The 57,111-nt window shown below is 43.4% G+C and carries 57 protein-coding genes and 1 tRNA gene (1 of these 58 only partly in view); 24 read left to right on the forward strand and 34 right to left on the reverse strand.

Annotated features, from left to right (window positions below):
- Window positions 1-1,471, reverse strand: partial view of a DNA helicase RecQ gene (recQ, locus tag MKZ04_RS06335; protein WP_020451771.1) — the 5' portion only. It extends 311 nt beyond the left edge of the window; the window shows 1,471 of its 1,782 coding nt (coding positions 1-1,471); it begins with the start codon at window positions 1,469-1,471; its stop codon lies off the left edge, out of view.
- A gap of 183 nt (window positions 1,472-1,654) precedes the next feature.
- Window positions 1,655-2,176, reverse strand: coding sequence for a hypothetical protein (locus MKZ04_RS06340; RefSeq protein WP_020451772.1), 522 nt, complete (start codon window positions 2,174-2,176; stop codon window positions 1,655-1,657).
- 100 nt (window positions 2,177-2,276) lie between these two features.
- On the opposite strand from MKZ04_RS06340, the gene MKZ04_RS06345 reads away from it, so the two are divergent.
- From MKZ04_RS06345 to MKZ04_RS06355, 3 genes are all read left to right on the forward strand, one after another.
- Complete coding sequence (locus tag MKZ04_RS06345; protein ID WP_023855695.1) at window positions 2,277-2,411, forward strand: hypothetical protein; 135 nt, start codon at window positions 2,277-2,279, stop codon at window positions 2,409-2,411.
- 226 nt (window positions 2,412-2,637) lie between these two features.
- The gene (locus MKZ04_RS06350; protein ID WP_003182594.1) at window positions 2,638-2,814 is read left to right on the forward strand and encodes a YjfB family protein; all 177 of its coding nucleotides are present in this window, start codon (window positions 2,638-2,640) and stop codon (window positions 2,812-2,814) included.
- A gap of 124 nt (window positions 2,815-2,938) precedes the next feature.
- Window positions 2,939-3,012, forward strand: a tRNA-Arg gene (locus MKZ04_RS06355).
- Between the two features lie 244 nt (window positions 3,013-3,256).
- On the opposite strand, the gene MKZ04_RS06360 is transcribed toward MKZ04_RS06355, so the two are convergent.
- The 7 genes from MKZ04_RS06360 to MKZ04_RS06390 all read right to left on the reverse strand — a co-directional run bounded on the left by MKZ04_RS06360 (window position 3,257) and on the right by MKZ04_RS06390 (window position 10,426).
- Entirely contained in the window at window positions 3,257-3,613 is a 357-nt protein-coding gene (locus MKZ04_RS06360) for an MmcQ/YjbR family DNA-binding protein (RefSeq protein WP_023855693.1), read from the reverse strand.
- Window positions 3,607-3,876: a pre-toxin TG domain-containing protein gene (locus tag MKZ04_RS06365; protein ID WP_025811318.1), complete on the reverse strand. Its 270-nt coding sequence runs from the start codon at window positions 3,874-3,876 to the stop codon at window positions 3,607-3,609. The genes MKZ04_RS06360 and MKZ04_RS06365 overlap by 7 nt, the downstream gene beginning before the upstream one ends.
- A 97-nt stretch (window positions 3,877-3,973) precedes the next feature.
- Window positions 3,974-4,534 carry a DUF1641 domain-containing protein gene (locus tag MKZ04_RS06370; protein ID WP_023855691.1) on the reverse strand — a complete coding sequence of 187 codons (561 nt, stop codon included), beginning with the start codon at window positions 4,532-4,534 and terminating at the stop codon, window positions 3,974-3,976.
- Window positions 4,527-7,484 carry a formate dehydrogenase subunit alpha gene (fdhF, locus tag MKZ04_RS06375; RefSeq protein ID WP_341045551.1) on the reverse strand — a complete coding sequence of 986 codons (2,958 nt, stop codon included), beginning with the start codon at window positions 7,482-7,484 and terminating at the stop codon, window positions 4,527-4,529. Before fdhF ends, MKZ04_RS06370 begins: the two co-directional genes overlap by 8 nt.
- A gap of 63 nt (window positions 7,485-7,547) precedes the next feature.
- Window positions 7,548-7,754: a hypothetical protein gene (locus MKZ04_RS06380; RefSeq protein ID WP_205802278.1), complete on the reverse strand. Its 207-nt coding sequence runs from the start codon at window positions 7,752-7,754 to the stop codon at window positions 7,548-7,550.
- Between the two features lie 354 nt (window positions 7,755-8,108).
- A complete protein-coding gene (locus MKZ04_RS06385; RefSeq protein WP_025811315.1) occupies window positions 8,109-8,765 on the reverse strand; it encodes an SMI1/KNR4 family protein in 657 nt (218 codons plus the stop codon).
- Window positions 8,762-10,426, reverse strand: coding sequence for a T7SS effector LXG polymorphic toxin (locus MKZ04_RS06390; RefSeq protein ID WP_341045554.1), 1,665 nt, complete (start codon window positions 10,424-10,426; stop codon window positions 8,762-8,764). Before MKZ04_RS06390 ends, MKZ04_RS06385 begins: the two co-directional genes overlap by 4 nt.
- Window positions 10,427-10,695: 269 nt before the next feature.
- Between MKZ04_RS06390 and MKZ04_RS06395 the strand changes: the two genes are divergently transcribed.
- Window positions 10,696-10,824, forward strand: coding sequence for a response regulator aspartate phosphatase (locus MKZ04_RS06395; protein ID WP_228119629.1), 129 nt, complete (start codon window positions 10,696-10,698; stop codon window positions 10,822-10,824).
- A gap of 137 nt (window positions 10,825-10,961) precedes the next feature.
- Here the strand turns inward: MKZ04_RS06395 and MKZ04_RS06400 are convergent, their stop codons facing one another.
- From MKZ04_RS06400 to MKZ04_RS06415, 4 genes are all read right to left on the reverse strand, one after another.
- Window positions 10,962-12,107: a serine hydrolase gene (locus tag MKZ04_RS06400; RefSeq protein ID WP_023857324.1), complete on the reverse strand. Its 1,146-nt coding sequence runs from the start codon at window positions 12,105-12,107 to the stop codon at window positions 10,962-10,964.
- Window positions 12,108-12,963: 856 nt separating this feature from the next.
- Window positions 12,964-13,629 carry a flagellar brake protein gene (locus MKZ04_RS06405; protein WP_020451782.1) on the reverse strand — a complete coding sequence of 222 codons (666 nt, stop codon included), beginning with the start codon at window positions 13,627-13,629 and terminating at the stop codon, window positions 12,964-12,966.
- 495 nt (window positions 13,630-14,124) lie between these two features.
- A complete protein-coding gene (locus MKZ04_RS06410) occupies window positions 14,125-14,298 on the reverse strand; it encodes an SMI1/KNR4 family protein (RefSeq protein ID WP_139372626.1) in 174 nt (57 codons plus the stop codon).
- Between the two features lie 3 nt (window positions 14,299-14,301).
- Window positions 14,302-14,691, reverse strand: coding sequence for a YwqH-like family protein (locus tag MKZ04_RS06415; RefSeq protein ID WP_020451783.1), 390 nt, complete (start codon window positions 14,689-14,691; stop codon window positions 14,302-14,304).
- 334 nt (window positions 14,692-15,025) lie between these two features.
- Here MKZ04_RS06415 and MKZ04_RS06420 point away from each other — a divergent pair, with 334 nt between their 5' ends.
- From MKZ04_RS06420 to MKZ04_RS06445, 6 genes are all read left to right on the forward strand, one after another.
- On the forward strand, window positions 15,026-15,304 hold the full coding sequence (locus MKZ04_RS06420) for a hypothetical protein (RefSeq protein ID WP_039072786.1): 279 nt from the start codon (window positions 15,026-15,028) through the stop codon (window positions 15,302-15,304).
- 410 nt (window positions 15,305-15,714) lie between these two features.
- Window positions 15,715-16,002 (forward strand): YozQ family protein, encoded by a 288-nt coding sequence (locus tag MKZ04_RS06425; RefSeq protein ID WP_341045563.1) that lies wholly within the window; start codon window positions 15,715-15,717, stop codon window positions 16,000-16,002.
- 520 nt (window positions 16,003-16,522) lie between these two features.
- Window positions 16,523-16,777: a YciI family protein gene (locus MKZ04_RS06430; RefSeq protein WP_101560992.1), complete on the forward strand. Its 255-nt coding sequence runs from the start codon at window positions 16,523-16,525 to the stop codon at window positions 16,775-16,777.
- An 880-nt stretch (window positions 16,778-17,657) separates the two neighbouring features.
- Window positions 17,658-18,095, forward strand: coding sequence for a hypothetical protein (locus MKZ04_RS06435; protein ID WP_020451788.1), 438 nt, complete (start codon window positions 17,658-17,660; stop codon window positions 18,093-18,095).
- A 96-nt stretch (window positions 18,096-18,191) separates the two neighbouring features.
- On the forward strand, window positions 18,192-19,043 hold the full coding sequence (locus tag MKZ04_RS06440) for an SMI1/KNR4 family protein (RefSeq protein WP_023857332.1): 852 nt from the start codon (window positions 18,192-18,194) through the stop codon (window positions 19,041-19,043).
- 162 nt (window positions 19,044-19,205) lie between these two features.
- Window positions 19,206-19,850 carry a DUF1796 family putative cysteine peptidase gene (locus MKZ04_RS06445; RefSeq protein WP_020451790.1) on the forward strand — a complete coding sequence of 215 codons (645 nt, stop codon included), beginning with the start codon at window positions 19,206-19,208 and terminating at the stop codon, window positions 19,848-19,850.
- Between the two features lie 171 nt (window positions 19,851-20,021).
- On the opposite strand, the gene MKZ04_RS06450 is transcribed toward MKZ04_RS06445, so the two are convergent.
- The 4 genes from MKZ04_RS06450 to MKZ04_RS06465 form a co-directional block, all read right to left on the reverse strand.
- Window positions 20,022-21,371, reverse strand: a complete 1,350-nt coding sequence (locus MKZ04_RS06450; RefSeq protein WP_101560994.1) for an amidohydrolase family protein — start codon at window positions 21,369-21,371, stop codon at window positions 20,022-20,024.
- A gap of 370 nt (window positions 21,372-21,741) precedes the next feature.
- Window positions 21,742-21,993, reverse strand: a complete 252-nt coding sequence (locus MKZ04_RS06455; protein WP_020451792.1) for a CotD family spore coat protein — start codon at window positions 21,991-21,993, stop codon at window positions 21,742-21,744.
- Between the two features lie 231 nt (window positions 21,994-22,224).
- Window positions 22,225-22,434: a hypothetical protein gene (locus tag MKZ04_RS06460; protein ID WP_341045566.1), complete on the reverse strand. Its 210-nt coding sequence runs from the start codon at window positions 22,432-22,434 to the stop codon at window positions 22,225-22,227.
- Window positions 22,435-22,665: 231 nt separating this feature from the next.
- A complete protein-coding gene (locus MKZ04_RS06465; RefSeq protein ID WP_079289267.1) occupies window positions 22,666-23,448 on the reverse strand; it encodes an alpha/beta fold hydrolase in 783 nt (260 codons plus the stop codon).
- Between the two features lie 137 nt (window positions 23,449-23,585).
- Between MKZ04_RS06465 and MKZ04_RS06470 the strand changes: the two genes are divergently transcribed.
- Entirely contained in the window at window positions 23,586-24,089 is a 504-nt protein-coding gene (locus MKZ04_RS06470) for a hypothetical protein (RefSeq protein ID WP_031305168.1), read from the forward strand.
- An 82-nt stretch (window positions 24,090-24,171) separates the two neighbouring features.
- Here the strand turns inward: MKZ04_RS06470 and MKZ04_RS06475 are convergent, their stop codons facing one another.
- Window positions 24,172-24,408: a CotD family spore coat protein gene (locus tag MKZ04_RS06475; RefSeq protein ID WP_023857337.1), complete on the reverse strand. Its 237-nt coding sequence runs from the start codon at window positions 24,406-24,408 to the stop codon at window positions 24,172-24,174.
- A 174-nt stretch (window positions 24,409-24,582) separates the two neighbouring features.
- On the opposite strand from MKZ04_RS06475, the gene MKZ04_RS06480 reads away from it, so the two are divergent.
- Together MKZ04_RS06480 and MKZ04_RS06485 are read left to right on the forward strand one after the other, a co-directional pair.
- Window positions 24,583-25,206, forward strand: coding sequence for a LysE family translocator (locus MKZ04_RS06480; RefSeq protein WP_020451796.1), 624 nt, complete (start codon window positions 24,583-24,585; stop codon window positions 25,204-25,206).
- A 727-nt stretch (window positions 25,207-25,933) separates the two neighbouring features.
- A complete protein-coding gene (locus MKZ04_RS06485) occupies window positions 25,934-26,119 on the forward strand; it encodes a type Z 30S ribosomal protein S14 (protein WP_003182651.1) in 186 nt (61 codons plus the stop codon).
- Window positions 26,120-26,271: 152 nt separating this feature from the next.
- Here the strand turns inward: MKZ04_RS06485 and MKZ04_RS06490 are convergent, their stop codons facing one another.
- Entirely contained in the window at window positions 26,272-26,730 is a 459-nt protein-coding gene (locus tag MKZ04_RS06490; RefSeq protein WP_023857340.1) for an NUDIX hydrolase, read from the reverse strand.
- A 161-nt stretch (window positions 26,731-26,891) separates the two neighbouring features.
- Entirely contained in the window at window positions 26,892-29,558 is a 2,667-nt protein-coding gene (locus tag MKZ04_RS06495) for a phosphoenolpyruvate synthase (protein ID WP_035338568.1), read from the reverse strand.
- Between the two features lie 263 nt (window positions 29,559-29,821).
- Here MKZ04_RS06495 and MKZ04_RS06500 point away from each other — a divergent pair, with 263 nt between their 5' ends.
- The 4 genes from MKZ04_RS06500 (at window position 29,822) to MKZ04_RS06515 (ending at window position 31,770) form a co-directional block, all read left to right on the forward strand.
- A complete protein-coding gene (locus MKZ04_RS06500; RefSeq protein WP_145624857.1) occupies window positions 29,822-30,427 on the forward strand; it encodes a TetR/AcrR family transcriptional regulator in 606 nt (201 codons plus the stop codon).
- Window positions 30,428-30,528: 101 nt separating this feature from the next.
- Window positions 30,529-30,654: a hypothetical protein gene (locus MKZ04_RS06505; RefSeq protein ID WP_020451800.1), complete on the forward strand. Its 126-nt coding sequence runs from the start codon at window positions 30,529-30,531 to the stop codon at window positions 30,652-30,654.
- A 21-nt stretch (window positions 30,655-30,675) separates the two neighbouring features.
- Window positions 30,676-31,131 (forward strand): YndM family protein, encoded by a 456-nt coding sequence (locus tag MKZ04_RS06510; RefSeq protein WP_020451801.1) that lies wholly within the window; start codon window positions 30,676-30,678, stop codon window positions 31,129-31,131.
- A gap of 123 nt (window positions 31,132-31,254) precedes the next feature.
- A complete protein-coding gene (locus tag MKZ04_RS06515; protein ID WP_020451802.1) occupies window positions 31,255-31,770 on the forward strand; it encodes a DinB family protein in 516 nt (171 codons plus the stop codon).
- Between the two features lie 42 nt (window positions 31,771-31,812).
- Here the strand turns inward: MKZ04_RS06515 and MKZ04_RS06520 are convergent, their stop codons facing one another.
- Together MKZ04_RS06520 and MKZ04_RS06525 are read right to left on the reverse strand one after the other, a co-directional pair.
- Window positions 31,813-32,439 carry an FMN-dependent NADH-azoreductase gene (locus MKZ04_RS06520; RefSeq protein WP_020451803.1) on the reverse strand — a complete coding sequence of 209 codons (627 nt, stop codon included), beginning with the start codon at window positions 32,437-32,439 and terminating at the stop codon, window positions 31,813-31,815.
- Between the two features lie 300 nt (window positions 32,440-32,739).
- Window positions 32,740-34,203: a serine hydrolase gene (locus MKZ04_RS06525; RefSeq protein ID WP_031305170.1), complete on the reverse strand. Its 1,464-nt coding sequence runs from the start codon at window positions 34,201-34,203 to the stop codon at window positions 32,740-32,742.
- A 1,425-nt stretch (window positions 34,204-35,628) separates the two neighbouring features.
- Here MKZ04_RS06525 and MKZ04_RS06530 point away from each other — a divergent pair.
- Window positions 35,629-36,033, forward strand: a complete 405-nt coding sequence (locus MKZ04_RS06530; protein WP_020451805.1) for an integrase — start codon at window positions 35,629-35,631, stop codon at window positions 36,031-36,033.
- On the opposite strand, the gene MKZ04_RS06535 is transcribed toward MKZ04_RS06530, so the two are convergent.
- The 4 genes from MKZ04_RS06535 to MKZ04_RS06550 form a co-directional block, all read right to left on the reverse strand.
- Window positions 35,921-36,325 carry an aminotransferase class I/II-fold pyridoxal phosphate-dependent enzyme gene (locus MKZ04_RS06535; protein WP_328067226.1) on the reverse strand — a complete coding sequence of 135 codons (405 nt, stop codon included), beginning with the start codon at window positions 36,323-36,325 and terminating at the stop codon, window positions 35,921-35,923. The two genes, MKZ04_RS06530 and MKZ04_RS06535, sit on opposite strands and share 113 nt — an antisense overlap.
- 29 nt (window positions 36,326-36,354) lie before the next feature.
- Entirely contained in the window at window positions 36,355-36,843 is a 489-nt protein-coding gene (locus MKZ04_RS06540) for a TraR/DksA family transcriptional regulator (protein ID WP_020451807.1), read from the reverse strand.
- A 112-nt stretch (window positions 36,844-36,955) separates the two neighbouring features.
- A complete protein-coding gene (locus tag MKZ04_RS06545) occupies window positions 36,956-37,300 on the reverse strand; it encodes a PH domain-containing protein (RefSeq protein ID WP_328067225.1) in 345 nt (114 codons plus the stop codon).
- A 435-nt stretch (window positions 37,301-37,735) separates the two neighbouring features.
- Entirely contained in the window at window positions 37,736-37,945 is a 210-nt protein-coding gene (locus MKZ04_RS06550) for a DUF6501 family protein (RefSeq protein ID WP_328067224.1), read from the reverse strand.
- Window positions 37,946-38,212: 267 nt separating this feature from the next.
- On the opposite strand from MKZ04_RS06550, the gene MKZ04_RS06555 reads away from it, so the two are divergent.
- Window positions 38,213-39,700: an aldehyde dehydrogenase family protein gene (locus tag MKZ04_RS06555; RefSeq protein ID WP_009328061.1), complete on the forward strand. Its 1,488-nt coding sequence runs from the start codon at window positions 38,213-38,215 to the stop codon at window positions 39,698-39,700.
- Between the two features lie 221 nt (window positions 39,701-39,921).
- Window positions 39,922-41,058: an MFS transporter gene (locus tag MKZ04_RS06560; RefSeq protein ID WP_341045572.1), complete on the forward strand. Its 1,137-nt coding sequence runs from the start codon at window positions 39,922-39,924 to the stop codon at window positions 41,056-41,058.
- A gap of 128 nt (window positions 41,059-41,186) precedes the next feature.
- On the opposite strand, the gene MKZ04_RS06565 is transcribed toward MKZ04_RS06560, so the two are convergent.
- Entirely contained in the window at window positions 41,187-41,723 is a 537-nt protein-coding gene (locus MKZ04_RS06565; RefSeq protein WP_020451812.1) for a GNAT family N-acetyltransferase, read from the reverse strand.
- Between the two features lie 17 nt (window positions 41,724-41,740).
- Window positions 41,741-42,142 (reverse strand): cytidine deaminase, encoded by a 402-nt coding sequence (locus MKZ04_RS06570; protein WP_095291980.1) that lies wholly within the window; start codon window positions 42,140-42,142, stop codon window positions 41,741-41,743.
- Window positions 42,143-42,365: 223 nt separating this feature from the next.
- Between MKZ04_RS06570 and MKZ04_RS06575 the strand changes: the two genes are divergently transcribed.
- The 3 genes from MKZ04_RS06575 (at window position 42,366) to MKZ04_RS06585 (ending at window position 46,247) form a co-directional block, all read left to right on the forward strand.
- Entirely contained in the window at window positions 42,366-44,264 is a 1,899-nt protein-coding gene (locus MKZ04_RS06575; protein WP_445662242.1) for a terpene cyclase/mutase family protein, read from the forward strand.
- 50 nt (window positions 44,265-44,314) lie between these two features.
- Window positions 44,315-45,100, forward strand: coding sequence for a superoxide dismutase (locus tag MKZ04_RS06580; RefSeq protein WP_229078804.1), 786 nt, complete (start codon window positions 44,315-44,317; stop codon window positions 45,098-45,100).
- 616 nt (window positions 45,101-45,716) lie between these two features.
- Window positions 45,717-46,247, forward strand: coding sequence for a stress response protein YvgO (locus MKZ04_RS06585; RefSeq protein ID WP_151253642.1), 531 nt, complete (start codon window positions 45,717-45,719; stop codon window positions 46,245-46,247).
- Between the two features lie 225 nt (window positions 46,248-46,472).
- Here MKZ04_RS06585 and MKZ04_RS06590 read toward each other — a convergent pair whose 3' ends face one another.
- Window positions 46,473-47,813, reverse strand: a complete 1,341-nt coding sequence (locus MKZ04_RS06590) for a sodium-dependent transporter (RefSeq protein WP_020451817.1) — start codon at window positions 47,811-47,813, stop codon at window positions 46,473-46,475.
- A 214-nt stretch (window positions 47,814-48,027) separates the two neighbouring features.
- Here MKZ04_RS06590 and MKZ04_RS06595 point away from each other — a divergent pair, with 214 nt between their 5' ends.
- Window positions 48,028-49,008: a bile acid:sodium symporter family protein gene (locus MKZ04_RS06595; RefSeq protein WP_026579553.1), complete on the forward strand. Its 981-nt coding sequence runs from the start codon at window positions 48,028-48,030 to the stop codon at window positions 49,006-49,008.
- A 31-nt stretch (window positions 49,009-49,039) separates the two neighbouring features.
- Here the strand turns inward: MKZ04_RS06595 and odhB are convergent, their stop codons facing one another.
- From odhB to MKZ04_RS06620, 5 genes are all read right to left on the reverse strand, one after another.
- Window positions 49,040-50,320, reverse strand: a complete 1,281-nt coding sequence (odhB, locus tag MKZ04_RS06600; protein ID WP_020451819.1) for a 2-oxoglutarate dehydrogenase complex dihydrolipoyllysine-residue succinyltransferase — start codon at window positions 50,318-50,320, stop codon at window positions 49,040-49,042.
- 14 nt (window positions 50,321-50,334) lie between these two features.
- Window positions 50,335-53,169, reverse strand: a complete 2,835-nt coding sequence (sucA, locus tag MKZ04_RS06605; protein ID WP_341045578.1) for a 2-oxoglutarate dehydrogenase E1 component — start codon at window positions 53,167-53,169, stop codon at window positions 50,335-50,337.
- A gap of 384 nt (window positions 53,170-53,553) precedes the next feature.
- On the reverse strand, window positions 53,554-55,467 hold the full coding sequence (locus MKZ04_RS06610) for a vWA domain-containing protein (RefSeq protein ID WP_023857356.1): 1,914 nt from the start codon (window positions 55,465-55,467) through the stop codon (window positions 53,554-53,556).
- A 10-nt stretch (window positions 55,468-55,477) separates the two neighbouring features.
- Window positions 55,478-56,368: an ATP-binding protein gene (locus MKZ04_RS06615; RefSeq protein WP_023857357.1), complete on the reverse strand. Its 891-nt coding sequence runs from the start codon at window positions 56,366-56,368 to the stop codon at window positions 55,478-55,480.
- Window positions 56,369-56,462: 94 nt separating this feature from the next.
- Complete coding sequence (locus MKZ04_RS06620; protein ID WP_407640594.1) at window positions 56,463-57,023, reverse strand: superoxide dismutase family protein; 561 nt, start codon at window positions 57,021-57,023, stop codon at window positions 56,463-56,465.
- Between the last annotated feature and the right edge of the window lie 88 nt (window positions 57,024-57,111).

Genomic DNA, 57,111 nt, shown 5'->3' on the forward strand with positions numbered 1-57,111 from the left:
TGGCGACAAAGAGAACGGGATATGTTCCGTCGGACATCTGGATGTACTCATCTGCGATTAAAAACTCTATAAAATCGCTGATGTCGGCAATAGACCGGTTCTTTAAAATTCCGTAAGTCGATAATTGCTGGAAGCCGTTTTCGGTCACTTTCTTATTTTTCGAACCTGCCAGAACTTGTGCCACCATGGTTTTTCCGAACCTTTCTCCCATGCGGATGATGCAGGACAGTACCATCTGTGCTTCCTTCGTCACATCGGTGATGCTTCGGGTGTCGAGACAGCTGCTGCACCTGCCGCAGTCTTCAGTCGAAACTTCGCCAAAATAAGAAAGAATAAACCGCTCAAGACAGCCTTCAGTATGGCAAAAATCAACCATTTGCCTCAGCTTTTTCACGTCTTGCGCCCGAATGTCTTCATCTTCTGTCGACTGTTCGATTAAAAACCGCTGAAGCCGGATGTCCTGAGGAGAAAATAGCAGGATACACTCGCTGTCAAGACCGTCGCGTCCGGCTCGTCCTGCTTCTTGATAATAGCTCTCCATGTTCTTTGGAATTTGAGCATGAATCACATAGCGGATATTGGATTTATCGATGCCCATTCCGAATGCTGAGGTCGCTGTCATCACACTGATCTCGTCATTTAAAAAGAGATCCTGCTGCCGGTCCCTTTCTTCATCATTCATCCCGCCGTGATAGCACCCGGCCGCAATTCCTTTTTGAGACAGGCGGCTTGATATTCTTTCGGCTTCCTTTCTTGTCGCTGTATAAATAATTCCCGCCTCTGAGCGGTTTTTCTCCACATATGATTCGATAAAACGATCCTTGTTTTCGCCTTTTAAAATTTTAAACGTCAAATTATCCCGTGAAAAACCGGTGAAAACCGTGCTCTCTTTTTCGATCCCGAGCTGTGTACAAATATCCTCATGAACCTCGGGCGTTGCGGTAGCCGTCAATGCCAATACGACCGGACGGGTGCCGAGGCTATTTAAAAAGCTTTCAATATGTCTGTAGCTCGGCCTGAAATCGTGGCCCCACTGTGAAATGCAGTGAGCTTCATCAATCGCTGTCAGCGGGATATGAATGCGGGAAAGCACGCGAATAAAATCGGGAGACGTCAGCCGCTCAGGTGTGACATAAAACAGCTTGTAGCCGCCTTCCTTTAAAACGGAAAGCCGCTCAGCGATTTCGCCATGGCCTAAAGAACTGTTCACGTACGCAGCTTGAATTCCAAGCTGATTTAACGCATCCACCTGGTCCTTCATCAAGGAAATTAAAGGAGAGATCACAATGGTTGTCCCCTCCATAAGGAGCGCGGGAATTTGGTAGCAGATTGATTTCCCTCCGCCCGTAGGCATAATGCATGCTGTATCCCGTTTTTCAGAAACGACCGATTGAATGGCTTTCTTCTGACCCGGACGCAGTGAAGGATAGCCATAATAGTGCTGCAATAAAGCTTCAGCTTTCTCTAGCATATAAATGAAACCCTCTCTTATCATAAACTTCTTCCTGTCCACCATGATATCATATTTAAACCGGCAATCAGCCTCTCTCCGTAAAATCGTCTATTCGATAAAGAAAATTCATTTTTAGCTCAAATACAAAAAACTCCGGCGCTGATGTAAAGCGTCAGAGTATCAAATGAATCGTTTCGCCTTTCATTTAATCGCAGTTTGTTGTTCAGCTAATAATTGCAAACGCTTCGCTTCCTCCAAGCAAAGTGTTTTGTATGCCAGGGCTCCGGTAATGCTCGCTCTGTCCGATGCATCCCGACGCAGAGCGGAAAGCTCTGAAAGCACAGATGCCGCGTCGTCTTGTATCATTCCGCGGTCATGCAGCATTTGAATCAATTCATCGCCTTCAAGGCGGATCGCATTTTGATCAAATGTCGAGGCTGTTTCCCGCAGAACATTGTGAACATCAGACCAAGCGCTTTCGATCATGTTCTCCCCTGCCGGCGCTGACCGTACAGATGTCAGTCCTGATAACCTTTTTTCCCGTACGGAGACGAGCTTCTGAAGCCTTTTGTCAAACTCCAATTCAAAGTCCTTGTATTTCAGTTTGATCAATTCCTTCATCCGTTCAGACAAAGGTTCCTTTAACAGCAAAACGCACATCATCAAAGTAGCTGGCCATGCCAATGATTGAACCGTCGCAGAAACAAATTCAAGCCAATCCATAAAATCAGCCTCCGTTTCAAAAGGAAAGTTGTTTTGTGAAAGACCAGGTGGTAATGTTGAATCGAAAGGAAAATTTTGTGCAAAAGGGGTGTGGTTTACCATGTGGATCATCATCATATTGATGATCATATTGATCGGATTTGCAGGAAACATTGTTGCCATGTTGCGAACGATTGTCAAGCAGAATGATAGAATCATCAGCCTCTTCGAGAATGAAATCAACAAAAAACATTAAGACAAATGCTCAGGAAGTGAAGAATCGCGGTACAAAACAGCCCCTCTCCTTATTCGAAGACAAACAAGGAACCGGTCAGTGGCAGTATTGAGAGACGGCTTCTTTTTCATGGTGTTTAAGATGCCGCTGGGATCGGTTTACCACTATATTAAATTGAATATTCTGATTAGTAAATATGAGTAAAGTCCTCACCTCTCTAACCGATACACATGTTAAGGAGGTGGTTATGTTGGATATTGCTGTTTTATCAATGGCCATGAGTCAGGCCGCTCTTTATCAAAACGTGCAAATGTCGCTGACAAAGACGGCTTTGGACACCGCCGAACAAAGCGCACAGCAGCTCGTTGACATGGTTCAGGCGCCACATCCCGTTTCAGGACATCATATTGACCTGAAAGGTTAAGGCCAAAACATACATTCAGCAGGCTGCAAAGTCTGCCGGATGTATGTTTTCCCGAAGAAATTTTAAAAAAAACCGCTGCAACCTCTTTATTTTTTCTGATTTTTGCACTATAATATTGTTCTGTGTCCCAGTAGCTCAGGTGGATAGAGCAACAGCCTCCTAAGCTGTGTGTCGGGAGTTCGAATCTCTCCTGGGACGTTTTAAATGAGAAGAGGCAAACCCTTGGTACGTAAGGGTTTGCCTCTTTTGTTAATGGCCGTGTTGTTGTTGCTTTAAAATAAAGTTGACCAAAAACATCATGAGAACCCATATATTATAGAAAGAACCCGTTTTGAAAAAAAGATTAATCAAAACGGATTCTTATCCAACGAATTTAAGTTTCGGTTTTATAAAAAAGTTTGAACATTTTCTGGTTCCTTTTGCGAAACGATCATTTCATGATTTACTTGGTTAAATTAAAGCTTTGCTCAATTAAGTTATAAACTTCTTCTTCTGAATCTATACGTTCTAAAACAAGTGATATCCAATTTTCCTTATCCATATGATATCCAGGTAAAATACTCTTTCCATTTCTTAAACTGCCGCTTATTTCGGGAGGGCATTTTAAATTCAGAATATCTATTTCGTCATTTCCATCTAAGCCTAACTTTTCTGGGAGAACATTCATTACAAGACCATACCATTTTTCGTTAGATTCATGTCTTAAAGCGGCATAGTTTGGAAATTTTTGAAATGGGTAATCTGGCGATGTACCGAATTTTTCTTTGACATGCTTAAAGATATCTTCTCTTGTTAACATACTGAATCATTCCTCCAACAACTTAAATAGATTTTCGGCATTTGCCGATCCAGATGGAACAATGGTGAATTTTTTGAAGTCATGATGTGAAGGAGACATGTTTCTCCTGTAACGGGATTAACACCCTCAGTGGCTTTCTTGTAATCATAATATCCGGTGATGTTTCCTGCAAATGTGCTGCCTGCATCCAACACTTTTTCATACCACTCCCGCTCGCAAGATCTTCCTGTTTTTTGAGTGAGCTCTTTTTGCTTCGATTTCATATTGATTAGCCGGCTGCCTCGTATTTGATCATTTTTAACTAGTTCATGAGATCTTTTCACCAAAAACCCGAGCTGGCAACAGCCGGCTCGGGCGGGGTCAATCCCTCTTATTCATTCCCCTTTTCTCTCGGGGTTCCTGATGATGTTTTTGGTGCTCCGGAGGCTGAGTCGTGCGTTCCAGCTCCTCTGTATCTTGTCCCATTCCTTTTAAAAAGGAGAATAGCAGTGTAACTGCTTTGTTGATTTCCGGGTCTTTGAGTGAGCGGATGACATCAAAATAACCTGTTTTCTCTTCGCTGTCCTTTTGTTCCACCGCGTTTGCAACCCCCGCATTCACTTTCAAAATGAGAGGTTCCAGCTGTTTCACGTCTAACATGCCGAGCGTCCCAAACAGAAGAAGCAGATTTTTAAGCGTGTTGGCCGTTTCCTCTGTATCTGCCTTTTTCACTAAGATGTCCAGAACTTTATCTCCTTGGCCAAAAAGGCCGCGGAGCATTGGCAAAACACCGCGCTCGTTCATGTGCCCAATCATATGCAGCGTTTCAAGAATGGCTTCCTTATTTTCGACTAATGCATCTTCTATTTCTTTCATATCACGCTTTCTCTGATCCTCTTCGGTTATCTCGATTTTCTGAATTCGTTTAATCGCTTTAGCCATTATACCCAATCCCCCTTTTCACAGCATCGCCAGGGAAAATATAATCCTTCCGCGCCCATTTCTTTTGTACCTGCACACCGATTTGCGGCTGCGGATTGCCGTTGCGGTGATTGATCTTAGGCAACGGATTGGTTCCATCGCGCTTCAAAATTTCCAATTTGGCCGATGTTTCTTTGTATGCAGGCGTATCGGTATCCTTATCAGCATGGCTGCCTGTCAACAGGTTGATCGCTGCTTCCCCTGAATCGTTCATTGGCAGATACACTTCCTTCCCTTTGACACGATCAGTGATCAAGCACTTCACTTTGACATTTCCGAAAGGCGATGTGAGTCTGACAAGGGTTCCGTCCTGAATTCCCCGCTCTGACGCCAGTTCAGGAGAAATTTCTAAGAACACTTCCGGCGTTTTTTTCGAAATCCCTTTTGATTTGTAGGTCAGGTTCCCTTCGTGGAAATGCTCTAAGAGCCGCCCATTGTTGACGTGGATGTCATATTCCTCACCGAACTCTTCAGGCTCTGTCCACTGAACAGGATAGAGTTTGGCCTTGCCGTCCGGGAAAGGGAAACGCTCTGTAAAGAGTAAAGGCGAATCCTTTCCATCAGCGCTTACAGGCCATTGCAGGGAATTGTAGCCTTCAAGGCGTTCATAGGTGACGCCGGCATAAATCGGCGACAGCATGGCTGCTTCCTCCATAATCTCTCCAGGGTGCTCATAGTGCCAGCCGGCGCCAAGCTTATTGGCTACCTCCATAATAATCTGCCAATCAGGCTTTGATTCGCCCAGCGGTTCAAACACCTGATACAGCCGCTGAATACGGCGTTCTGTGTTTGTAAAGGTTCCTTCTTTTTCGAGGCTCGGGCTCGCAGGAAGAACAACATCAGCAAACTCGGCTGTTCGTGAAAAGAAAATGTCCTGCACCACAAAGAAATCAAGCTTTTCATATGCGGCGTGTACATGATTGATATTGGAATCGACCAGACCCATTTCTTCACCTTTTACATACATCGCTTTCAGCTGGCCGGAATGGATTTTTTCGATCATTTCGTGGTTGGTCATGCCCGGATCCTTCGGCAGCGGCACACCCCACGCCCGCTCGTATTTTTGGCGGACTTGTTCGTCCGTCACTTTTTCATACCCCGGCATTCTGTCAGGCATGCTTCCGAAATCACTTGCCCCCTGCACGTTGTTATGGCCGCGCAATGGGTAAGAGCCTGCTCCCGGTTTACCGTAGTTTCCTGTCACCAGCAGCAGATTAGAAATTGCCGTGCTCGTGTCGCTTCCGCCAATATGCTGTGTCACGCCCATTGCCCACAATGCGCACACACTGTCAGCCTGACCAATCATCTCCGCCATTTGGATGAGGGTTTCTTGATCAATTCCGGTTTTCTCCTCGGCATATTCAAGGGTATACGGCGTTAGGCTTTTCACATATTCGTCCCGTCCGTTCACTCTTTCCTGCAAAAAGCGTTCATCTGCCTTGCCGTTTTCAATTAAATATTTGGCGATGGCATTCAGCCAGACGATATCTGATCCGGCACGCGGCTGGACAAATAAATCAGAGCGCTCTGCCATTTCGTGTTTTCTGATATCCGCTACGATCACTTTCTGTCCCCTCAGCTTATGAGCCCGTTTAATGCGAGTGGACAAGACCGGATGCGATTCAGACGTGTTCGAACCGATAATCAACACAAGGTCCGCTTCCGCGATATCTGTAATCGACCCTGAGTCACCGCCATAGCCGACTGTCCGGAACAGGCCGGCAGTCGCAGGAGATTGGCAATAGCGCGAACAGTTGTCGACATTATTTGTGCCGATGATCCCTCTGGCCAGCTTTTGCATGAGGTAGGATTCTTCGTTTGTACATTTAGAAGATGTAATAAAGGAAAGCGAATCCGGGCCAAACTCCTCTTTTAAATCCGTGAACTTACTGGCGATCAGCGATAACGCCTCTTCCCATTCAGCTTCGCGGAAATGGTCGCCTTCTCGGATCAGCGGCTTTGTCAGGCGTTCCTCGCTGTTGACGAAATCCCAGCCGAACTTTCCTTTTACACAAGTAGAAATGCCGTTGGCCGGCGCTTCCTCCTGCGGCTCGACTTTCAGAATGTCTCTGCCCTTTGTCCAGACATCAAAGCTGCAGCCGACGCCGCAGTATGTGCAGACGGTTTTCGTTTTTTTGATTCGTTCATCACGCATGGCAGATTCCATATCGGAAATGGCGAGAATCGAGCCGTACCCTGTTTCTACGCCTTTTGTGATCTCGATCATCGGACGCAGCGTTTCGTCATCGATTCCTGTTAAATATCCGGCTTCCCCCTCCATTCCTTTTTCCATCATCGCATTACATGGACAGACGGTAGAACAGTGTCCGCATGATACACAAGATGACTCATTGATCGGCACATCATTATCCCAAATGACGCGCGGGCGTTTCCGCTCCCAGTCTATGGTCAGTGTTTCAGTTACCTGAACATCCTGACACGCTTCGACACAGCGTCCGCACAAAATACATTGATCCGGATCGTACCGGTAAAACGGATTTGATTCATCCTTATGGTAAGGCTTCTGATCAAACGGGATGCTTTGGTGATTGACTTTCATTTCTTTCACCGTATTATGTATTTCACATCCCCCATTGTTGTAATCGCAAACTGTACAATAAAGCTCATGATTATATAAAATCTTGTCCATCCCGATAACCTGCGCTTTTTTCACATCAGACGAAAGCGTATCAATGACGTCGCCATCCTTTAATTCAGCGGAGCACGACCTCTTCAGCTCGCCATTGATGCTGACGATGCACGTATCGCATGTTTCAATCGGCCCTAAGCTAGGATGATAGCAAACTTGCGGCACTTCAATCGAGCTGTTATTCAAAAGCTGCAGCACCGTCTGTTCCTCGGACGCTTCCATTTCAACGCCGTTTATTGTGATTTTTTTATTGTCAGCCATCTCCATTCCCCTTTCTTGCTTGTGTATATACCGAATTACCCATTTCTCTTCCCTTGCAAGGGATCAATAAAACATACAAAGCACACTCACATGTTTTATTGCATCCTCACCGGGAAACGAGAGGGTAGATGAAAAAGAGGGATCAGCATGAAAAAAAACAATGTCTGTTCTAACCGTGGCAGCAGCACTGACAGGCTCTCTTTCCGGCTTTGGGGCGGCGTCCTTTTCAACACCGACAAACACCGTAACTGAAGGCGCGCAATCCTGCATAGACTTCAGCCGCTCCTCCTGTGAAGCTGACGACCTTTATCATACGATACATCCGAGTTCACACTTGATAAGGGAAAGGAGCGTCTCCCATTTCGGCCAATAAAAAAGCGGCCACCAAACAGCTGCACAATATCCGTGTGCAAAAAATCAGTGTCCGCAGGCTCTCCTTCTTGGACTCAGGTATACGTTCGTTTTCTTGTCTCTATCGTATGACAAAATGGAATAGAAAAAGTCCCCATTTTATCCCCCTTTTTGTCGGATTTTTCTCGGACTGGAACATAAAAAAACCTTGAAAGGCAATAGCCAATCAAGGTTTTGGTGATTTCAGCAGTATTTCTCTTTAATTTTCCAATATTAATTATCTTTGACAATCGGCTCTAAACTCAGCACCGTACCAATGGGTCCTAATTTTTCAATTAGTTTCTTTGCCTTTCCATATGGGAATCTCTCCATTAATAAATAAGGGGGATTTTTTGAACCCTTTAGTAGGTCCGCTGTTGAAATCTCAATACCTAATATATTCTTTATTTTTATTAAATCTTTCAATCCTCCATCAAGAGGCTTTGCTAACACTATATTGCATGTATCAGGTGGCTCACTTATTGTTTTCTGTTCCGATTCCCTTATAATACAACCGCTATTCACCCATTCAATAAAATCTGAAGTGATTACAGTAGCATGGCTTGGATCCATGTCTCCAGAGTCAACAATCAATACTTCTGTTTCCTTTTCATTTTGAAGCATTAAGAAAACATTACCTCCGCCATCATCTCCAATAGCAACATATCCTCTTGCATATTCATCTACTTCCCATGTCTCGTTTCTTTCCACAATATCTTCTGTACCATAAATAGCCACCTCACCACCAATTGAAAAACCATTTGTATTTCTTAATAAATCCTTATATACATTTGGTAATTTAGCTTGTAGAATATCTTCTGACTCTTGAATTTCACTTTCACTTGCTGGAGTATTTTTTATCAAATCTGAAACCATTGATAAATCAATCACTTTACAAAACCTCCCAAACCATCGAAATATTTATATGCATCCTTCATTGCTTTTCGGGTAGCTTTTTGATCAACACCTGCTTCAATCATTTCCCTATAACTCACATTAAATTCATAACGTATGTCAGTATTAAATCCCTCGATTTTTCTTCGCTTTCTTTGCATAGAAGAGATTTTTGCGTGTGAATGCCCCGAGCTTGACGGGAGAAGTATTGCGGATGCTTTCTTTTCGTTATAATCAAATCCACCTTCTTTAGCCCATCTTTTCGCCCACTCATTTTGTATTGGGTGGTGAGACTGTACTCGATTATCAGAAGCAATATTTTTGTTCCCTGGTGCACGATTAACCCCTGGGCTTAAATAGCCATGTTCATCAACATCTTCCTTGAGATATCCCCCTGGCCTTTTAGCAGTACTGGTCGAAACCCTTTTCGCCGTCTTCGCACCTTTATTCGCTTTGAAAACATATTTTCCTACCTTGACTACTTTAGTAGCGGGTATGACAGAAACACCGGACAGGATACGGTCAGTGACGGATAGTTTTTCACCAGTCACAGGGTCAACACCTGTTATCGCTCTATAACCATCATAACCACCGGACAATTCTCCAACTGTGTCTTTAGCCCAATCAAGAGCTTTTTCAATGTCGCTTTTCTTCACTCTGCTTTCCGGTATACGACTGACAAGTTCGTATTTCACTTCACCGCCGGATATGTATTTTCGGACAATTTGACCGTTTGAATAAAGCATGTACGAACCGCCGACGAAGTCCTTGCCTGTACCGATTTCATCGGTGACATCGACAGAACCGAGCTTTTTGTATCCCTTCATATTATATACTTTGCCTTTGATGATGCGAATACCTGTATCAATCTTTTTAAAATGATCTGCTTTGGTAAGTGAATCGACTTCAGATTCTTCTTGATCGGACAATTTTTTTAGCATGAATTCCATCGGGGAAGGCTCAGCATTTTCTAACTCTCCCTTTAAACCGCCGACCGGACCGTTAATGTTTGTATTCTCATCCGGTTTTAAAATTGAGCCTTTTTTATAGCTTGTGATCTCGATTTTGGGGCCTGTGTACATTTTCTCAAGCTCTGTGATGTATTTTTGCATCGTTTCAAGGTCTTGTTCAGCAGTTTTAAGAGCGCTTGTCTGTTCGCGGTCAAAAGTGTGCAGCTTTTCAATTGTCTGATTGATTTCCTTTAATGCTTTCCTGTTCTGTTCGTGAAAATCGCTGTCATTCAAATCAGGCAAATCGACGATGTGGCTGACTTTTGCGATCGAGGCATTTGTTTTAGATACCAAACGCTTCGTTGTGCGGTCGGCCGCATTCACCCCTTGTTCCAGCTCGTGTTCGAGAAAGGACTGTGCAATAAATCCGTTGTGGTTTGGTTCTAGGGAATTCAGCGCGCTTTTCAATTTCTTCAGCGTGGAACGATATTCCACTATGAAAGTATCATAGAACCGCAAAAAAGGAGTGTGGCACTCCTCGTAAAAGGCGCGGATCGCGTCTCCGCCTTTTCCTTTTAAAGCATCATCAAGTGATGTAATACCCTCTACGGCTTTTTTGACTTTGGCGAATTCATCAGATTGATGTTTTAATTGTTCCAGCGTTTGATCAATGGCTTTGTGCAACGCCTGAACGTCAAGAGTTTTCATAGCATTCTCCTCTAATACTAAAGTGACATACCACGAAATATTTTACCACTTTATAGAAAAGAATTGGTGAATAAATCCTGTCAATCCATGAAAACGAATCTTATTGAGTAGGTCTTAGACCCTGACACGTTCAACTTGTTATTTTCAAATGCCAAAAAAGGAAAATCATTGTCAAAAAAATGATCCTTTATGTAAAATGAATCATATGCAGAAAAAGGAAAAGATCAGACATTAATTTTTTGAATATTTAAAAACAACTATATGAAAGGATGCTGGTGGCATTGGAACCTAAAGTTGCGTTTGAGAAAGTCGGTAAAATGCTTAATAATTGGTATTGCTTTATTAGACAAAACAATATTCAAAATGCTACTAAACTGCGGGAAGCACTTCAACATTGATAAACTCTTTACGCTGCGTGTCTCTATTAAGATGAGAGTAAACAGCTAAGATTATTGATTTCGAGAAACCAAGAATTGAAATTATATTTTGGCAAAATACAGCAAAGACCGCGAGCGTGGTTTCCGATGGGGGATAGTCATGAAAGTGAACCAGGCAAATCTAAAATAGATAATTCTTTTTTGATATGGGCGCGGAATTTAGAGTCTTTTAAAAATTTCAGCAGGAACCCATTCATATTTCGAGAAAGTTTTGCTTTCTCGACTGGAGTTAAATCATTTGCAAAAAATGCAATATCTGTCTGGTTTCCATCTTTATCTGTCGCATACATTGCAATTGTAAGAATAAACGCGGTAGATCCTCCCTTTTGTCCCGCATGAACAAGCCATTCACAATTGTTTGGATTTCTCATTATTTGTTCCATTACTGGATCAAGATATTGATATACACTTTCACTAAAATATACTTTGCTATTTAGCTTTTTCATAATAGATACATAATCTCTAGTCGTTGATCGGGGCAAACGGTCGGACCAAATTTTTTGAAAATCATTGTCCAAAGTTTTTCTTAATTGTTTTTTTTCTTGATCAGTTAGTGGTTGGCTCAGCCATCTATTATGAATTTCAATCGCTTTATTACGGTATTCATGCATATCCATGTTTTTCATTACTTCTAGGACTTCTTTTTTCGATAAGTTCTTTTCGTTCATCAGTTGGGCAGGTATATAAAGTGCACTTACAATGGGATACATCGGCTCATGCTTTAACATATCTAAGCTCTTTGGAACATGATTGATGTTTTGAAGCCCCAGCACCTCAATTAAGTATTCAGTATTTGCATTAGAACTGTAAGCAATCATCCCGTTGACTACCTCACATAATGGAACACGATCTATCTCTTTGTCTTTTTTCAATTGAATAATCCAAGTCTCATGCGCACCGCCGTCTGTTTTTGGGATATAGAAATTCTCTAATTCCTTTAATCTTACTTCTTTTTGCGGATCGATTTTTCCTGCTGCTGCTTGTTGTGCATATTCAATGGCTAAGATGATTTTCACAGTACTTGCCAGAGGGAGTTGTTCGTTTACGTTAACATCAACCCAATTCTCATCGTTGTGTTTTATGGATAATGAGACATTCCCGCTTCCTGATTTTGCTTTAACAAACTGTACAATATACTCTGGATTTAACTTTTTTATTTCCCTCCGAAACATAAGAATACCGATTGCTATTACTAAACCAAGAGAAATTATTATACCTGCAATAATCAATAGTGCAATCTTCAATTTAACACTCCCTATAATGTTCAAATTACTATAGATACGAATTAAATAATGTTAGGTTTCAATTTCCTTCACACCAGCTCTTATGGTACGCAGTCCAGAAACCGTTCTTCTCAGGATTTCTGGGCATCATGGTCCATCCGAATGACACGGCCATCATCACGTTGATACTTAAGCTGGAATCACCAGTCCACCGCTTTTAAGAGTAGCAAACGTTATTTCTGCCTTTTTGATAATCTCCTGGTTTCTCATCGTAATCTTCCTTTTAAAATAAGCCATCCCAAACGGCCTTTTTTAAATAAGTCTTGATCGGTTTTAATTTGTCATCAAGCAATTTCTCAACCTTTTTTCAATTCGTATTCGATTCTGCCAGACGAGAGCTCACAGAAATCTTACGACCGCCTTTTTCTACTGGTGTTTGGTGCTTTGCTTCAAAAAAGAAGTTTTTCAGCAAATTAAAAGCCCTTTTTCTTCATTGGCAGAAGAAAAAAGGCTTCTCTTTTTTTCGTTGGTTCAGCGGTCGCGACCATTAAATCCGGGTTATGTCACCTTTTTTGATAACGCATTCCAAGCTTATGCGACGAGAACTCAAGCTTCTTTTTTGACCTTGAAATCGGCCGGCGCAGCCTAGGATTCCACTGCTTCACCGACGATGTTGCTTGTCGATCTGCCGTTTTCATGCAGAATATCTGTTACATATGAAGGCTCACTACACTTCAGTGCAGTTGATGACTTCTGTTGGCAGAGTTGGACGCCAACTTGCCAACAGGTTTCCATAAATGTATATGGCGGGGACGAAACATCTCTTCTGAATTAATTGAGGGATATCAGGCAGATCACTGTATTCCTAAACTTCCATTCATTCAGTTTTCAATTTCCTTTTTTCTGTCAATTGCAATTTTATGCAATAATGTACAAGGGTTTGCTCATCATGTTCATTCATCTTGATAAATTCAACTGTCATGAGCTGTTTGTTTGTTCTGCGATCAATGTAAGTGCGTTTAACTTGAGCATGGACGTCAATCACATCTTCATCATGTCCCTCATTTGGCAGATGGATACTTAGATTCAAATCTTCTTCCGGTTCGTGTTTTTGCGTTTCTTCAATGATTAACGCAGCGCCTCCAGCACTGATATTTGCTGTATATGTTTTAAACATTGAGCCAGATCCATATGGGCGAACAGTGACGGGAAGCGTTGTATTGACTCTAAAAAATTGCCGTCTTTGAACTTTTTTCATTTGAACTTCTTCAGGTAAATACATATTTAGTACAGGTATATCCTGATAAATTTCTCGGCCTTTTATTACACTATTAAATTTATATGGGACTTGTTGCTCATTTATAAAATGAACTGTTACCGCTGTATTTGTTGGAATAATAACAGTTCTCCCCGTTTCTTCATCAACAGGATAATGCACTCTTAAAACATTGTCTTCAATTGATAACACTTTACTTTTCGCAAGGACATATTCTTGAATTTCGTTTTCAAATTCTATTGTTATAATATTTCCTAAAGATAACAATGGACATCACTCTTTCAATTCTACTTAATCATTATATCGGTACTATGACATATAATTTTTAAAAAAGAAAGAAGAAAGCATTGAAGAAATTGAAAGACTTATCATACCCATGGGACCGTAACGCTTTGTAATGACGATCACGCGCAATACTGCATAGACTCCATTCGCTGCTCTGTGAAGATGACGACTTCATTATCATTCAATACATCATTTGATCAGGGATAGGTGTGTCTTCCATTCTATGCCCCTTTTTTCGATTTTTTTCGGAGTAAATATAAAAAACCTTGAAAGGCAATAGCCAATCAAGGTAATCCTTCAAAGTTAATCAATTCTCAAGTCAATTTAAGCATGAATATAATAGTCTGGTTCTTCATCCATTTTCTTCAAAAACTCTTCGAGTGATGGCCGCTATTTTCTTGTCAAAATAATATACTGGACAAATACCGTTCTCTTCTTCCCGTTCTAAATCTAGAGTAAGATATGTCCCCTCACCCTTCAAAAAAGACTAACATGTTCATGGGGATCCATTACTCTATCTCTATGGGTTTTATCAAGATTACAAATAAAACCATACCCTACTCTTAAATAAAACTCTCTTAGTTCATTAGGGAATTTTTTAGAAAGCTCTTGTTTGACTTCCCCAGTATTTACTTTTATTTCTTGACCCATTTTTCATTTACTCCTTGCTTCGCGCTTCGCGTTCTCAATCTTTTTCTCTAAAGAACGAACTTCCTGGCTGAGCGATTGAATATCCTCTTCTAAAGATTTGATTCGTTCATCGATTTTGCTTAAAACATCAGAAAGCTGTTTTCCGCTGATGTCATTGTAGGCAGTCTTCATCAGGCCTCGAATACGGTTAAAGGAGTCAGCAAGACTGCCTTGCCACGAATGAGACGACAACTGTGGTTCGGTGATCGTCTTTTTAGAATCAGAGAACTCCGTTTTGTCTTTTTCTAGCTCTTTGCGGCAAGCTTTCAGCTCTGTCAAAAATTCTTTCTTCATCGATAAATCAACTTTCATGATATCTAAAGCCAGCGTTTCTCCAAGTATTGAACCGATCATATGCAATACCTCGCTTCCCGAAAAATGTATGACAAAAGTAATGACCAACTAAGAGTTTACCACTATACGGAAAGGAATTGGTGAATAGATCCTTTCAACTATTCTTTAATCAAGAATTTCAAGCGCATAAAAAATGCCGCTAATGAAACGGCTGCAAAAAGATAATTCAAAACTTATTTCTAAGCTAAACAACAACATCATGACTGAGAGCGCTTGTGATGTTTCTTGAAGCTGATATACTGCCTCATTTATGCGATCCGTAAGTTTTTCTGCTGCTCGGGTTAAATACTTTTCAGCAAATCAAGAAATACTGATGAAAAAGGTGGTGTCTTTTTTGGATTTTCCAATCATTCATACAAACTTTTGGGATGCTGTTATAGCAGTGCCAATTATTTTGATCGTCACACAGATAATTAAAATTTTTCTCAAGGTTCCCAAAAAGTATGTCCCATCAATTGCGATCGCACTAGGCTTAATCATATCTGTTTGCATAAGCCATCGACACAGCCTCATAGCTGGAGTATTTATGGGCGGATTCTATGGTTACGCAGCTATTGGTTCATATGCATCATTGAAAACAACCATTTCATCATATAGAAACAAAAAAGCATAAACAGGCAGGAAAAATATATCCAGAGTTGAATTCGCTTTTTTTCCGCTTTTATCCCCCAGAGGAGGCGCCCAACGTAAGTTCACATGTTCTTAAATACATAAGCCTTAATCATCGAATAGGAAGTTATCCTGTTTGATGTCTGCCATTGAAAGGATCGGCGTCGTTCCTGCTGCACGCCCGGTTTTGCTTTATGATTTTTGTGCGCCTGTTCTCTTTCCCTTGATATAGGGCTGAAGATTGATTTCCCGAAAAAGCGAATGAATACCACCTCAACAGACACAATAAAAAGAGTTGATATTTCAGCACAATTCGCAAAGGAGTGAAACCATTGTATTGAATGATCATCAGACTGAAAATGCCCCTTTCTATTTTAAAGGAAACATAAAATTCAATAATATGGAGTGATAAACGTGACGCAAAAACATGGAGCAGACAGACCCGATGACTACAAAAGATTTTCTTCAGCAGACAAGGAATACGATTCTCAGCAATCGTTAGACAGCAATGCTAAGACAGAGAACGTTAATACTGAAACTGATAACAAAGAAAACATGAATGACAGCACGGATGTGGCAGGAAAATATTTTGACCCCTCGGATTATGAAGGAGCCACGCAGTTGGAAAAAGGATTGGCTGAAACTCATGAACAAGTCAGTGATGACTATTTTGAAGGAACGATCGATCAAAATATGGATTAGTCATTTGAACGGCGGAACTAACTTAAAAAGTAAGTTAGTTCCGCTTAGATTAACAAAGTATCGATGTTCTCAAGTCCCAAATTAATCATTCAGTAAATCAAAAGTGATGACCGAATGACAAGCTTAGTCTTTTTACTGCCTCATCTCTAGAATTCCCTCAATGATCTTGACAATTATAAAAAGATGATTGATCCCTCCTTAAAATAAAAAAGACACAAAGCAAACTCATGATTGCGCTGGTTTTGTGTCCGAGGACTCTCCATTTAAGACTAATATTTTTGTAAATATCTATTTTTTTATTCCCTGTTTCCCTATTATTATCCGTGTCACTCTTTTCATGAAATTCAAATCCCGTCTCCTTGGTCTTCCGCTCCTTTACTTCAAAATCACTTTCAATCATTGCCAATGTGGCGCGATCGAAAGGAAAACAGCTACGCCTTCCGCCGATCGAACTTTTATATGAATCTTCTATATATTTGTGCTAAGATAAAGTCATCTTTTGACAGAAAGGCGTGCTACGATGAAAAAATATTTACTCATAACAACCAGAACCGAGAATTTTAAAGATCAATATGTGCCAGCCCATTATCAATTTTTGGACAGGCTTAAAGCCGAGAACCGCTTGGAAATGTTTGGCCCTTTCAGCGATGCTTCCGGGGGCGCTTATCTTATCAGCGCAGAGTCTCTCAAGGAAGCAACAGAGATCGGAAATTCTGATCCGATTGTTGACAGCGGCTCTTCAACACTTGTCATTAAAGAATGGCAGATTAAATAAACTATTTGGACATAGCCAACATAAGCCTCTCCAAACACGGGAAGGCTAATCTTAAACGGAAAATCTAGACCTGCGGGTCATTTTGAAATTACGGTAAAACAGTTTTTTCCCTATTGAAGGAGAATAATATAAACGGCCATCGACATTTTTTAAAATTCTTTGATTTTTCATGTTCCATATTTCTTTTCCTTCGTCGGTAGGGCAAGAAGCTATTTCTTGCAATCAACAACCTAGGGGGAGCCAAAGGTGAAATCGGCAGCCCCCTAGTCCCACGATTCAATTTTCTGAACAGTCACTTTGTTTATGATCAACCTTCCACCCATTCCTTCTATCCCTTTCACTGACTGCCATGACCGTCAGTTTTTTGTTTTTCATAGTTTTTGACAGTACCGCCTATCCCTTTCCCTTTGATCCACATGATCCCGTCTACATCTTTTTCATCTAGTAAACCAAGGAGCCTATTTGTTTTTCCGTTAATGGCTGCAGCTCCTGCATATTTGATTTCCCTATTGACACCGATAACGTTTGAAGCAAATAGTTCGTTCCAGCATTCATCAGCCCGGCAATCTGGGCTCCTGCTGTGTACGGATTAACATATTGGTATGTCAAGGTGATTCGATCTTTCTTTGGATCATTGACGCCCATTTAAATAAATTTTTTCAAGGGCAGTCTCTCGGCCTTCATCAACCCCTACAGCAAAAGTCAAACCAAGATCTTCAATTTCATGGCTGCTCGACCATCCGGTTAAAAAAAGTTGGAGAGGCTTTTACACCCTATCATAGCCATACGCGATTTTTGGTTTTGTGCTTCTCCTCAAAAAACTTCCATCTTTTTCAACTCATCTATGCTACAATAAAATGGAAAAAGGAGGGGGTTTTGAATGAAACGCTTTTTGCTGGTCATGGTGTTATTTTGTGGATTTTTCAGTTTTGGGAGCAGTGCTGAAGCTTATTCGTTCCCGCACAAGCTGAATCTTACGTTTACGGGAACTCATGTGGAGGACATTCCCTATAGCGACTCTAACGTTTCTCACTGGCATATTGGCTACAAGTTTACGATTTTTAATGCAGAAAACTGCAAAACAACGATTAAAATTCAGATGATGCATCTTTCCGGCAGGTTTATGAGTTTAAGCATTAAAGATTTTGAAGGGAACTGGCCTGATCGAACTGCTCAGGATGTCATCACATTGATGCCTAGGACTTACAGGCTTTATTTTGAGAATACCGAAGGTGAATGTAAAGATATTCGTATTAAAGGAACATACGGAGCTATTCCGCAAACGTATGATAATTTCTCGGTCTTCAGCCAAAGATAGCCGTTATAAAAGACTGCAGGAAGGCAATACAAGCATAAAGGCCCGAGCAGCATTTTGCATGATAGATACTGATATAAACGAATGTGGGGGAATCATTTGAAAAACTTTTGGATATACGAAGACGAAGATCCGTACACTTTAAAAAGCATATCAGAGAGAGGCATTCTGAAAGCTGAAAAAAAGTTAGGTGTGAGACTTCCGGAGGAATATAAAGCGCTTATTCTTGAACAAAATGGTGGCTATATCAATTTTAACGCCTTCCCTTCTGAACGGCCCACCTCCTGGGCTAAAGATCATGTCCAGTTTGACTACTTATTAGGCATAGGGAAAAAGGATGGAATTCTCGAGAGTAAAGCCTTTATTAAAGAATGGGGACTGCCTGACAACCTGGTCCTTATTCATGGAGACGGCCATACGTGGATAGCGCTTGACTACAGGGAGACGAAAGAAAATCCGCCCGTTCACTATTTTGACTCAGAATTTGAAGAGAATTTTAGATTAGCCGGCTCATTTGGAGAATTTCTCTCTAAACTTTATACAGATGACTCCATTGATGATGACCGCTGCGGACATACGGGAGGCATACATTCTGGGAATGCAGATATTCCCTATGTCTATTCGGAAGATGCCATCACAAAAGAAAAAGCGGAACAGATTCTGACTGAAAATTCGGCAGCCGATCTGTATCAGATTCATTACTACCCTATTGAAGGTTTGGATGATTTAAATTGGCTTCTGACAAAAATAAAAGAAAGCTCATTGATAGCAAATATTGACAATGGTATCGAACTTGCCGTTGTTTTGGAATCTATAATTTCACATCATAAAGATTTAATCCTTGATAACGAACAAACAAGAAGGCTGGTTTTAGACATTTCAGCTATTCTAAAGAATTTGAATGACTCTGTTATAGACATCCTTTTATTACAGATAAAAGATTCCCTTTAAAAAACAACTTTTACGTTGTTTTTTATTTATGTTTCCGCCCCATTCTTTAAACTCTCCTGTTCCGAGACCTCAATGTAGGCAACTGTTGTTACTCAACCCTTTTATAAAACATAGAATACTAAATAGATTGTTGGAAATTAATCCACAAAAGGAGTTAAGATTATGAATTTGAATGATATAAAAGGAGACTATAATGCCATTTTCGGATTAGGCCACCTCTGTTTAACTGCTCTTCAGCTTAGGAAAAACAATTTAAGGCCGTATGCAGGTCCTTTAGACTGGGTCGGTACCTCTTCCCTGACCGAACTGAACCGTCTTTTAAAGAATCGCTTTTCAAATTTTATGGCACCCCAAAATCTAAGGGTAACAGGCTACTCAACAGGTGTTTATACTACTGACCGTTATATCTCTTTAACAGATGATTATTATCATGTCGATTCAGCTCATGATTTTAAAGCAGATAAAAATACACTCGAACATCTTGCCACATACAATGAAGTGATGGAAAAATTCAATAGAAGAATCAACAGATTTTATGAAAAGATGTCAACCGCTAATCGGATCCTTTTTGTCAGAACTAACGGAACCTACAAGGAGGCTCAAGAACTGGAGTCCGTATTATCGGATTTAGTACAAAACGACTTCAGGGTACTCCTTATCAATCACTCAAAAGTTAAAGGAATTGTCGAGCAGAATTGGCCATTAAAAAGAATATGCGCGGTTACACTTCCAGATCGTGAAATCTGGCAGTCTAATGATCATCTGTGGAGAGAAATGCTTAATGGCGTGAATTATATCCCCTTTTAATCAAAACTTATAAGCGACAGGAAAAGGTTATAACATCATCTTAACCTTTTCCATACATACTCTTCTCTGAAAACTAAACCAAAAAGCTGGTCTTCAAACAGAAACAATTCCCAAAGAGCGGCCTTCTGAAGTCAAGCAAGGTAAGTTTATCACTGAATTTCAAAGGAAAGATCAATAGGCGCCTTCAGGGGATCGGGATAAGATATGGTCTCTAGCTTCCAGCGCTTTTTGTCTCACCTTTTCAAGATCTGCATCAACCAATCGACCGTTTCGTTTCACTGCTTTTCCTGCGACATATACGGAATCTACATTTCCGGTGTGCGCGCTTTGGACGATGGCCCCCACCGCATCAGTGAAAGGGAGCAAATTGACGCTGTCCGTTTTCACCATGATAAAGTCAGCTTCTTTGCCGGGGGAAAGCGAGCCGATTTTATGATCGAGCCTTAATGCCCTCGCCCCGTCAATGGTCGCTGCTTTCAAGATTTGTTCGGCCGATATGCTCAATTCGGGACCAGGCATGATCCCTTCTTTCAACAGCTCTTCATTGCGCTTTGCACGCTCTGCTTGAAGGGCAAATTTCATCTGTGCGAAAAGGTCACCTCCCGTCGATGTCACAACATCAACCCCAAGTGCAGTAAGAACCCTGTTTTTTAAGGCGAGCCCTGTAACAGGATAGCCGTGGCCCATCATCATCTCAATTTCTGGTGTCACAGAAATCGAGCTTCCGTGAGCCGCAAGCATTTTCATTTCTTCTTCACTCATCGCATTGGCATGCACCATATTTAAATCGGGACCGAGCAGCCCGGCTTGATTTAGCTTCTCAATCGAACGATCTTTCGCTCCCCAGTTGCCAAACGCAATATGCATGCTGCATAAGGCATCAAGTTCCCGGGCCGTTTCGATTTCAAACACAGATGTCTTCCATGAAGAAAACTCCGGACCGCGAATGGCAAGCCCCATCGTCAAAAGCTGATCCTTCGATTGAAAATATGCTTTTTTTACCCGTTTCGCTTCGTCCATATTCGAAAGATCACTGTCTCTGTCCCAATATTCGGCATCACCGGATGTTCCGAAAGCGAATACTGCGCGAATGCCGGCGTCTTTCAGTCCCGCAATCAGCTGGTCCGTATGATCAGGCGATTCAATCATCGTCCAGTCCAGCAAAGTTGTGACCCCTGCCTCAAGCGCCTCAAGCGCTCCTAAATAGTTCGCGACCCAATCATCCTCAGGCCTTCTCATTGATCCATAATTGCCATAATAAATCCGGTTTAAATAGGTTTGCAGGGACCAGTCGGCTCCGATTCCGCGGATCACAGATTCCCATACGTGGCGGTGTGTATCGACAAATCCAGGCATGATCAGCATGTTGGAGGCATCAACAATCTCAGCGTCTCCCGGTGCAATCGACTCGGCAACGTCCAGAATGACGGAGCCTTCAATCAGCATGTCCCCTTTTTCGATCGTATGAAGCTGCGGATCAAGAGTTACAATCGTTGCATTTTGAAAAAGTGTTTTTTTCATAACGGTTCTCCTTTCTTCCCAGCCAACTAGAAAAAACAGCATCCTATATGTACCATTTTAAAATAAAAAAGGTATAAATGATATTAATATGTATTGTGCGACTTGAAAATCCGCCTTCTGAGCTAGATGGAAGAGATGCAGTACACGATCACGTTAGAAAAAAAAGAAAGGTGAATTGCAGGAAACAGCGGTTGTTTAAATTGCAATGATGCGTTGTGTATTTATCGTAAATTCTGCTTTCATACTGCTCGCAATCACGATATACGGTTACTACCTCCCAAATGGAAACAGACCATAAAAAAGCTATGGTCTGTGAAATGAGTGAACGTATATTTAACTGCGATCAAAATATGGTATAATTAAGCTTTTATTAATAGCAATGGCCATAGTCCGACTTTTTTTCATAGCCTTTGCAAGGTTTTCCGCAATGATAGTGTTCATGCGAAACGTCTTTATGATGTGAATAAGTGTGCGGATAGTAATGAACATGTTCATATTTGTGATGGTCAATTTTTTTAGTATGCTGCGGATGAATATGAGGAACGACAGACTTTGAATACTTATGATCCTCACAATATTTCGTAGGGTAAACATGCGGCTCATGATGTTTTTTGCAGTACATGTGTACACGCTCCTTTCATTTTATAGATTCACTAGTACATTATGCTGAAAAGCTAAAGCCTGACTGCATAAGTACCTATACTTTGTCCCTATTTTTGCCCGTTCATTTTCTGAAGATCGTGTTTGGAAAATCTGCTTGATTACCCTGAAGCATCCGCCGGTTGAATACCCCTTGCTTCCGGAGTTAAAAAAAGACACTAAACAAATACTTTAAATGTTCGCTTAAAGTCCTTCATCTCCAATATACCTTGACGGACACTGTATGAATATGCAGCTCTGTTTTTGTATCGAAATGAACAACAAAGCCTCTTATTAATCCATAGAACTTGTTTTTTTCTGTAATTTTCATAACGGTCGCTTCGTCTTTAAATCCTGGCGGATGGCATGGCTCACCTACAATATATTGCTTTGAATGAACGGTGATTGCTTGAATTGACTTCATTAAATTCCATTCCCCCTCAGAAACGTCATGCTTCCTTCTGCTTCTGCGCAAAACGGAGATTCACCCTAGTAAAAATTGCGATTCTTCTCTTCCCTGGAGTGCAAAATTATTCGGGTATTTTTACGCTACAAACTGTAGAAGCAGTCTCGGTGATTATCATCATAACACGTTATCCAAAATATTCCTTTCTGCTTTTTGAACATTATGTGGCGGCAGCTCCTCGGTATAGAATCAACCGATAAACTGCGTTAAAATACGGTTGAACATTTCACGTTCCTCCCAGAACGGACCGTGTCCGCTGTATTGAAACGGAACAAGATATGAATTTCTTATTTTGCGGTTGAGTTCCTTTGCTTGTGCAAACGGAATCACCTTGTCTTGAACACCGTGAATGATCAAGGTCGGAGCAGCGACTTTTCCAAGATCATCATACAGTTTCTCATCTCTCAGCATGTCGATGACCGCTTTTGTTGACCAGCCTGCCGCCTGCAATCCCAATTGAAAAAACCAGTCCGAGAACGGTTGTGTAATATATTGAAAGAAAAATGTGTCGGTCACTTCACGCATCATCTTAGGACGATCGTGAGACGCTTGCTGAAGCAATTTGGCTGCCGTCTCTTCTGTAAATCCCACAGGTGCCGCTGCATCGATCAAAACCAGCTTTGAGACCCCGGAACCCCTGTATCGCGACATATAGCGAAGTGCTATGGCGCCGCCGGTTGAATGACCGGCAAGCGTGAAGCGGTTTAGTTGAAGCGTCTCAACGACAGCGCGGATATCGTCAGCCAAACGGTTGTAATTGTAGCCCGTCGCCGGCTTATCCGAACGCCCGAATCCCCGCCAGTCAATGCCGATACAGCGGTATCCCTTTTGTGAAAGATCGTCAAATTGATATTCAAACTGCAGATGGCTTAATGGCCAGCCGTGCAAAAATACAATTGTTTTGCGGCTTTGAGGATTAATGTCTTCTACGTACAGGTTAACGCCTGATTCTGCCTGAACAAAGTATCCCATGCCGTCGCCCCCAATCATGGTGTCTTTTACCATAAGGTACTCCCAAAATGTCAATAGGTGAATGTCCTGGCGGCTGAAGGTGAAGAATTTGAAAAGGTGTGACTGGTTAGACTATTTCAAGATACGGAGGTGGTTCAATGATGAAACGCTTGGGAAGTCTTGCGCTGTCGCTTGTCCTCATGCTGCCTGCGGCGGCGATCCAAGCGCAGCCTGCCGCACCAATACCTTATCCATGCAGCGTCGTTCTTCATCCAGCCCAGGATATTCCCAATGCCCGTGGAACGGCTTTAATTGCAAAAGTGAAAAAACCGTATACCGAAGCACCTGACAGTCCAGTCAGGGAACGGCGAAGCGTCGGCATCTACGCCGATTGGCTTCCGGCCCCTGCTTCATTTGGAGATTATGATCAATATGAAGGAATGGCCCGGATACCGGACCAGATCAGCTGGCGCTTCACCATGCATCTCGTCCGGGAAGACGCGCCAAGCTGGTTTGGCGGAAGTCTTTGGGCGGGCAAATTTGATGAAATATCATCAGAGCTGACTGTGAATACCCGAGTCGAAGTGCGTCCTTTCAATTCGAAGACGAAAAAGGCCGGCCGAGCTGTTTTGCAGGGGACTTTGCAAGGTTGCAGGAACTAAATGAAAAAAAGGCCGCAGAAGCACCATTAGGACGCTTCTTACGGCCTTTTTTTCATGAGAAGAACTTTTTCTTCCGGAAAGGTTAGTATTTTTCGTAGCGATTACAAGGTTTACCGCAGTAAGAGTGATCATGATAAACCGGCTTATAGTTTGAATAAGAATGCGGATAATAGTGAACATGCTCGTATTTCTGATGATCCACTTTTTTAATATGCTGCGGATGGATGTGAGGAACGATCGTTTTAGAGTATCTGTGATCCTCACAGTACCTGGTAGGATGCACAACTGGCGGCAGAACGCGCGGTTTGCAGTAAGACATAAGCACTTCTCCCTTCCTTGAGTTTCATTCTTCATTATCAAAATATGTTGATTAGCACAAACTTGTACTAATACAAGAAACTAAAAAACCGTCCATTTTCCCCGCCTTTTCACTCAAAAAAGAGTTTCTCTGATAGTATAATAAAAAAATACTAATGAAAATGGAGTTGGACAGATGGATGTGATATCGATCGTTTCTTTTTTAGGTGCGGCTGTACTGCTTACACTTATGCCGGGCCCTGACAACTTGTTCGTTTTGGCACAGAGCATCTCAAAGGGAAAATCGGCAGGTACAGCAACCGCATGCGGGCTATGCACAGGGTTAGTCGTCCATATCACAGCTGCTGCAGCAGGTATTTCTGCTGCGATCTATCAATCAGCTGTCGCCTTCTCGATCGTGAAATATGCAGGTGCAGCCTATCTGTTGTTTTTAGCTTACCAGTCTTTCCGGCGAAAAAGTGCTGGTTTCAATCTTGAAGCTAAAGATTCATTGAACCGCAGAGCTTTATACCAAAAAGGCGTTGTGATGAATCTATTAAACCCGAAGGTCTCATTGTTCTTCCTTGCCTTTCTTCCGCAATTTATTCATCCCGGCACCTTCAGCGTGACAACGCAAATGCTCGTTTACGGCATGTTATTTTTAATTCAAGCGTTTGTGATCTTTGTGATGATCAGCCTGTTTGCGGAAAAAGTCGGAGACCGGCTGCGCAGAAGTCCGCAAGCCGCCAAAAAAGTTCATTTGCTGGAAGGGTCTTTATTCGCTTTGATCGGGCTTAAAATAGCGGTCAGCCAAAGGTAGCCGCTGAAAAAAAAGGTGTGCAGCCGGCACACCTTTTCCCGATTTTACCGCTTATAACATTTGACGCGTTTACCATTTCCGCCGTCGGCGCCGCTTTCAAGGACACAGCGGCAATGTCACCCCTAGAACATCGAGGTTCATGTGAAAATGAACAGCCCTGCATTCCGTGATTCGTTTTCAAGCTTGATCTAGAGCGGGAGCTGATGTTACGGAATCGAAGTGATTTGTTTCTTTGGCTGGAGTCGAATCACAAGACTGTCAAATTCTGCAGCGCTTTCTTGCTGTGTTAGATTCTTCCTTCGTTTCATTGTATAGTGGAGTGCCAGACAATGAGACAAAAATCAAAATACCGTTGTTCTCTATCCTCCCCCCTTTCTTTGAAGCCAGTATACAAATTTCCCGCTGCTTCGTAATGATGCAAATCGGTTATTTTCCGCTCAATCCAAATCATCAGATCGAGCAAAGCGGACACATCGATCTTAGGGATGGCAGATCAGTCAATCGATGGGCGTGGGTCTTTTTTGATAGAATATGCCGCTTTTTAAGGAGAAACGGGATCGTTTAATTGCTTTAATCAATGAGATTCATTTTCGCTTTTTATCTGCAAAGCGAGTCTTTTGAATTTATTTACAAATGGTATTTTAAATGTTATAATAAATTGTTTACAGAAATAAATTCTATTTTTATTTATATAAATCGATGAATTTAAAATGAAGGAGGTAAAAAGATGGCCAAGACTTCAATGATTGTCAAACAAAAACGGGAACAAAAGTTCAAAGTCAGAGAGTACACCCGCTGTGAACGCTGCGGCAGACCGCATTCCGTGATTCGGAAGTTTAAATTGTGCCGCATCTGCTTCCGTGAGCTTGCTTACAAAGGGCATATCCCCGGCGTTAAAAAAGCAAGCTGGTAAGAACGACTTCGTCAGCCTTTTTAAGAGGCTGGCTTTTTTGATTTAGGCTCTGTTGAATTTTAATGTTTATATTGCATGAAAATAGAGGAAATCCTATGATTAGGGTTTCCTCTATACTTGTTCAACTAACATCTCTGTTAGCTGGATAAGAACTATTGAATCAGTTGCTCATTATACACACTCATTGAGTGTACATTCTCTTTTAATAGGTTATCAATGATTTGCTTTATTACATTTGGTTCTCGTAAGTCTTCGTTCTCAAATGTTACAAGGTCACTTACTTTTATCCACTTGCAGTCTGAAATTTCATCTTCTTCGAGCTTGATAGAACCTCCGGTAACTTCACCAATAAAATGAAATAAAATAACTTGATTCTTCGTTCTGCTGATAAAATTATATACACCAGCAGCCGCAATCAGTTTTACGTCCAATCCAGTTTCCTCTTTAACTTCTCTTCGAGCTGAATGGAGAATGTCCTCTCCATATTCGATACGTCCACCCGGAAAGTTCCACTTATGAACGGCGGTAGGCTTATTCTCTTTTATCATCAAGACTTTATCATCCCGTAAGATTGATACACTGGCTACTAAAACAATTCCATTTTGCGACATCCATTTCTCCTTCATTTTCATTGGTTTGACTGGCTTCTTCTTTCATGAATCTGCTTTGTTCATTGAAAGCTCTCAACGCTTTGCTCACCTTGAGAATCAAACCGAACTCTTGTTCTGTTTTTATTATATCAGGTATAAGCATCAAACATCAATATAAGCGCTCATGAGCCGTCACTGTTCAATATTTGAACAAACCCGTTTGTTCCGTCGATTCGGATGTAGGCGCCGTCTTCTATGATGTCTGTCGCTTTGTCAATTCCGACGACCGCAGGAATGCCGTATTCCCTTGCCACTACTGAACCATGAGTCATCATGCCGCCCACCTCCGTAATCAGTCCAACCGCTGAAGTAAAAAGCGGAGTCCAGCCCGGATCAGTATACGGCGCCACTAAGATGTCCCCTTGATTCAGCTTCGCGTCTTCAGGGCTCTTCACAACTCTGGCGGTCCCTTCAATGATGCCCGCAGAAACCGGTGTCCCTGTGAGAGCTCCTTCGGGACTTTTTGCATTTCGCAGCCTCCCTGTGATGATCTCCCCTTCACTTGTCATCACGCGGGGGGATGTGAGCTTTTGATTGGACATATGCTGCCGTTTTCTGTCTGTTAACCATTCCGGAATATTCCCGATGCTGCGATTCTCCAATAGCGCGATAAGCTCTTCAAGCGTCAAGTAAAAAACATCGTCTTCACAATTGAGGATTCCTTTTTCAACGAGGTGGCGGGCTTCTTTAAGAATGGCTTTTTTGTATAAAAACATCAATTTTACAAGTGTAAATTTATGATGCTCCCGCATTCCCATCAGGCTTCGATACATATGAACGAGCCGGGAGATTCTCTTTTTTTCCGTGAAACGAAATTGAGAGATGATTTCCTTTTTTGCTTCTTCCGCTTCCATTTCGCCTTGTTTAAATTTCCTCCTGTGTTCCCCTTGGGCAGTCGTCCGAATATGGCTGAGTATGGACGGAACGAGCTGAACCGGAGCCTCTGCCCATCTTGGCCTTGTCATATCGATTTCTCCCACGCACCGCATCCCGTACTTTTTGAGATAACCATCTAAACTCGCCTTCAATTCGGCGCCGCCGGGGATTTTGAGCAATTCTTCCATAAAGTTTTCGCTGTCTGCACGCTTGAAATAGTCAATGACTTCAGGATACTTCCTCGCTTGATCGGAAAGATCCCCCAACTCAAGACCCATTTCCGTTGTGACATTATGAGGCAGGGATTTATACAATTTTCCCAGTAAAATAGCGCTTTTTTCGTCCCCCAGCTTTTTTTTCAGCTTTTTTTCGAGCGCTCCGGCTGCAATCATTCCGCTGAAGACATATACAGCGACTTTTGAAAGCACGTCTTGGAACATCCTTTCCATTCCTTTTTGGATGACGCGGATCGTCTCAGCACCGGAAGTCCGGCTAAGCTTCTCCTCGGTGTCCGTCACGATCGCTTCAATGATCAATTCCGCTTTTTTCTCGGCTTTATCGGGGTTTTTCATCAGCAGGATTCCGACAACCTTTAATGCTGCCGGAATCAAAATCGGCATCAATCTCCCGGCAATATGAAACATGCCTTTTATCGAAATGGAATTAAGCTGTTGTTCTTTGCGCTTGACTGCCTCCGATACAGCAGATGCCATCAGCTGATCCATACCATTTAATACTTTAAGCAGCCGGCTTCGGGCGAATCTGAGGGAAAGAGCACCCGTAATATCGGCGAACACTCTTCCTCCCGCTTCGCGAAGAATCGGCTGTGCCGAAGGGTCTTTTTTTAAAAATCGGAGAACTTGGCTGATCACCGATACACCCAATGGTTTCATTGGATCGGTCATCATTTGGATATAGCCAAAATTAATCAATACATGCGGCTTATCATCAAAAACGTGTACGGCCGGGTATAGGGATGTGATCGGCCGGCTTTGAAGAATGTAAAAGCTGCCGCCGGCAAAAGCCCATTCTATATCCTGTTCCTTACCGTAGTGAGCCTCGATTCTGCGCCCCAGTTCTGCCAATTCGACGATTTTTGGATCCGGCAAAGCCTGTGTTTGTTGTTCTTCCGGAGAGAGGGTTTTCTGAACGGTTCCTCCTTCTGGAACGGAGTAAATGGCCGATTCCTTCTTCGAAAGTTGTTTTTTGACGATTTCACCTGACTGAACCTGATACAGATCAGCGCTCACAATTCCGGACACCAACGCTTCACCCAAGCCGAAGCTGGCATCGATGGAAACCGTTTTGCGGTGCCCCGTGATCGGGTCCGCAGTGAACATAATACCGGACACCTCGGGAAAAACCATCTCTTGCACGACAACTGCAAGAAAAACAGAGCGGTGATCGAAACCGTTTTTCGCGCGGTAGGAAATCGCCCTGTCCGTAAACAGAGAGGACCAGCATTGTTTTACCGCATCAAGAAGCTGATCTTTTCCGCAGACATTCAAAAAGGTATCCTGCTGCCCCGCAAATGAAGCTGTCGGCAGGTCTTCTGCCGTAGCACTGGAGCGGACAGCATAGGCTTTATCTTTGCCGGTCGTATCAACGCCTTCCAGTATCGCCGATTTGATCTCGTCAGGTATGGGAATCTGGGCAAGATGCTCGCGAATCTGCTTCCCCGCAATCCGAATCTGTTCCAGATCATCATGCTTGAGCTGTCCAAGCTGGTCGAGCAGGCTGTCGATGATGCCGCTTGTTTGTATGAACGCGCGATAGGCGGCAGTTGATATGCAAAACCCCTCGGGAACGGGAAAACCCGCTTTTGTCATTTCCCCGAGGTTCGCCCCCTTTCCGCCGACATAGGGCAAAGCAAATTGATCGATTTCATTGAAATACAGCACATATTTCTCCATTCTATCCTCTCCTTAGAGCCGCTTTTTGAAATTCCACGCCTCATTTTGGACGATTGATTTTGCCCTGGCCGGACTTTCAACACACTTTGTCTTATGAGGCATGCTTTTTCATACACAAATATTGAACACTGTGTTGATTAATATTCATCATGTTTATTATAATTGCACAAAAGGCGAATGCAATGAACAATCAATCAGCAAATGTTAAGTTCTCAACACAAACATGGACATTGTTGATTTTCATGGACCTCAGGAGGATTTGTATGACTGGACAAAAAAAAGACCGCAGGGTAAAGCGCACGAAAAAAATGATTAGAGACGCACTTTCTGAACTGATGAAAAATAAAACGTTTGAAGAGATAACCGTCACGGACATTACAACGAAAGCCGATATTAACCGCGGCACGTTTTACTTGCATTACGAAGATAAATACGATTTGCTGGAACAAAGCGAGGAGGAAATTATCCAAGAGATCAGTAACATTGCTAAACGCTCGATTCACTCAATGGACATATTAAATCAGGATGTGATTGATCATCCGCTAACGTTTGTCGTCGATATTTTTCAATATATAAGAGAAAACGAGGTTTTTATGAAGGCAATTTTAGGCCCGAAAGGCCCGGGTTCTTTCCGTTTGAAATTCAAATCGGTTTTGAGCATCAATTTAAAACGGCTGAAAAAAGCGATCAAGGCGGATCCGATCGTACCGGAGGACTACTTGATTTCCTATATAACCGGCGCTCATATCAGCGTCATGCAGCAATGGCTGGAAAACGGCATGAAAGAGACGCCGCATGATATGGCGCTCATTTTATCAAAAATAACCGGGATGGGCCCTGCATACGCGGCAGGACTGAGAAAAAAATGACAGGCTTTCAGGAAGAGGGATAACCCTCTTTTTTGCTTTTTTCGTGGTATGTATAAGAAATCAAAAACAATCCAAAATATAGTGAAAAAGGTGGTGAGACCATGCAGAAGAAAGGCATTCAAAACAGCAGCCTCGAGCAGCTGAAAAACGACCACGAAACAGAAAGCGCATTCCAGCAGGATAACAAAAGCAATAAACAGCAACAAAACAGGAATGCTTTAAAATAAGCTGAAAGGTGTGGAAACGAAATGAAGCATGTAAGAGCATTGTGTTTAAAATTTATTGTGAGCCTTGTCCTCTTATATGTGGTGCTAACTCTATTTTTTGGCGTTCCATTTGGCGAAATGTTTGTTTTGACATTGTTTTTAGGTGTGATCTCCTATCTGATCGGAGATCTTCTTCTTCTGCCGAGAACAAACAATACAACTGCAACAATGGGAGACTTTGGCCTTTCCCTCGTATTGATCTGGGCGATTCTCGCCATGCAAAATAATCCGCCGTATGGTTCGCTTGCTGCCGCTTCAATCGTGTCAGCAATCGGCGTCACAGTGTTCGAATATTTCTTCCACCGCTATATGGAAGCCAACGTTTTGGGCGAAACGGAAAACGAAAAACGGGAAAAGCCAGGCTCATTGCAGTATCAAAGTGAAGCATCGGAAGAACTTTACCCGGTTACCCCATCTAAAAAACAGGACGAAGACTAAGCACAAAAACCTGCCGATCGGCAGGTTTTTTACTTTTTATGCCCCGAGGTATTTTTTCCTCATTTAAAGGAATATCGGTCTTTTTCACGAATTGATAATAAAAAAGTGAGGAGGGCTAAAAATATGACACATCGCGCACTAAAGCATTTAGATTATCACAACTGGGCGAATCAAAGGGTGCTCAGCCACCTGAAAAGCCTGCCTGAAGAGCTGTTCACCCGGGAAATCCAAAGCGTTTTTCAATCTGTATCTGAGGTCGTTACCCATATGTGCGTGGCCGACGCCTTGTGGCTGAAAGTAATATCCGGAGCCGCTTACGAGGAAGCAAAGGAAACCGGCATGCGGCTGAAAGAAATGTTAAAGGGAAAAAAGATTGATGACTTCGTCTCCATTTTTCAAGACACGGCGCTTCAATATGAAACGTTTTTTGAAAATCTTGAAGACCCCGATGGTGAAATCACGATTGCACATCCGGCATTCGGCGAAATCAAAACGCCTGTTAGCGAACTCCTTCATCACGTGGTCAATCACGGCACGTACCACAGAGGCAACATTTCAGCGATGCTGAGGCAAATGGGTGAAGCGGGTGTGCCGACTGACTATGTTTATTATTTATTAAGCATGAAGCAGCCGACATAAATAAAAAACCCTTGTTCCGCTTTTGGAACAAGGGTTTCACAATTAAAATGATGCTGCAAGTTTTTTAGCTTCTGCTAAGCCGTTTTCAATGATTTTTTGAGCGTCGTCAGGAACAGCGTTGTGTCCTTCGATGACAACGGTATGCAGGTCTTGAACACCGAAGAAGCCCATGACGGTTTTCATGTAGTTCAATGACATTTCCATTGCAGCCATCGGTCCTTCAGAATAGAAGCCTCCTCTGGCATTTAACAGAGCAACCTTCTTGTCTCCCATCAGGCCTTTAGGTCCTTCAGGAGTGTATGTAAACGTCACTCCTGCGCGGGACAAGTAGTCCACATAAGTGTGAAGTACAGCTGGAACAGCAAAGTTCCACAATGGGAAAGCAAAAACAACTTTATCGGCTTTGACGAATTCGTCCAAGTAACGGTCCGCTACAGCTGCAGCTGCTTTTTCTTCCTCGTTCAATTCCATGCCTTTTCCTGCTTTAAATGTCCCGTTAATAGCATTTCTACCCAGGTACGGCGGGTTTTCTTTGTAAAGATCAAGCTCTACAATTTCATCGTTTGGATGATTTTCTTTATAGCTGTTAAGAAACGCATCATAAAGTTTTACAGATACAGCTTCTTCAGCAGTACGGTCATTAGCTTTAACAAACAATACTTTAGACATTCTATTTTCCTCCCGTGCTAACGTTTCAATATTTACTTACAAATAGTATGTTACTTTCTTTTAAATAGAAAGTCAACTCATTTATTTTGATGCCAAAAGATGTTTCTATCAAAAAAGCCCTGTTCATATTTGATAAAAAACAAACGATTGCTCATATCAGCAAGAACTTTCGTTCGGATAATACAACATTATTTAAGTTCAAGCATAAAATATTATATTATGTAGCATATTTATGCGTGGTAGGAATATGCTGCGAAGCAAATAAAAAAGTTTTCGTTTAGGTTACAATGGCACATCTCATTAGGAACATTTATATCGATAACAATATACAAACCAAGTGATACTTGCACTTAGTAAAGACAACGCAATCAGTGCGGTTAGATAACTATACGTTTGCCAAACTAGAAATGACCTCCAACTAGCCCCAAATATTGTGGGGAGGATTAGGCATAGGATACCTATAAAAATTGTAGTCACAAGCCAAAAAGCTATGAGTATCAATCTCTTTTTCGTTAACGGTAATTTCCTATTCTGTTTCTTTCTACGCACCCCTACAAAGAAAAATAGAATTGCTAGTAATGTTAGAGCAATTGTAGCGGAAGATAGGGCGATATCGGAAATCTGCATCAAACTCATTTGATAGCTTTGGGAGATGTTTCCGTCTAAAATATCCTTAATATTATATAACATATCAATATTTGTACTGGCACTATTGGATAATAGAGAGATACCTAGCTGTTCTTCTGGGAATAAGAATATATTTGTTGCAAACGTTGGATTACCACCTGCGTGTTGGATGAATGTCTGATCTGCATTCACGACCCACCCCGCCCCATAGTACAGTTCATCCACAGCCGCAACAGACCTATTGCCCTCATGTGATTTTGCAATCAGCCCTTGAAAGATTTCCGGAATATCTTCAACAATTCCCAATTGAATTCCCATCCAACGGGCTATGTCTTGAGAGGACGAAAACAGATACCCAGCAGGTGTGTTTCCTCTAAATTCCGGTGCATCATATGGCAGCGTCATGAAAAAAGCGGAACGATAGCCCTGTGCCAACTGACCTGTCGCTTGTACCTTACCTCTATTCGCATAAGTTTCATACAACCCCAGTGGTCGAAATACTTGTTCTTCCATAAAATCCTCAAAGCTTTGCCCCGATACGGTTTCTATCACCAAGCCCAGCACATCATAATTTACCGTCCCATATTCATATCTTTCGCCAGGTGGAAATACCACTTCGGCATCTATTAACATTTCAACGGTCTTTTGCAACATATCTGGTGTATTTCCCTCTGGGATATGCTGAGTATGATACCTATTGATTAACCCTGTAGTATGATGAAGGAAATGATTCAAAGTAACACTCTGCATGTCAACGGGCTGTCCCTGATATCGCAATGAGAACCAAGGTAAATACTCTACAACCGAATCGTCCATAGACAAAAATCCCTGCTCTTCCAAAAGTAAAATTCCTAAAGCAGTAAAAGCTTTGCTGACGGAGGCTAACTCCCATATGGTGTTTTCATTGGTCAAAATCCCTTCCTCAGAGTTTGCATAGCCGGATGAAAAGAAATAGGTATCATCCCTTGATTGTATTGAAACTGACATGCCCGGTGTGCCAGATATACGCCTAGCATCTTCTAATAATGATTGGATTGCAACAGACTCTTCCTCTGTCAATGCATAGGCTGAGGTGTTAAATCCAACAAACAACATAAATACTGTGATTATTGTTATAATTATCATCTTACTTCCCATGAGACACCCCCAGTAATAAAATATTGACTCGCTATCTGTGATCATGATGCCACTATATTTTTTCATTTCAAAGCAGACACATTATACCGATTATACAAGGGAAAAGGTTATTTCTGAATATGTAATGAGATTAATAAAATGGAAAAAGATAGATTAAGTTATGGCGCAGTACGTAAAAACTATTACCTTATCTTTGATAAACATAATAGAGAAATTTACATATTAAACATGATTATATGTAAATCTCCTTATTTTTCTGCTAATGTAAAAGATTTTGATAGGTGTATATTCAATGCTTTCATGTCTACAATCCATCAAGCAATTGTTTCTTCGTTTTATATCCAGATATTATACTTTATCGGCGTTCTGTCTCTCACTCAACATCGATTATGCCCCTATGACAATATGTCCGCAAGAATTTTATTGCAGCAAGAATTTCATTGCAGAATTTGATACTTTTTTCTCCCTCTCTAATAGTTGATATGATAAGGATATTACACAATATCACAACACATCATGCGATAATAACATTGAACAAATAAAGATTTATTTTGCCCCCCCCCTACAACTCCAATACAAATCGTAATATGATATTAACCGTAACAAAGATATAGACAGAAACTTAGCAAGCGAGAAAATAAAAATGAGAAAGAGCGATGTATGAAGAGCTATTTTTTTAAAAAACAACATTGCATATCGTGATATTTATTTTGTGAGAATAGCCATACTAAAACCTTTCTACATGCGAAAAATCACTTCATAAGCTGTCTTTGAAAGGAATTATTTAAAAATACTCCCATACAACTAAATACAGAAGTTTGAAACTACTACATTCATGAATGGAAACCTAAGATGACTTGTTTCAAGCGAGACATACAAGCAGTCTCTAAACATTGTAGTTGATAAAACAGCGAGCAGTATTGACCGTAAAAGCTGTTATGTAGACTAATGATTGTAAAAACAATCTACTATATATCGCCATGATGGAAGCCTATTCCAGAGCGATTGATAAGCTCCGAGATACCGAATACGAACGGTTAGCGAGATAAATAGAAATAGTGCTTCATTTTTCACAATGGAAGTGAGTGCATGGAGAAATTATGAAAAACTGCCGAAGTGACACCGCTTCCGCAAGCGGCAGCAAAAGCGAGCAAGTGGAAGCGGTGTGCGTGTCGTTGCGTAGCAACGACACCATTCTACCTCTCCATATCTAACAGGGAGGTAGGAAATAGAGAATAATAGTATGGAATCCGTTGATACGGTAAGGGAAATGATGTCCTGTGCTGGAATTTTGTGGCGGACATATCAAGGAATTGGATAAAAAAGGTGATAAAAAAAGACTTTTATATCAGATTGATGGAAGAAACAAAGAGATTTGACTTAGGCATGTAGATTCTTTTAAACAACTAACACTGGATATATCTTGTGAAGAAAAATGATATACAAAAAGCTACGTTTCAAAGATACCTAGAAGCGTCAGGGATTATTAGAAAGTTATTCGGAAATATTCAGTTAAAAGATATGAATGACATTGCTGTGCAAAGAAAAATTGATGAATACGCAAAGAAGCGTTCTCACAGTACCACTCGCAGCTTGTTAATAAAAGTCAAAATGGCACTTCGTGACGCTTACGCTCGTGGTTATCTCACGAATGATTTCGCAGAACTTGTCAAACCTCGTGGGAAAGAGTTATCGAAACGAAACAAAGCGTTATCCATTACGGACTTCCAAAAGCTAAGAACATATCTACTAGCACACACAGAGGAAGAATTTCATGTGCTCGTCTTAGTAGCTTTAGAAACAGGTATGCGAAGAGGAGAATTGGGTTAACGTAGACACCTTCTTGATGAAGTGAGTCTGCAAAACGTAAAGTTGTGTCGCGATCTGGAAGAATAAGTGGAATAATAGGTGATTCACTATGTAATACATTAAGACCTATTTGTTGAATGCCGTCTCTTAAGTACTTTTCGTTTTCGTGTAACTTTTCCTGGATGTCCGGATTTTTCTCTAGAATATCAATAGCTGCAATTAAACCTCCGATAACTGATAAATGTTTTATTGTGTCGAGTACTTGACTCCCCGTCGACAGTTGTAGGACATCTCTTTTAACAAACAGAGCCATAGAAAAAAGCACCCTGTTTTTGCGGGTGCTTATTTTGAATCCTGCTCCTCATCAAGACGTTCGTAAGCATATGAACGCTTTTGATCCATCGTTTCTCTGTTTGTCAAATCCTTCATTTGCCGTGTAAATTGCTCGTCATATCCTTCCCCCTCTTGATTTCTTTTTTCTGTTTCAGCTTGAGTCTCCGCGGTTTTTCTTGCATATGGAACGGCTTCGAGGCGCTCATATGGTATTTCTTGACCTGTTGCTTCACATATTCCGTATGTGCCGTCTTCCAATCGCTTGAGGGCGTCTTCCACTTCTTTTAATAAATTTCTGTCCGTCTGCCGGAAGGTCTGCTCTCTCATTCGTTCAAAATAAACGCTGGCATGGTCAGCCTGATGATTGTCAACTCCGTTTGAAAGCTCGCCCGTTTCTTCCGCCATCGACTGATCTGTTCCTTCTGCAGGGGAAAGGCTTTGTTTTAAGTCAATTAATTTATGGTAGAGATGGTCTTTTTGTTTTTGTGTTAATGGCATGGCTGATCCTCCTCCTTTCTTCTTCCTTTCCCGATTTCGTGCGAGAAAAACCCGCCTTTCCAAAATAAAAAGGCCGTTCAGACGCGGGCAAGCGGTGAACAGCCTTTACGGTTTATGCACATAAGTATTTTGATAACAGCGCTTGAATTTCAAGCATGTCGGTATCCTTCGTAAATTCCAGGTCAAAGATTTTGCTGCTGGTCATCAGAGAAAGAGAACTGTCTGGATTGAACATGCTGACTTCTCTAATCGCAAAGCCTTCAATCGATCTGTATGGCAGAAAGACGCGGACTTTCTTTTTGGAAAACAGTTTATTATCAAAAAAAATAATCCGTTTGTTCGTAAAACAAATTTGATCTATCCTCAGTCTGCAAACCGATTCAATTTTTTCTCCTTCTATGAGCAGCGGTTCAAATTTTTTGCCGTCTGTTGTCTTGCTTGCTGAAAAAACGCCCAATCAAAACCCCTCTTTCTGTATATCCAATTTATGTTTATGCACAAGGCAAAGTATACTTGTCAGTTACTAATAAGGATACGATAACCCTGATTTATAAACAATTACGAGCAGATTACATTTCTTTAACGCTATATGTTTGTTTTTACTATCAATTAATACGCCCGGCGGACGCGGGAGGTTTCAACTTTTCATCAGTTTTTTCAGCTTATTTTTCGTTTGCTATCAATCAAAAGGTGGATAACGGATAAAACAAAAAACCGCAGCAGGATGTTCTTCCTCTGCGGTTCTCTTCTGACTATTATGCCTGATATGCACATATCAGGCACTTGCTTCTGCTTCGGTCAAGCAACTGATTCAGTCAGCTGATTTTTTATGAATGCGTGCGGGTGTTTGTTCAACTCCCATTCATTGCTGTTGATGACCCGTGCAAATTGTTCAGGCTTTTACTTCTTCAAAGTACTCTTTGTAATAGCCGCCGACTTTGTTTGTATTATCGATGATAAACAGAAACTCATCCGTTTCGTTTTTGACCTCGTATACGTTGCCTACGGTCAGCGCTCTGTTGACGATGTACTTTTTGGCATCGGTATGTATGCACTTTACTTTTTTAATGGTGTTATTGTTTTGCCATTTTTCGTGAATCATGCGGATGTCTCCTTTTTCATACGTGTATAGTTTCCATTGTAGCGTTTTTTCGCCGAAATGCAATGCGATCTGGAGGCGAAAGTGATTTTAAAGAGCATGGATATTGATTTGGATTCATTCCCTGTTATAGAATGGTGGTGTATAGTTCCAAAATCAGAAATATATCCCTCTTTCATCCGCGCAATGACCAAATCAAAAGACAAACCAGCACCAAGACAACTCACCCGAAGACAGACCAAAATTTCAAAGGAGGTTTGTTTGACAAACATGAGTTCATTAACAATGCAGGTCAGTAAAAAGCTGGAGTCATTTTTGCAGGGAACAAAGAAGCTCTATATTAACGGGGAATTTGTAGCCAGCGCCTCAAACAAAACGTTTGAGACCCCAAACCCGGCGACTGGTGAAACGCTCGCCACCTTATATGAAGCAGGTCCCGAGGATGTGGACAAAGCGGTGAAAGCCGCGCGGGAAGCTTTTGACCGCGGTGAGTGGCGGACGATGAACCCGGCCGAAAGAAGCCGGCTGATGTACAAACTCGCCGATCTGATGGAGGAACACAAAACGGAACTGGCTCAGCTTGAAACGCTGGATAACGGAAAGCCGATCAGCGAAACGACCGCAGGCGATATTCCGCTGTCAATTGAACATATGCGCTATTATGCCGGCTGGGCGACGAAAATAACCGGACAGACGATTCCTGTTAACGGACCTTATTTTAACTATACACGACATGAGCCTGTCGGAGTTGTCGGGCAAATTATCCCTTGGAACTTCCCGCTTCTGATGGCCATGTGGAAAATGGGAGCCGCTCTTGCAGCCGGATGTACGGTTGTCTTAAAACCGGCGGAACAAACGCCGCTTTCCGCTCTGTATTTGGCGGAACTGATCGATGAAGCAGGCTTCCCGAAAGGCGTCATCAACATCATTCCTGGCTTCGGTGAGACGGCCGGAGAAGCTCTGACCGATCATGCCCTTGTCGACAAACTGGCATTCACAGGGTCAACGGAAATCGGCAAAAAAATTATGGAGAAAGCGGCCAAATCGGTTAAACGGGTGACCCTTGAACTCGGCGGAAAGTCGCCGAATATCATCCTTCCTGACGCCGATCTGAAGAAAGCGATTCCAGGCGCACTAACCGGCGTCATGTTCAATCAAGGCCAAGTGTGCTGTGCGGGATCGCGCGTGTTCATCCATAAAGACCAATATGACAAAGTCGTCGATGAAATGGCCGCATATTCCAAGTCGCTCCGCCAGGGTGCGGGCCTTCATGAAGACACGCAAATGGGACCGCTTGTCAGCAAAGAGCAGCACGAACGCGTCCTCTCGTATATTGAAAAAGGACGTCAGGAGGGTGCGAAAATCGCAGCCGGCGGAACATGCCCTTATGAGCAGGGATACTTTGTTTCTCCGACTGTATTCACCAATGTCGAAGACGAGATGACAATAGCAAAAGAAGAAATCTTTGGTCCTGTTTTGGCGGCGATCCCTTATGAAACGGTAGATGAAGTCATCGAACGGGCCAATCGCAGCGAATACGGCCTTGCTGCTGGCGTATGGACGGAAAATTTGAAAAACGCCCACTATATCGCCGACCGTCTGCAAGCCGGTACCGTTTGGGTCAACTGCTATAATGCCTTTGACGCCGCATCCCCATTCGGCGGCTACAAACAGTCGGGACTCGGACGTGAAATGGGCTCATACGCTCTGGATAACTATACAGAAGTAAAAAGCGTCTGGATTCATACAGGCGAATAACGCACGATATGAGTTTCTGCAGCCGCCCTGTCGATCAGGGCGGTTTTCTTTTTTATAGAAATAAACATTTATAGACACATATGGTAAAATGAATGATAGTTTAAGTCGAATGGAATGATAGAATCGTGTTTTCTTCCTCTCTTGGCAAAACCCTCTGGAATCAAAAAAGTTTTAGATACATATGGGCATCACAAACAGCACAGGCTGTCGGGTCGATTTTGATGACGATCATCGTCATGGTCGATGTGTTTAAGGAAACGAACTCTGTATTCGGATCGGGTCTGGTCTTGGCTATATCCTCGTTCGGCAGTGTATTAGGCGGTGCGATGGCTTCTTTTGCTATTCAGCGCCTCGACCTGCTTCAAACAGCGGCTTGTTCAACATGGTTCAGAGCGGTCTGCGCATTATGCATCGGCTTATGCCAAACGCTGGGCTTACCCTCTTATATCATTTATGTGCTGCTGTTTTTGCAAAGCTTTGTCGGTTCCTGGTATTCCCCCGCACAGTTAGGTTTACTGTATCAAGCGATTAAAAAGCGCGATTACGTGGCGGCATCGGGAAGCATCGTAACGGTCAACCAGTTTGTTCAGGCAGCAGGCTGGGGGCTCGGCGGCTATTTAACCGTTTTGGCCCAAACTCACACGCTGACATTGTTTACAGCAGGACTCTTTTTCGTATCAGGACTTTTAATCAAATTGCCGGATTTGAAAACAGCTGTTATCCCTCGTCAAAAAACCCGCACACAATCAGTCTGGCGCACTGTATACAGGAAGAAAACCGTTTTGCTGCTTACGATGATGGACATGTCAGAAGGTTTAGCAAATGCGGTCTGGACTTCCGCCGTTTTGCTGGCTTTTACGAAAGAGGTGCTAAATAAAGGGGAGGCTTGGTGGGGATTCATCAATGCCGGTTATTTTTTGGGAGCGATTTTGGGCGGCATTCTCGCTGTGCTCTTTTCCAACCAGCTCAAAAAAAGGCTTGGCCTCATGATTGTCTTGGGTTCTGTTTCAATGGGAATCACAACGCTTTTATTCGCCTATTCGTCAAATCCCCTCCTTTCGGTCATCCTCTGTATCATGATGGGTCCGCTTTATCAAGTAAGAGACGTCAGCCAGACGGTTATCCTTCAAGATACGTTGACAGATGAAGAGCGCGCACCGGTCACCGCCGCCAAAAATACTATTTTGACTGCATGGTCTGTCTTAACAATCGCCATTATGGGGGCTTTGGCGGACTTGATCGGGGTGCAAAGCGTATTTATCGCTGCCGCTGTATTATATGCCGGAACAGCCGCTGTCACATTTTTCGTGCGGGATGTGAGAACGTACAGCCAGTCTGCAAGGCAAATAGAACGATGAAGCTGCTGTGGATATTCGATGACAATGGCGCTGATTGCCGGCGGCATTTACAGCCGTTCAGCAAAGATTGAAAAATAAAAATGAACAAAGCGGCGCTCAGTAGAATAACATGCTGCGCGCCCTCTGATTCAGCGGGATATCAGCTCTTCGTATTCCCGCTTCAATATCCCCATAATGATTTCATCTGAGTACTGTTTATTCATATAAAGAGCATCCCTGACAGTACCTTCCCTTTTAAATCCGGCTTTTTCATATGCTTTCAGCGCGCGCTTATTGTGTGAAAAGACTTCGAGCTGAAGGCGGTTAAGATCGAGCATTTCGAATGCAAACTGCATGGCCAGCCGCACCGCTTCAGGACCATAGCCTTTGTTCAAATAAGCGGGGCTGTGCAAAGCGATTCTAAACCCTGCTTTTCGATTCGTCCGGTCGATGTCAATGATGGACAGATCGCCTATCAAGCGATCGTCCTCCTTTAAGCAGACGGCAAAATCATAGCGCGTCTCGTCGCTTGTGATTCTCTCGTAGTGCTCATAAAGGTCTTCCATCGTAAATTCGCGCGTCGTGCCCGTCATATATCTGATGTCTTCATTTTGAACAGCTTTGTAAAAGCTCTCCATATCCCCTTTTTCAACAGGTCTGAGATAAACCTTGCGGCACTCGAACATCGAACGCCCCTCCCCTGCTACTTTTGATACGCAGCAAACCAATGGTATGGCTGTATTTCCTTTAAAGATTTATAAAGCAGATGCCCATCCGGTACAGTTACAGCTGCTTTAAGATCCGGCCCCCAATAAAAAAGTCTTTCCTGGCATACCCCACACGGTGTTAATACCTTGCATTCGGAATGTTCATCATCTCTCACGACACAAACAGAGTGCGTAATTTTTGCCTGATATTTATGGGCTTCGAGAATGGCGCCCGTTTCAATGCATAAATCGGTTGAAGCGTTGATTACTTCCGGCGCTACGCTCGTCAAGATTCTCCCGTCTTCGGTATACATGGCGGCTGCCCCGCCCCATCCGGTCGGATACCTCTTTTTGATCAATTCGACTGCGGTGTCATACAGCATCTGTTCAATATTCATTCAGCAACATCCCCCAAACATTGTTTCTAAGGTCTCTCTTTTTACAATACCTGATAATGGAACAGAGGTAAACGAAGATATTCATGATTTCCTGATCATGCTCACGCATGCCCGCGCTGACGAATGCCTCTGTATGCTCATCACATATTCAAAATCGCTGTTCTTCTGTTTTCATCCGGTTGGCATGACACATTTCCGAAATGAATACAGTAAAATGAAGGAGATGAGAAGATTGCGTTCTTTACTAGAAGACGTGAAAGCTTTCAGACAAAAGACGCTCGCAAAGCTTCAAAATAGACAGAGACCTGATGGGTCATGGCGGTTTTGTTTTGAAGGGCCCGTGATGACAGACAGCTTTTTCATTTTGATGCTGACCTCACTTGGCGATCAGGACTCTTCTCTCATCACAAGTCTTGCTGAACGAATCCGTTCGAAGCAGAGCGGAGACGGTGCGTTTCGCAATCATCCGGATGAAACGGCAGGCAATTTGACCGCGACAGTCCAGGGCTATACCGGGATGCTGGCTTCGGGGCTCTATGACCGGAGAGATGCGCATATGCAGAAAGCCGAGGCGTTTATTAAGGCAACAGGCGGTTTGAAGAATGTGCACTTTATGACGAAGTGGATGCTCGCTGCCAACGGGCTGTATCCATGGCCGAGAGCCTATATTCCGCTTTCGTTTTTACTGATCCCGCCCTATTTCCCGCTTCATTTTTACCATTTCAGCACATACGCAAGAATTCATTTTGTCCCGATGGCCATTACGTTTAATCGACGATTCTCTTTAAAAAACAACCAAATCGGCTCGCTTCGGCATCTGGATGAAGCCATGTCAAAAAATCCTCTCGAATGGCTGAACATCCGCTCTTTTGACGAGAGAACCTTCTATTCTTTCAATCTGCAATGGAAACAGCTCTTTCAATGGCCGGCTTATGTTCATCAGCTCGGATTTGAAGCGGGCAAAAAATATATGCTGGACAGAATCGAAGAAGACGGAACACTATACAGCTATGCGAGCGCGACCATGTTCATGATTTACAGCCTGCTAGCGATGGGAATATCAAAAAACGCCCCCGTTGTTAAAAAAGCAGTCGGCGGAATCAAAAGCCTTATTTCCTCATGCGGAGAGGAAGGCTTCCATTTGGAAAACTCAACTTCCACTGTCTGGGACACCGCGCTCATCAGCTTTGCCATGCAGGAATCCGGAATACCTGAACAACATTCTTCCATCTCATCGGCAGCGGACTACCTTCTCAAAAGACAGCATGTGAAAAAAGCGGACTGGGCGGTCTCAAACCCTCAAGCGGCACCGGGAGGGTGGGGTTTTTCACACATCAATACAAACAATCCCGATTTGGACGATACCGCTGCGGCATTAAAAGCAATTCCGTTTCAAAGGCGTCCGGCTGCCTGGAACCGGGGGCTCACCTGGCTTTTATCAATGCAAAACAAGGATGGGGGGTTTTCAGCATTTGAAAAAAACGTTGACCATCCGCTCATCCGACATCTGCCGCTCGAATCTGCCGCTGACGCAGCAGTCGATCCGTCAACGGCAGACTTGACTGGGCGCGTTCTTCATCTGCTCGGACTTAAAGAGCGGTTGACAGATAACCATCCCGCAGTCAGACGCGCTCTAAGGTGGCTTGATCACCATCAGGAAGCTGACGGTTCGTGGTATGGCAGATGGGGCGTCTGCTTTATTTACGGGACATGGGCCGCACTCACCGGAATGAAAGCCGTCGGAATTTCCCACAATCACGCGTCTGTCAGAAAAGCGGTCTCCTGGCTTAAATCGATCCAGCTTGAAGACGGAAGCTGGGGAGAATCTTGCAAAAGCTGTGAAGCGAAGCGTTTTGTCCCTCTTCACTTTGGAACAGTTGTTCAATCTTCATGGGCGCTGGAGGCGCTTTTGCAATATGAACGTCCGGATGACCCTAAGATCTTAAAAGGGATTCGTTTTCTCACCGATGGTCACGAAAGCTCGCCTGAGCGACTCGAATACCCGACGGGAATCGGGCTGCCGAAACAATTCTACATCCGCTATCACAGTTATCCTTTTGTGTTTTCATTGCTCGCTTCAAGCGCATTTATTAAAAAAGCGGAAATGAGGGAGACATATTGAATGCTTACAAAGAAAAAATAGCGTCATGGGCCAAAGGTCTGAAAGACCAGATGAAAGATGATCCTTCTTTAGAAAGCCAGTTAGAAAAACTTTTTCAATCACTGGATGATCCTCGTGCGACCGAACAGGAATGGTATGAACAGGCAGAAGCCGTGTATCAAGCCATCTCCCGCAGTGATGCGTCTCAAGCCGGCCGGCAGCCATTCAGAACAGTGCCGATCGGAGGCCATCGCCTGCCAAGCCTGCCCTACTCTTATTCAGCCCTTGAGCCTTATATTTCAAGAGAAATTATGTTTCTTCATCATACAAAACATCACCAAAGCTATGTCGACGGCTTGAACAAAGCTGAAAAAGAACTGCAGAAAGCAAGGCAAACCAAACAATTCGACCTTGTAAACCACTGGGAAAGAGAGCTCGCCTTCCACGGAGCCGGGCACTATTTGCACACGATATTTTGGTACGCGATGCATCCAAAAGGAAAAAGGCGGCCGACAGGCGAATTGCTGGAAATGATTAACCGTTCTTTCGGCAGCTATTCGGCCTTTAAAGAACAATTTTCCGAAGCGGCGAAAAAGGTGGAAGGCGTGGGCTGGGCGATCCTTGTCTGGGCGCCTCGCTCGCACCGCTTGGAAATTCTGATCGCAGAAAAACATCAGCTGATGAGCCAATGGGATGTGATCCCCCTTCTCCCGCTCGACGTATGGGAACACGCATACTACCTTCAATATAAAAATGAAAGGGCAAAATACGTCGATAATTGGTGGAATGTCGTTGACTGGAGAGAACCTGAAAGGCGGTTTGCGACAGCAAAGCGCGTTCTATGGGAGCCCTTCTGATTCAAATTCAATGGCGGGACTTCAACTATTGAAGTCCTCTTTTGTTTCGGTAGTTGCGCCGGACATCGGCCTCCCCGTCAAAGCCTTGCCTCAAAAAGCGGACGAGTCTTTCCTCTCGCACCTTTCTCTTCTCTGCGCCAGGCAGCCGTCGACACTGGCCGAATCGAGCGAAAGTGCCGATACCTTATCACTCTCAATACCGTATCTATATCCCTTAAACCCTCTATCGTCTGTAATAAGATAACAAATAAAAGTTTAAAATATCCCAGTTTCTCTTGAGGATTGTTAAGACCGCTACACGGAGATTGGCAAGGCGGGGTCGGAAGAGAACCCCCACAACCATACATCCTTCTGAATCTGCTATTTTGATCATCCCTTTATGAAATACTGAATCTCAACAGTCTATCAATATATCCCAAATTTGTGCCTTAAGTATGGAATGTGAACATTTTTTGATTTATTTGGAAAATAGTCGTTTTTTCTCATTCTTCTAATTCCAAAAATCGTTAAGCTATTCTACAAGAAGGGAGGGAATAAATGAATAAACTGTCGATGTTTGTCTGATTCAGCCGGTCAGTTTTTCGAAAATGGCAAATTTATTTTAGGAGGGTAAATCATGAAAAAAATGTTTGCTTTCTTTACAGCCTTAATGCTCGGTTTGACTTGTTTGCCGTACTTATCAGAAGCGAAAGAATCAAAGCATACGGACAGTTCTGTTACAACCTTGCCTTCTATGTCTATATCCACATCTCTCAATCAGTCATTGGACCAGGAAAAACAACAGTTTAAAACTTCCGCTATTAATCTCAACATCAACCTCGATCTTTTAGGAATCGGAAACTCGATTAGAGATGCTATCGTTCAAAGCTCCAACCGCAGCGGTTTCGTCAAAAACTGCATGGAAACCGCTTTTTATTCTGCAGGGCAAAGATACAATGTCATGGTGTTCAACTTAAGCCAAGGCTATCACAACGGTTTAAGAGGAGTTAAATTTTATGGATCTGCCAACTATCATGGCGTGATTTACGGCATTTGGGTATTTGAAAGCGGACAATTTACAAACCAGGGAGACGGCGGCTGGATTAACTGGGCCTTTAAAGGCTGGTTTGATCGAAACGGCCAAACTGTAACATTCCGCATGCCTTAATCAAAGTCAAAGTATCCCCCTCTTCTGCCTGCCGGTAAAATCGTCAAAAACGAATTCACCGGCAGGCCTTTTTAATATGTCTGCCGCAGAAAAAAGCCGATTAATCATACACTTCCCTTGCCGGTCATACCGCTGCCATTTCACAGAGAGAAAAGAAAGTACCGCTGACAAACTGTCTGCATGAAAAAAAGGCCGGACAAATCCGGCCTTATAAACAATTCAATCTTAAAATACGCCAATGACGTCCAAAAAGACGACAATAATAACGATCGGAGCGGCGTAGCGGATCAGCAAAAGCCATGCTGCAAACCATTTTCTGCTGATTTTAGAGCCCTCCCTCAATTCAGCAAAAAGCTCTTCTTTCGGGATTTTGAGCGGCACAAAAACAGCGATGAGCAAAGCGCCGAGCGGCATTAAAATATTGCTGACAAGGTAATCCGCCGCATCAAAAATAGATAGATTAAAAATCGATACATCCTGAAGCACGCCATATGATAATGCTGAAGGAATTCCGAATAGGAAAATCGCAATTCCCCCGGCCCAAGCGAAAGCCTGTCTTTTTTTAGGATCCCCTTTTGATAAGGAAGAAACAAGGATCTCAAGCATTGAAAATGCGGACGTCAGTGTAGCAAATAAAAATAAGAGCAGAAACGCCAATAAAAAGACGATTCCCAAAGGCATCTTGTGAAAGACTGACGGCAGCACATTAAATAACAGCATCGGGCCGGCATCAGGAGATAATCCGAATGAAAAAACGGCCGGAAAAATCGCAAACCCGGCAAGAATCGCTACAGATACATTGAGCAATGTCACTGAAACGGCCGACTGTATAAGGTTTTCTTTTTTCGATAAATAAGAGCTGTACGTTACCATAACGGAAACACCGACACTCAGCGAGAAAAAGGATTGTCCAAGCGCAAACAGCACCGTTTTGGCTGTGATATGGGAAAGATCAGGTTTTAAGAAAAATTCCAATCCTTCCATTGAACCGGGAAGTGTAAGCGAACGGATGATCAAAAGCAGAAAAATAACGAACAGAGCAGGCATCATAAACTTGCTCGCTTTTTCAATTCCGCTTCTGACCCCTTTTGCAACAACAAGAATCGTGATCATGATAAATGCAAACTGGCTCGCAAGAACGAGATACGGATTTGCAATTGTCTCTCCGAAAAGACCTGCATAATCCGTGCTTCTTGACAGTTCGCCGGTCAGTCCTTTGATAATATAAATGATGATCCAGCCGCCGACAACACTATAGAAAGACAGCAGAATAAAACACGTGATAATGCCAAGCCGGCCGATCCAATGCCAAAGCGAGCCGGGCGCCAGCTCCTTATAGGATTCAACGGCATCTTTTTGAGTCTTTCTGCCGATAATGAACTCCGCCATTAATAACGGAAGCCCAATCAATAAAGTAAAAAGAATAAACATAAGTAAAAATGCTCCGCCGCCGCTTGTTCCGGCGACATAAGGAAACTTCCATATCGCGCCGAGCCCGATTGCCGAGCCGGCCGAAGCTAAGATAAATCCAAGCTTTGATGACCATATATTTTGTTGATTTTCCACTTAAGCACCTCTTCTTCTCGGTCTAATTGCATATGGCTACAAACTATCATTTTAAAAAGCATAAACGAATTCGTCAAGGTTTTCAAACATTTCTTTCAGTTTACATAATAATATTATTTAAAACAAATTCGAATTTTACAAGTATTGAATTATTCAGAATATTAATTATAATAAGAGGATGTTATATTTTCTACAGATGTGAGGAGCTGGACTTATGAGTTATTTGATCAAAATCAGTCAATTTGCAGGAAAAACGTTCGCCATTTGGGTGATTCTGTTTGCGGTTCTCGGCTTTGCCTTTCCGACGCAATTCACCTGGATCACCCCTTATATTACCATCCTGCTTGGCGTGATTATGTTTGGCATGGGATTGACATTGTCAGCGGACGATTTTAAAGAGCTGCTGAGACGTCCCCTGCATGTGCTGATCGGTGTGCTGGTTCAATATACGGTCATGCCGCTGCTCGCTTTTGGACTGGCCTATGGACTCGGGCTTCCCTCCGAAATAGCGGTTGGGGTCATTTTAGTGGGATGCTGTCCCGGGGGAACGGCATCAAACGTCATGACATTTTTGGCGAAGGGGAATATCGCCCTGTCAGTGGCGATTACAACGGTTTCCACATTGCTTGCCCCTTTTTTAACGCCGTTTCTCATTTTATTTTTCGCAAAAGAATGGCTTCCGGTATCTCCGGGCTCACTGTTCTTGTCGATTTTACAGGCGGTGCTGCTCCCGATTATCGCCGGGCTGATCGTTCAATTTTTCTTTAAAAAACAAGTGAAAAAAGCGGTGCAGGTGCTTCCGCTCGTCTCTGTTCTCGGCATCGTCGCCATCGTCACCGCGGTCGTCGGAGGCAACCGGGAAAACATTATTCAATCAGGGCTGTTGATTTTTGCGGTCGTCGTTCTTCATAATGGCCTCGGCCTTTTCCTTGGCTTTGTTTTGGCAAAGTGCTTTAAAATGGATTATGCATCACAAAAAGCCGTGTCCATTGAGGTCGGCATGCAGAATTCGGGTCTCGGTGCAGCATTGGCAACGGCGCACTTCTCTCCTCTTTCCGCTGTCCCGAGCGCTGTTTTCAGCGTCTGGCATAACCTTTCAGGCTCATGGCTTGCGACATACTGGAGCAAGAAAGCAAATAAGCAGAAGAATAACAATTATTCTCCTGCCCCGCAGATGATAAACAAAAAGCTTTGACCGTACATGCGGCCAAAGCTTTTTTCTTGATTTAACCTTCCAACAGAAGCTGTTCAGGATCTTCAAGCAGATTTTTAATCGTAACCAGGAAGCCGACTGCCTCTTTACCGTCGACGATCCGGTGGTCATACGATAATGCAATGTACATCATCGGGCGGTTTTCGAAACGCTCTTCATCAATTGCTACAGGGCGCAGCTGGATCTTATGCATGCCCAAAATACCAACTTGCGGACTGTTCAAAATCGGAGTCGACAACAGTGATCCGAACGTTCCTCCGTTTGTGATCGTAAAGGAGCCTCCTTGAAGCTCGTTGAGCGACAATTTGTTGTTTCTCGCTTTCTTCGCAAGCTCTCCGATATCCTTTTCAATATCAGCAAAGGTTTTGCGGTCTGCATCCCGAACGACCGGTACGACGAGGCCATCCGGCGCAGCAACAGCGATTCCGATGTCATAGAATTGTTTGATCACAAGCTCGTCGCCTTGAATTTCCGCGTTGAGGAGCGGATATTTTTTCAGCGCGGCGACCACAGCTTTTGTAAAGAATGACATGAATCCGAGCTTCACATCATGCTGCTCAAGGAATTGATCTTTTCGGCGTTTCCTTAGGTTCATGACCGCCGTCATGTCCACTTCGTTGAATGTCGTCAGCATAGCGGCGGTGTGCTGAACTTCAACGAGGCGTTTGGCGATCGTCTGTCTCCGGCGGGACATTCTTTGACGCTCTACCGGTTTACCTGCATTTTCGGTTTGTTTAGCAGCCGGCGCCTGTGTTTCGCGTTTTGGTTCAGGCTGAGCTTTTGGCGGCTGCTCGTTCTTCTGATAAGATTCAACATCTTGCTTTCTGACCCTTCCGAGCGGATCACCGGTAGGAATCTCCGATAAATCGATGCCTTTTTCACGGGCGAGCTTTCGGGCAGCCGGAGAAGCGATTGTCCTTGTTTTGGTTGTATCCGCCTCATCGTTCGCGCTTTCGCGAGGTTCGGCTGTCTTTTCAGACGTGGCTGGCTTCTCTTCCGAAGCGCCGGCGCTTTCTTGAGCGTCAGCTTGAGGAGCCGTTGATTGGCCTCCTTCTCCTTCGCCTTCTGAAATCGTTCCGATTATTTCGCCGACCTGAACCGTGTCACCGGAATCTTTCAGCACTTCCTGAAGAACGCCGGACTGCTCTGCCGTCAATTCAACGTTGACTTTATCAGTCTCCAGCTCAAGCAGGAATTCCCCTTGTTCTACATAATCTCCCGGTTGTTTCAGCCATTGGGCTATCGTTCCTTCTGAAATTGATTCCGCTAATTCAGGTACTTTAATTTCCGCCATTTTTTAGTTCCCCCTTAATTTTTGCGAGTCAAGCTATCAGATACAATGCGTTCCTGTTCCTTTTTATGAACCGTCGGATCCCCTTCTGCCGGACTTGAACGTCTTCTTCTGCCAATATAGCGGACCTTCACGTCCTTTGGAGCAATCTCTCTTAAATAAGGCTCGATATAGTTCCATGCACCCATATTTTGCGGTTCTTCCTGTACCCAGACAATCTCCTCCAAATTCGGGAGTTTGCTGAAGATCGCTTTAATATGCTTTGCAGGGAAAGGATACAGCTCTTCAACCCGTGCAATATGCAGCCAATCTTTTTCACCTTCCATTTTATTGAAATGGCTGCTGATGTCAATCGAAACTTTACCGCTTGAAAAGACGAGGCGCGTCACTTTGTCATACTGATGGGAAAGTCCTGACATTTCATAGACCGGCTTAAAGTTACTGTCGCTGAGCTCCTGCACTTCTGATACGGTATTCGGATTTCTCAGCAGGCTTTTCGGCGTCATGATGATCAGCGGGCGGATCTCCTCGCGAAGGAGCATCTTCGCCTGCCTTCTTAAAATATGGAAATACTGGGCAGCGCTCGTCAAGTTGGCGACAGTCCAGTTGTTTTCCGCCGCCAGCTGAAGGAAGCGTTCCGTTCTTCCGCTTGAATGCTCAGGTCCCTGCCCTTCATAGCCGTGCGGCAAGAGAACAACGAGCCCTGATTTTTGTCCCCATTTCGCTCTTCCTGCAGAAATGAACTGATCAAAGTACACTTGCGCCGCGTTTGCAAAGTCTCCAAACTGCGCTTCCCAGATCACCATCGTTTCCGGCGAAGACACGTTATATCCATATTCAAAGCCAAGGACGGATCCTTCAGAAAGCGGGCTGTTGTGAACCGCAAATGACGCTTTCGTATCTGCAAGGTGATGCAGTGCGATGAATTCGTCCCCTGTCTTGCTGTCGTGAAGGACAAGGTTGCGGTGTGCGAATGTGCCGCGTTCTGAATCCTGCCCGGTCAGCCTTAGAGGTGTGCCGTCTTTCAAAATGGATGCAAAAGCCATCGCCTCTGCAAGCGACCAGTCGACTTTTCGGTCATCGTCGAACGCTTTGGCGCGCCTTTCGAGGATTCGCTTTAGCTTATCGAAAACGTTGAAGTTTTCAGGCCATGAAACAAGCTCCTGATTAATTTTGCGCAAAGTTTCAACATCAACCGACGTGTCAACATCAGGAAAACCGTTGGAAACAGGTTCCGGAAGAACGATTTCATGCGTCATATCTTCCTTTTTGGCCGGCACTTTGCGATACGCTTCTTCTAAACGCTTCATGACAGCGTCCCCGATTTTGTCGACGGTTTCATTATCGACGATCCCGTTATGAATCAGCTTTTCAGCAAAGATGTTCTTGACGGTCGGGTGCTTTCTGACCGCATCATACAGCATCGGCTGCGTTGCAGACGGCTCATCCATTTCATTGTGGCCGAAACGGCGGTAGCCGATCAGATCGATCAAAAAGTCTTTGTTGAAAGTCATGCGGTATTCAACAGCGAGCTGAACCGCTGAAAGGCATGCTTCAGGATCATCCGCATTGACGTGGACGATCGGAATCTCAAAACCTTTTGCAAGGTCGCTTGCATATTTCGTCGATCTTGACTCATTGCTTTCCGTCGTAAAGCCGATCATGTTATTGGCGATAATGTGAATCGCTCCGCCCACCTGATAGCCTTTAAGCTGGCTTAAATTCAGCGTTTCCGCGACAATGCCTTCCCCTGGGAATGCCGCATCGCCGTGAATCAGAATCGCCAGCGATTTTTTAACGTCTTGAAGCGGATAGCCGCTCTCCGTTCTCGTTTCCTGGGCGGCTCTTGTCGATCCCTCAACGATCGGATCGATGAACTCCAGGTGGCTCGGATTGTTCGCGAGCGCAATGCGCGCCGTTTTCGTATGCTCATCCTGAATCTGACGGTTGGCGCCGAGGTGATATTTTACGTCACCCGTCCAGCCGTAATTGATCCCTGTCGAACCTTCCGACGGAACGAGATCTTTGTTCGGCGCATGCTGGAATTCAGAAAAAATGATTTCATAAGGTTTTCCGAGCACATGCGCAAGAACGTTCAGGCGGCCCCTGTGCGCCATTCCGATATTAACGTTTGTCGTACCTGCCGAAACGGACTTGGCGATAATATCATCCAGCATGGGCACAAGCGCATCAAGTCCTTCTATTGAAAAGCGTTTTTGCCCGACAAAGGTTTTGTGGAGAAACTGTTCAAGGCTTTCAACTTCTGTCAGCCTTCTTAAAACTTCCACCAGCTTTTCTTTCGATTTCGGGGCGAATAATTCCCCGGATTCGATCTTTTTCATCAGCCAGTTGCGCTCTTCAAAAATGTGCACATGGTCAAATTCAAAAGAAATCGATTTTTTGTATGTGTTTTTCAAGTACTGGATGGCTTCTAAACCGTTCGTTACTTCTTGAGGGGCATCTTTGCATATGACAGACGCCGGAATTTTTTTCACATCCTGCTCAGTTAACCCGTACTCAGCAAGAGGAAAAAGCTCCTGTTTCTCTTGTGTTTTTCTCAGTGGATTGACGGAAGCGTTTAAATGGCCATAGGTTCTAATATCTTCTGCGAGTTTTATCACTGATGCGATTTTTTGAATAGATCCAGCCGTGAAATCTGCCTCTTCGTTTTTTAGAGAGGCGGCCCTTATATCGCCCGGGGGAGCTCCAAGTTCGTCAAACATCTCTTTTAAATCAGCATCCAAGCTTTCTGGATCCTTGACGTATTGATCGTAAAGCTCCAGCACATAGCCGAGGTTCGGACCGTGAAATTCTTCCCAAGTCATTCTTTGTTTCATACTATTTTGAAACATTTGAACATTACCCCCAACCTAATAATCAAGTGAATGATTCACTATCTTAATATATCTTCTGAACCTTACGCCCAGAAATATGTAATAAAAACGCTTCCACGTACATTTTACCACTGTTTCTCATTTGTTTCTACACAGATTGTTCAAATAAAATTAAAAAATCATCTTGAAAAATAAAAAATTTTATAATTTTGAACTTTCAGACCAAATTCTTTTAAACCGGCTCATTATTTATTCACATATTTCCCCTAACCGTCTATTTTTTAACATCCCGATGTGCTCCGCAAAAAATTAAGTTGATAAAAATAATAAAAATTTCAATATTTCACTGTGTTTCTACGATAAAAAACAGATGGCCGCGAGTATTGCTGCCATCTGTCCTATCTAGCCTATACTTTTGTTCAACAGCTTTTTTAAAAGCGGGTACAGAACATCGGGAAGCTGATCGACGTCCGGGACGAAAAGGCTGTACTTTCCGTACATGTCCTGTATCGTCTTGATTTGCGATTCTTCGATTTCGCTGTTTGATAAAAATACATTGATGACTTCGATATTTCGTTTCCTCGCTTCCATAACGGCTTCATGTGTATCGACAATCCCGTTTTGTTCATAATCGAATGCGGCCGGCTCCCCATCTGAAAAGACAATCAGGAACTTCTGAGCTTCGCTTCTTTGAACAAGCATCTTCGTCATCTGTCTGATCGCATATCCATCCCGGTTGTCTTCCTCCGGTTCAAGCTGCATGATATGCGGTCCGGCGCCTGCTTTTAAGGAATCCGCAAAAGAGACGACCGTATGAAAGTAATTGGGCTGGCTCGTCTCTGTCGCATCGTTCGTATCTTCCCAAAAACCGACGATTTGGTGAGGGACAGCAACAGATTTAAGCGCTTCGTGAAACAGGACAATGCCCCGTTTCGTCTCGGCCATTTTGTCATGCATGCTTGCTGAACAGTCGACGAGCAATGTAAAAACGGCGTCGATCTCTGTTGACGGTTCTTGCTTTTTATAGAAGAGCCGTGGATTGCGCTCTGTAAAGTAACGGAGCAGTTTATTGTTCAATCTGCCTGCATGCAAATCGGTTCTCGGGAGCGTTTTTTTATGCTCGAGCGTTTTTTGAATCATCTGCTTGAGCCGTTTTTGATACGATTCGATTGTTTTGGCTTGAGCCTGGTAGTCTAATATGTCTTCGTTAGAAGGTTTTTCCGGAGGCTTCATCACCGAAAACGCATAGCGGTTTTCTTTGCCGGCTGGTGCGGCGCCGCTGTTTGGCTCATCTTGAACAGATTCAAGCGATTCAAGTTTTGAATAGTCTTTTCTTCTCGTCTGCTTCGCCGTTCCCTGAACAGACCCGAGCGCTTGGTCGCCGTCTTCGCCTTCTCTTAAAGCGCCGCCGGAAATATCGGTTTTTGCGCCGTGCTCCAAATCAAACTGGAGAAAGCTTTTCGCCGGAGCTTCCGTTTCTCTGTGCCAAGTCGGCATTTCTTCTTCATGAACTTCCTCATCACCCGCACTTTTCTCTTCAAGCGTCAGATCCTCGCTCAGCTTCGGTTTTGCTTTCAAATCTTGAAAAAGCGCTTCTTCGTCAACTTGCTCGTATTCCAATTCCGGAAAAAAGAAGTACGTATTCAGCATATCCTTTTCGAGCACCTCTTCAAAACCTTCCATCAGCCCGCTTACAATCGAGACGATGTCAGCAGTTGAACGCGCTTCGAATACGCGGGCGAGCTCGGCTTCTATAAATCCCTTCATCGGATCGACCGATTCATGTATAGCCGGTATCTCATCAAGCGGCGACTCCGCGGTCAGCTTAAGATATACAGCGCAAAACAAAGCATCTGTAAAAATGCTCCGCTCCAGATTCAGCGTCAACTGGGTCGCAAAATGTTTCCGGTACATTGATTTCCGGCTCGAAAATACCGGTTTTGTACCGGGCCGCTCCCTCTTGATGAACTCTTCGATTCTGATATCTTCAAAAAGCATAAACAACTGTTTTGCCAAACTCTTAAAATGATATTTCCGAGTCGCGTCAAGTATGCGGGAAAAGTCTTTCATCGAGCTGTAACGGGAGCCGATTGACCGCAAGTATACATCGCTTTTCAAACCGTCTACCATATCCCGGTGGTTCCGGTCTTTCCAAAAATGGCTCATGTAGATCTTTTTCTCAAAAGGATTGTAGTAAGACTGAACCCCGTACTCCACTTCAACCTGATCGCTTTTCGCGAGCGTTTTCGCGAGATCTGTCAGCTCCATAAAAAGCAGAGAGTCAATCTTGCTGTCATTGAATTTAATAAACTTCATAAAAAAACCCTCATTCGAACAAAGTCTGGGCAATATTTCGGACCGCCGCTTTTTCGCGTTCATCATCAAGCTTTTCAACGATGCCGCGTTCGATCGCTCGCAGCGGCGGAATATATGTCGACAGGTCGCAAGTATCGAGAAGCGCTCTGATGGAAGCGGCCTCTTCAGAAACCTGTCCATTATGAGCCTGCGTCATTAAGTCCGATGACAGGGTAACAAACCGGTTCAGCAGCTTCTGATTTTTTAGTTCGGATTGTGTTTCAAGCACCCGCTTCAGCAGGTCACCTTTAATGTAGGGCACGTCGATAATGACAAACCGGTTTTTCAGCGCTTCGTTCAACGGGACCGTTCCGACATAGCCTTCGTTTATCGCTGCAATCACGCCGAATCCCTCTTTCGCTTTGATGACGTCCCCCGTAAACGGATTGGTCATCATTTTCCGGTAATCGAGCACCCCGTTTAAGATCGGCAGCGTTTCCGGTTTCGCCATGTTGATTTCGTCAATATATAGGAAATGGCCGTTGTTCATCGCTTTTGTCACAGGACCTTCGATAAATTCAATAGAGGCGTTCCCGTTGGTGTTTTCAATCGTTTTGTAACCGACAAGCGCCTCTGCATCAAGATCCACAGAACAGTTGACACTGTGCATAGGTTTTTGAAAATAAGCGGAGAGCGTTTCGGCAAGTTTTGTTTTTCCGGAGCCTGTCGGGCCTTTTAACAAAACGTTTTTTCCGAGTGACAGCGCGATCATCGCGTCATAGAGAATGGCGCTGTCTTCCGCTTCATAACCGGGCGTTCCAATCAATGATTGGTATTCCGCGGCAACAGGTTTAGCGGCAGACTGAATCAGCCGCTCTTTTATTTTTTCAGGCAGCTCTAGTTCATGCAGATCATATTTCATGTGTTGTAAAATTCCTTTCTCAAAGCGTCTTCTGTATGTAAGTATACTAGAAAAGATGCACTGCCCTCAATATAAACGGCTTCCATGCGCCGATTCACTTTTTTCCGGTGTTCGTCAGCGCTCCGCAAACCATCCGGGCTCCGGAGTTTCCGGATGGATTTGTCAGATCATCATCCTGATGCTCATGAATGACGAAAGCACTTCCGTCATGATCAAGCAGACTGAACTTGCTTTTCTGATCGAGGGTGACGTCCGGCGCATTTACGATAACGTCGACTTTGCCGTCGGCTCCGACTTCAATATTCGGCAAATCACCGGCATGCGGTCCTTTCGGATTGTGAAAGCCGTGCTCCTTTTGGTCAGGATTGAAATGAGCACCCGCACTTTCAAAATCAGGCTTTTTACACACGCCCGTTTCATGAATATGAAAAGCAAGCATTCCCGGCGGCAGATTATGGGCGCTGACTCTGATATCAAGGCCTTCTGCAGCAGATTCAGACACTTCTATAAAACCGGTTTCCGTACCGTCGCGTTTGATCAGCGGTACTTTTAACGGCTGTGTCATCGCTTCAAAGGTTACTCTATGTTCCTGTTCGACATTTTTTTGCTGAATTTCTTTCTGCTGTGTACATGCAGCTGCCAAACAAACGGCCATACATGTGAGCAATATGTAATGTAATGTTCTCAAACGGCTCCCCCCTTCGCTTTTCTTTTCAGTTTAGACAACGAAGAGGGGCATTAAA

This window comes from Bacillus sp. FSL W7-1354, from assembly GCF_038002405.1.
Classification (GTDB): domain Bacteria; phylum Bacillota; class Bacilli; order Bacillales; family Bacillaceae; genus Bacillus; species Bacillus paralicheniformis.

Excerpts from the sequence above, each read along its gene's own strand:
- MKZ04_RS06340 (WP_020451772.1), bottom strand. The coding sequence starts at position 2,176 with ATGGATTGGCTTGAATTTGTTTCTGCGACGGTTCAATCATTGGCATGG.
- MKZ04_RS06345 (WP_023855695.1), top strand. The coding sequence starts at position 2,277 with ATGTGGATCATCATCATATTGATGATCATATTGATCGGATTTGCAGGA.
- MKZ04_RS06350 (WP_003182594.1), top strand. The coding sequence starts at position 2,638 with ATGTTGGATATTGCTGTTTTATCAATGGCCATGAGTCAGGCCGCTCTT.
- MKZ04_RS06360 (WP_023855693.1), bottom strand. The coding sequence starts at position 3,613 with ATGTTAACAAGAGAAGATATCTTTAAGCATGTCAAAGAAAAATTCGGT.
- MKZ04_RS06365 (WP_025811318.1), bottom strand. The coding sequence starts at position 3,876 with ATGAAATCGAAGCAAAAAGAGCTCACTCAAAAAACAGGAAGATCTTGC.
- MKZ04_RS06370 (WP_023855691.1), bottom strand. The coding sequence starts at position 4,534 with ATGGCTAAAGCGATTAAACGAATTCAGAAAATCGAGATAACCGAAGAG.
- fdhF (WP_341045551.1), bottom strand. The coding sequence starts at position 7,484 with ATGGCTGACAATAAAAAAATCACAATAAACGGCGTTGAAATGGAAGCG.
- MKZ04_RS06380 (WP_205802278.1), bottom strand. The coding sequence starts at position 7,754 with ATGCAGGATTGCGCGCCTTCAGTTACGGTGTTTGTCGGTGTTGAAAAG.
- MKZ04_RS06390 (WP_341045554.1), bottom strand. The coding sequence starts at position 10,426 with ATGAAAACTCTTGACGTTCAGGCGTTGCACAAAGCCATTGATCAAACG.
- MKZ04_RS06395 (WP_228119629.1), top strand. The coding sequence starts at position 10,696 with ATGCTGGTGGCATTGGAACCTAAAGTTGCGTTTGAGAAAGTCGGTAAA.
- MKZ04_RS06410 (WP_139372626.1), bottom strand. The coding sequence starts at position 14,298 with ATGGGTCAAGAAATAAAAGTAAATACTGGGGAAGTCAAACAAGAGCTT.
- MKZ04_RS06415 (WP_020451783.1), bottom strand. The coding sequence starts at position 14,691 with ATGATCGGTTCAATACTTGGAGAAACGCTGGCTTTAGATATCATGAAA.
- MKZ04_RS06430 (WP_101560992.1), top strand. The coding sequence starts at position 16,523 with ATGAAAAAATATTTACTCATAACAACCAGAACCGAGAATTTTAAAGAT.
- MKZ04_RS06435 (WP_020451788.1), top strand. The coding sequence starts at position 17,658 with ATGAAACGCTTTTTGCTGGTCATGGTGTTATTTTGTGGATTTTTCAGT.
- MKZ04_RS06445 (WP_020451790.1), top strand. The coding sequence starts at position 19,206 with ATGAATTTGAATGATATAAAAGGAGACTATAATGCCATTTTCGGATTA.
- MKZ04_RS06450 (WP_101560994.1), bottom strand. The coding sequence starts at position 21,371 with ATGAAAAAAACACTTTTTCAAAATGCAACGATTGTAACTCTTGATCCG.
- MKZ04_RS06455 (WP_020451792.1), bottom strand. The coding sequence starts at position 21,993 with ATGTACTGCAAAAAACATCATGAGCCGCATGTTTACCCTACGAAATAT.
- MKZ04_RS06460 (WP_341045566.1), bottom strand. The coding sequence starts at position 22,434 with ATGAAGTCAATTCAAGCAATCACCGTTCATTCAAAGCAATATATTGTA.
- MKZ04_RS06465 (WP_079289267.1), bottom strand. The coding sequence starts at position 23,448 with ATGGGATACTTTGTTCAGGCAGAATCAGGCGTTAACCTGTACGTAGAA.
- MKZ04_RS06470 (WP_031305168.1), top strand. The coding sequence starts at position 23,586 with ATGATGAAACGCTTGGGAAGTCTTGCGCTGTCGCTTGTCCTCATGCTG.
- MKZ04_RS06475 (WP_023857337.1), bottom strand. The coding sequence starts at position 24,408 with ATGTCTTACTGCAAACCGCGCGTTCTGCCGCCAGTTGTGCATCCTACC.
- MKZ04_RS06480 (WP_020451796.1), top strand. The coding sequence starts at position 24,583 with ATGGATGTGATATCGATCGTTTCTTTTTTAGGTGCGGCTGTACTGCTT.
- MKZ04_RS06485 (WP_003182651.1), top strand. The coding sequence starts at position 25,934 with ATGGCCAAGACTTCAATGATTGTCAAACAAAAACGGGAACAAAAGTTC.
- MKZ04_RS06490 (WP_023857340.1), bottom strand. The coding sequence starts at position 26,730 with ATGTCGCAAAATGGAATTGTTTTAGTAGCCAGTGTATCAATCTTACGG.
- MKZ04_RS06495 (WP_035338568.1), bottom strand. The coding sequence starts at position 29,558 with ATGGAGAAATATGTGCTGTATTTCAATGAAATCGATCAATTTGCTTTG.
- MKZ04_RS06500 (WP_145624857.1), top strand. The coding sequence starts at position 29,822 with ATGACTGGACAAAAAAAAGACCGCAGGGTAAAGCGCACGAAAAAAATG.
- MKZ04_RS06505 (WP_020451800.1), top strand. The coding sequence starts at position 30,529 with ATGCAGAAGAAAGGCATTCAAAACAGCAGCCTCGAGCAGCTGAAAAAC.
- MKZ04_RS06510 (WP_020451801.1), top strand. The coding sequence starts at position 30,676 with ATGAAGCATGTAAGAGCATTGTGTTTAAAATTTATTGTGAGCCTTGTC.
- MKZ04_RS06515 (WP_020451802.1), top strand. The coding sequence starts at position 31,255 with ATGACACATCGCGCACTAAAGCATTTAGATTATCACAACTGGGCGAAT.
- MKZ04_RS06520 (WP_020451803.1), bottom strand. The coding sequence starts at position 32,439 with ATGTCTAAAGTATTGTTTGTTAAAGCTAATGACCGTACTGCTGAAGAA.
- MKZ04_RS06525 (WP_031305170.1), bottom strand. The coding sequence starts at position 34,203 with ATGGGAAGTAAGATGATAATTATAACAATAATCACAGTATTTATGTTG.
- MKZ04_RS06535 (WP_328067226.1), bottom strand. The coding sequence starts at position 36,325 with ATGGCTCTGTTTGTTAAAAGAGATGTCCTACAACTGTCGACGGGGAGT.
- MKZ04_RS06540 (WP_020451807.1), bottom strand. The coding sequence starts at position 36,843 with ATGCCATTAACACAAAAACAAAAAGACCATCTCTACCATAAATTAATT.
- MKZ04_RS06550 (WP_328067224.1), bottom strand. The coding sequence starts at position 37,945 with ATGATTCACGAAAAATGGCAAAACAATAACACCATTAAAAAAGTAAAG.
- MKZ04_RS06555 (WP_009328061.1), top strand. The coding sequence starts at position 38,213 with ATGAGTTCATTAACAATGCAGGTCAGTAAAAAGCTGGAGTCATTTTTG.
- MKZ04_RS06560 (WP_341045572.1), top strand. The coding sequence starts at position 39,922 with ATGACGATCATCGTCATGGTCGATGTGTTTAAGGAAACGAACTCTGTA.
- MKZ04_RS06565 (WP_020451812.1), bottom strand. The coding sequence starts at position 41,723 with ATGTTCGAGTGCCGCAAGGTTTATCTCAGACCTGTTGAAAAAGGGGAT.
- MKZ04_RS06570 (WP_095291980.1), bottom strand. The coding sequence starts at position 42,142 with ATGAATATTGAACAGATGCTGTATGACACCGCAGTCGAATTGATCAAA.
- MKZ04_RS06575 (WP_445662242.1), top strand. The coding sequence starts at position 42,366 with ATGAGAAGATTGCGTTCTTTACTAGAAGACGTGAAAGCTTTCAGACAA.
- MKZ04_RS06580 (WP_229078804.1), top strand. The coding sequence starts at position 44,315 with ATGAAAGATGATCCTTCTTTAGAAAGCCAGTTAGAAAAACTTTTTCAA.
- MKZ04_RS06585 (WP_151253642.1), top strand. The coding sequence starts at position 45,717 with ATGAAAAAAATGTTTGCTTTCTTTACAGCCTTAATGCTCGGTTTGACT.
- MKZ04_RS06595 (WP_026579553.1), top strand. The coding sequence starts at position 48,028 with ATGAGTTATTTGATCAAAATCAGTCAATTTGCAGGAAAAACGTTCGCC.
- odhB (WP_020451819.1), bottom strand. The coding sequence starts at position 50,320 with ATGGCGGAAATTAAAGTACCTGAATTAGCGGAATCAATTTCAGAAGGA.
- sucA (WP_341045578.1), bottom strand. The coding sequence starts at position 53,169 with ATGTTTCAAAATAGTATGAAACAAAGAATGACTTGGGAAGAATTTCAC.
- MKZ04_RS06610 (WP_023857356.1), bottom strand. The coding sequence starts at position 55,467 with ATGAAGTTTATTAAATTCAATGACAGCAAGATTGACTCTCTGCTTTTT.
- MKZ04_RS06615 (WP_023857357.1), bottom strand. The coding sequence starts at position 56,368 with ATGAAATATGATCTGCATGAACTAGAGCTGCCTGAAAAAATAAAAGAG.
- MKZ04_RS06620 (WP_407640594.1), bottom strand. The coding sequence starts at position 57,023 with ATGGCCGTTTGTTTGGCAGCTGCATGTACACAGCAGAAAGAAATTCAG.